The following is a 57,671-nucleotide window of genomic DNA, read 5'->3' as shown; positions in this document are numbered from 1 at the left end:
TGGGTCAGAATATTCACAAGCCGACCGTAAGGGTCCCGCGTGAAGAAACGGCGCACGCCCCATTCCTCATCGGCCGGACCGTATGCGACGGGAAATCCCAGTGCGACCGCACGTTCCAGCACGGCATCGACATCATCCACCTCGATGGAAAGATCGGGCACCGGCGTACCCGATCCGCCTTCGCTCATGATGCTCACCTGCACCCGCGCCTCCGCATCGGTCGCATAGGTGACGATCCAGCCGAAATCCATCGCCACATCAAGGCCCAGCAAATCGCCATAGAAGCGCTTTGCCGCCGCTGGATCACCGGTGGCGATATTGGCGACGATGCGGCGGACAGTCATCAATATTCGCCGAGCTTGATATCCGGCGTGTAATCGACGCCGTCGACTTCCTTCACCACCGGCTGGCCGCAATGCATGACGCCGGTTGCCGCATTGAAGGCATAGGTCGGCGAGCCATAGAGCTGCCAGCCCTTGTTGAGCGCTGCGGTGACTCGATGGCAGAATGCGGAATCGTCGGGGCCAGTGATGAAACGGTATAACTTCATGCTGTTGCTTCCTCTGTTATAACTTTACGCCTGCTTTGGCGAGGACACGCTCGGCCATTTCGAGATGCAGACGTTCGACCATCTGCCCATCCAGCGAAACGACGCTCTTGTCGGCATTTTCCGGCCGGGCAAAGATTTCGACAACGGCGCGCGCATGCGCCACCTCCTCCCCGGTTGGCGAGAAGGCCCGGTTGGCCGCCTCGATCTGGCCCGGATGGATCAGCGTCTTGCCGTCGAACCCCATGGCGGCGCCTTGCGCGCATTCCGCCTCGAAGCCCGCGCTGTCGCGAAAATCATTGTAAACGCCGTCGAGAACGATGATCCCGCCGGCGCGTGCGGCAAGCACGATCTGCATCAGCCATGGCACCAGATAAGGCCGCCCCGCTTGCGGGCGCACGCCGGTCTCCCGCGCAATATCGTTCGGCCCGACGACAAAACAGGCAAGCCGCACCGCCGAACGATGCCCAAGAACCGCAATCTCATCGGCATTGAGAATGCCGCGCGCGGTTTCGATCATCGCCCAGACACCGACCGCCGGATCGGCATCCTGCCGGTCGAGCCGGTTGGCGGCATCGATCACGTCCTGCGGGCGCTCCACTTTCGGCAGAAGGACCGCATCCGCGCCCATCTTTGCCGCCGCCGCAACATCGTCCCCACCCCATGGCGTTTCCGCCCCATTGACGCGCACGATGCGCTCAAAGGCAACATTCGGATGGGCCGCAAAGTGCGCGGCAAGCGCATCGCGGGCCGCAACCTTCGCCTCCGGGGCAACCGAATCCTCCAGATCATAGATCACGCAATCGGCGGAAAGCGTCAGCGATTTTTCCAATGCGCGTGCATTGGCGGCCGGAACGAACAGGACGGAACGGCGGGGACGAACAACGGTTTTCATACCCCGATTTGTGCACCGAACGGCACGGCAGCGCAAGCCCGAGAACACGAACAGGAGCACGAACTGACCGGGCCTTGAAATCCTGTATCGACACGCCTATTTTCCAGCCTTCGGTTGGAATGCACCCGCCGCCCGCAGCCTCACGGCCTTGGTAAAGCATTTCTGTTTCACGTTTTTGTTCCGGTGACGGCAGAAACGGCAATGCGGGCACCCGTTCATGAAAACGCCGCTCACAACCAGGAGCGAAAACAATGACCACAGCCATCATCGCTGGGACCCATAATGTTGACTTCAAGCATCAGGCCCGCCGTCTGCGGCAGGCCTTGAGCGAGGAAGGCATCGCCATCAGTCACGGCAAGGCGCTCGACCTTGTGGCGCGCCAGTCCGGCACGCGCGACTGGAACACGCTTGCCGCCAATGGCAAGGTGGAGACCGCATCCATCGAGGGCGAGACCGCGCCTTACCGCGTCGGGCAGCGCATCGCCGGCCTGTTTCACACCACGCCGTTCGATGCCCGCATCATCGCCGTGGAGGAGACGATCAAGCCGGAACTGTGGCGCATCACCTTGCAGTTCGATCCGGCCATCGATGTGGCGATGTCGCCCAATCTCTCCATGCGGCGCAGGCGTTATACGATCGTCGTCGGCGCGGATGGCAAATCCCGCCGCCTGACCGGCAGCGAAACCGGCGGCATCGCGCTGGACGTTCGATAATTTCGCAAACTGCGTCAAAGACGCATGATCCGGAAAACTTGACGCGGTTTCCAGACAGGATTATGCGCATTGACCGACAGACGAACCTTCCGCCGCGCTTGTCCGCGCGGCGGACGGTTCCCGAAACAGGCCTGGAGTTGCGACCTATTGGGCAGTTATGGCCTCAAACGTTGACTCTCGGTCAAGCTGATGTAAACCAGTTTGCAAATTGCAAATTCCCAACCGACAGGTTCAGGACATGGATAAGTTCACCAAGCTCACGGGCGTCGCCGCCCCCCTGCCGATCGTCAATATCGATACGGATATGATCATTCCGAAGGATTACCTGAAGACGATCAAGCGCACGGGTCTGAGCAAGGGGCTTTTCGCCGAAATGCGCTTCAACGAAGACGGCACGGAAAACCCGGATTTCGTCCTGAACAAGCCCGGCTACCGCAATGCGCAGATCCTCGTTGCGGGCGACAATTTCGGCTGCGGTTCCTCGCGCGAACATGCGCCATGGGCCCTGCTCGATTTCGGCATTCGCTGCGTGATCTCGACCTCGTTCGCCGACATCTTCTACAATAACTGCTTCAAGAACGGCATCCTGCCGATCAAGGTCGCCCAGGAAGACCTGGACAAGCTGATGGACGACGCTTCGCGCGGCGCCAATGCCACCCTCACCGTCGATCTCGAAACCAAGGAAATCCACGGCCCCGATGGCGGCACGATTTCCTTCGACCTCGACGATTTCAAGCGCCATTGCCTGCTCAACGGCCTGGACGATATCGGCCTGACGATGGAAAAGGCCGGCAGCATCGACGCGTTCGAGGCCAGGCGCGCCGAACAGCGTCCCTGGGCATAATGACGGAAAGCACCATATATGGCCTGCAAGAGCCCGGTGGCCTGAGACATTGAATAGGACACGATTGGCTGGAATGGCCCGAGAAGATCAAAGCGGCGACTGGGCGGGACGTCTCTCGCCCTCGCTGGACGAAATCGAATCCATCGCGATCGAGGCTCTTGCGCATCTGCCGCAGGAGTTTCGTGCGTTGTGCGGCGACATCATCATCCAGATCGCCGATTTTCCTGACGATCAGATCATCGAGGATATGGGGCTGGAAACGCCTTTCGACCTGCTCGGCCTTTTCGAAGGCCGCGGCATCGGCGAGCGGTTCAGCCTTCAGACCGGCGAGGGCCCGAACCGCATCACGCTCTATCGCCGCGCGATCCTCGACTATTGGGCGGAGCATGAGGAAACGCTGGGCGACATCATCACCCATGTGCTGATCCACGAGATCGGCCATCATTTCGGCCTTTCCGACGACGATATGGAAAATATCGAGGCGCAGGCGGAATAATCACGATTGCCCGACGGACAACCGCGCCGACAACCTCCCCTTAACAAAAAGCGCCGGAAAACCGGCGCTTTTCATCATCAGTACGGATAAAGCGGATCAGGCGGCAAGCGCCTTCGGCTTGATGAGGCCGCGCGCGACCAGAAGTTCGGCGATCTGGATCGTGTTGAGTGCGGCACCCTTGCGCAGATTGTCCGAAACAACCCACATGGCCAAGCCGTTCTCGACCGTGATGTCCTCGCGGATACGACTGATATAGGTCGCGTCTTCGCCAGCGGATTCATAAGGCGTGATGTAACCGCCGTTTTCATGCTTGTCGACAACCTGGCAGCCCGGAGCCTCACGCAGGATCTCGCGCGCTTCTTCCGGCGTGATCGGGTTTTCGAACTCGATATTGACCGCTTCGGAGTGACCGATGAAGACCGGAACGCGAACAGCCGTTGCCGTCAGCTTGATCTTCGGATCAAGCATCTTCTTGGTTTCGGCCACCATCTTCCATTCTTCCTTGGTGTAGCCGTCTTCCATGAAGACATCGATATGCGGGATCACGTTGAAGGCGATGCGCTTGGTGAACTTCTTCGCCGTCACAGGATCGGCCACGAAGACCGCGCGTGACTGCTCGAACAGTTCATCCATGCCTTCCTTGCCCGCGCCGGAAACCGACTGGTAGGTCGAAACAACCACACGCTTGATCTTGGCGGCATCGTGCAGCGGCTTCAACGCCACGACCAGCTGGGCGGTCGAGCAATTCGGGTTGGCGATGATGTTCTTCTTGGCGAAACCTTCGACTGCGTCCGGGTTCACTTCCGGCACGATCAGCGGCACTTCGGCATCATAACGCCAGGCCGACGAATTATCGATGACGACGCAGCCCTGCTTGCCGATCTTCGGCGACCATTCCTTGGAAATCTCGCCGCCAGCGGACATCAGGCAGATATCCGTGTCGGAGAAATCATATGTGTCGAGCGCCTTGACCTTCAGCGTCCGGTCGCCATAGGACACTTCCGTGCCCTGGCTGCGGCGCGATGCGAGCGCCACAACTTCATCAGCGGGAAAGCCGCGTTCTTCGAGAATATTGAGCATTTCGCGCCCGACATTTCCGGTGGCGCCGACAACTGCAACCTTGAAACCCATTTTTCGTCTCCTGTCCCTCTCCGCTTCCAGATTCGGAACCCCGCAGGCCACGCGGGACTTCCGCCCCCGGGCCAGACCCGGGGAGAGGGCGAGCAGGCCAAGGGAATCAGACCGTTTTCGTGGTCGTTTTGGTAATGGCCGTGAGTGTTTTGGAAATCGAAGGCATGCGCGCTGCCCCGGCAGAAATGCCGGCAGTTCCAGGCGAAACTGACGCTACGTTGACGCGATCCACGCGGGTTCTCCTTCGTTCGTCCCTGCTTTTACGCGGTTTATGGATGGAGTCAATTCTCCAGCATGACAAGTTGCGCATTTTTTGCCTCTCCATGCGCTTCGACAGTGAGAGCCTGAAGCAAAAAGCGGCCTGTGTGCGAAAATGGTGATTTTCGAGCACCGGAACTTGAGACAAGTTTCCATTTGCAGCCGCACAGGGCGACTTTCGGAACAGGCTCTAAAACAAGCTGGCAATTCTGCATCATACTAAAGACTACTGCCCGAATCTGCGAATTCAGGTCATCATGCAAATGTGAGGAGAGCGCCTTGAAGGGAGAGGAACCGGTCAAGGCGCACCAGCGGTCTTCATTGTCCCGGTGAGGAAAGACCGCACCTATATAGCTCTGTTTGGGAGGACAGATTCATGGCAGTCTCGTCAAGCGCCGAGGTCGGCGCGCAGAAAATGACGGGCGAAGAACGCAAGGTCATCTTTGCGTCCTCGCTCGGTACCGTCTTCGAATGGTACGATTTCTATCTCTACGGAACGCTGGCGTCCTTCATCGGCGCGGCCTTCTTCAACGAATATCCGGAAGCAACCCGAAACATCTTCGTTCTGCTCGCCTTCGCGGCAGGCTTCCTCGTGCGCCCCTTCGGCGCGCTCGTCTTCGGACGTATCGGCGACCTCGTCGGCCGTAAATATACGTTCCTCGTCACCATCGTCATCATGGGCGCCTCGACCTTCCTGGTCGGTCTTCTGCCCGGTTCCGCCACGCTCGGCATCTTCGCACCGATCATCCTGATCGTTCTGCGCATGTTGCAGGGCCTGGCACTCGGCGGTGAATATGGCGGCGCGGCAACCTATGTGGCCGAACATGCGCCGAACAATCGCCGCGGCTTCTTCACCTCATGGATCCAGACCACGGCAACGCTCGGCCTTTTCCTGTCGCTGCTCGTGATCCTCGGCATCCAGACCATGCTCAGCAAGGAAGCCTTCGCAGCCTGGGGCTGGCGCGTTCCGTTCCTCGTATCGGTGCTCCTGCTCGGTATTTCCGTCTGGATCCGCATGCAGATGAGCGAATCGCCCGCATTCAAGCGCATGAAGGAAGAAGGCAAGACCTCCAAGGCCCCGCTTTCCGAGGCTTTCGGCCAGTGGAAGAATGCCAAGATCGCCCTCATCGCCCTTTTCGGCCTCACCGCCGGTCAGGCCGTTGTCTGGTATTGCGGCCAGTTCTACGCGCTGTTCTTCCTGCAAAACGTTCTGAAGGTCGAAAACCAGTCGGCAAACATCATGGTGGCCATCGCGCTCCTGATCGGCACCGGCGGCTTCGTCTTCTTCGGCTGGCTGTCGGACAAGATCGGCCGCAAGCCCATCATCATGGCAGGCCTTCTGCTCGCTGCCGTGACCTACTTCCCGCTGTTCAAGGCGCTGACCGGCGCTGCCAATCCGGCACTGGCCCAGGCTGAACAGACCATCAAGGCGACCGTTACGGCAGCCCCCGGCGATTGCAACTTCCAGTTCAACGCCACCGGCACGTCAAAGTTCACCACGTCCTGCGATGTTGCGACCAGCTTCCTCGCCAAGAGCTCGGTGCCTTATGAGATCGTGCAGACGGCAGCGGCGGGAACGCCTGCGACCATCACAATCGGCGACAGCACGATCCAGTCCTATGACGCGGCCCAGGCCGGGGCAGATGCCGCAGCCAGGCAGTCGGCATTGGCTCACGACGTGAACCTCGCCTTGCAGAAGGCCGGTTTCCCGCTCGTTCGCGACCCGGCGAAAGTGCCGGATAGCAAGCTCGACGCCTTCGTCGCCGCCAACCCGGAACTTCAGCTCAACGCCGAAGCCATCCGCGCCGGCGACACCAAGACCATGGTTTCCGCCGCGGACCTCGTGAAGCAGAAGCTTCTGACCCAAAGCGAAGCTGAAGGCCTCGGCGTCAGCACCGAGCAGGCCGTCTACACCATCCCCAATGCCGGTGCATTCAAGATGGTTGCCGATCCTGCGCAGGTGAACTGGGTGCTGACCATCGCCATCCTGACCATCCTCGTCATCTACGTGACGATGGTGTACGGCCCGATTGCGGCAATCCTCGTCGAGATGTTCCCGACCCGCATCCGCTATACCGGCATGTCGCTGCCTTACCACATCGGCAATGGCTGGTTCGGCGGCCTGCTCCCGGCTGGCGTCTTCGCGCTCAGCGCGGCCAAGGGCGACATCTATTACGGCCTCTGGTATCCGATCATCATCGCTTCCGTCACCTTCGTGATCGGCATGATCTTCGTCAAGGAAACCAAGGGCGTCGATCTCAACAAGGTCGACTGACCATCGCAACAGTACAAGGCAAAACGCCGCCCATCGGGCGGCGTTTTCATCTGGGCTTTCATCTTCGATATTGCGCTTCGATTTCGATCAGCTTCTGCTTGCGCCAGAGGCCGCCGCCATACCCGGTCAGGGACCCGTCCGCGCCGATCACGCGGTGGCAGGGAATGATGATGGCGATCTGGTTCGCCCCATTGGCGCGCGCAACGGCCCGCACCGCAAGCGGCCTTTCAAGAGCCCGCGCAAGTTCGCCGTAGCTTCGCGTTTCGCCCGCCCGGATATTGCGCAATTCCCGCCACACATCCTGCGTGAACGTGCTGCCATGCAGCACCAGCGGCACGTCGAATGTCGGAGAATTGCCCGTAAAGAAGGCGTTCAGCTGACGCTCCACGAGATCATGCGTTTCAAAACGGCCGATCCCCAGATCGCCCCGGCCAGTTGCATAAAGCTTTTTCAACTCGGCAGGCAGCGCTTTTCGATCGATGAATTCGAGAAGATGCAGGCTGCGCGTGTCACAGATCGCAATCATCGTGCCGAGCGGCGACTTGATCCAGGCTGCCCGCAACAGGCCATCGCCGCGCAACTTGCCTGGTGGAAGGCCCAGAATACGCGCAAAGGCGCTGCGGAACGCTTCCGGCGAGTCAAAACCGGCGTCGATCTGGGCATCGATCACGCGCCCGCCATCGGCGAGCGTCTGGAAGCCATGCCGCAAGCGTTCCTGCCGCGCCATCTCCAGAAATGTCATGCCGAAATGACGGCGAAAACTGCGGCGGACGGTCGACAGGTCAAGCCCCATCCGGGCGATGTCGTCCTCGCTCCAGCGCCGCTCGGGATCGGCTTCAAGGGCATCGAGAAGCATTTTCACCGAAGGCTCCGCTTCGGCGGCCGGTTGCAGGGGATGGCATCTCTTGCAAGGCCTAAAACCCTCGGCCATGCATTCCGCGACTGACGCAAAGAAGCGGCAATTCTCCTGTTTCGGCTTGCGCGCCGGACAGGTCAGGCGGCAGAAAATTCCGGTCGAGATGACGCCGACATAGGCCCTGCCTTCATAAGCGGCATCGCGGGCGACAAGCGCATCGTAGAGTTTGTCTTGGTTTGGAAGCGTGAACAACATGGCGCTATTCTTATGCGCCGCGGCATCAATTGACAGCCTCAAATCAGGCACTTATTCAAAAAAGGACAGCCCGCCATGCGGCATGCATGGCGGGCTGTCCATCAAATGGTTCCGGTCCGCTTGTTACGCGGAAAGCTTCGAAAACTTGTCGAGGATGGCATCGCCCATTTCGACCGTGCCGACCTTGGTTGTGCCTTCCGACCAGATGTCGGCGGTGCGGATACCATCGTCGAGAACCTGTGCAATCGCCGCTTCCAAACGATCCGCCTCGGCAACGAGGTTGAACGAATAGCGCAGGCACATGGCAAGCGAAGCGATCATCGCGATCGGATTGGCAACGCCCTTGCCAGCGATATCCGGTGCGGAACCATGGACCGGCTCATAGAGCGCCTTGCGCTTGCCGGTCTTGGAATCGACCGCGCCAAGCGAAGCGGACGGCAGCATGCCGAGCGAGCCGGTCAGCATGGCGGCAACGTCCGACAGCATGTCGCCGAACAGATTGTCCGTCACGATGACGTCGAACTGCTTGGGCCAGCGAACAAGCTGCATGCCGCCGGCATCGGCCAGCATATGTTCCAGTTCGACGTCGGCGTGCTTTTCCTTGTGACGCGCGGTAACGACCTGGTTCCACAGGACGCCCGACTTCATCACATTGCGCTTTTCCATCGACGTGACCTTGTTGCGGCGCGTGCGCGCCAGCTCGAAGGCAACATCGGCGATACGTTCGATTTCGTAGGTGTCATAGACCTGCGTGTCGATGCCGCGCTTCTGGCCATTGCCGAGATCGATGATTTCCTTCGGTTCACCGAAATAGACGCCGCCTGTCAGCTCACGCAGGATCAGGATATCGAGGCCTTCGATCACTTCCGGCTTCAGCGAGGAGGACTGGGCCAGCGCCGGATAGCAGATGGCCGGGCGCAGATTGGCATAAAGCTGCATGTCCTTGCGCAGGCGCAGAAGGCCGGCTTCCGGGCGCACCTCATAAGGCACGCTATCCCACTTCGGACCGCCGACGGCGCCGAACAGAACCGCATCGGCAGCCAGCGCCTTCTCCATATCCGCGTCGGAAATCGCCTGGCCATGCGCATCATAGGCCGAGCCGCCAACCAGACCTTCTTCGGTTTCGAAACCGAGATTGAGGCCCGAATTGAGGAAAGCGATGATCTTGCGGACTTCCGCCATCGCCTCTGGACCGATGCCGTCGCCGGGCAGGAGAAGGAGTTTTCTGGATGCCATAATGCCAAGCCTCTGTTTTGTTTCGCACATTCCAGAAAACGAAAACCCGTTTCGCCGGGAATGCTGCGTTCGAATTCACGATAATAACGACCGGTGCAACACCTTCCGTTACCATCCTTGTCAAGTTCCGCGAGGGTTATAGAACCCCCTCGCCCCACAAGCAATAATGCGCATGGCTGAAACTTATGAAAAAGTTGGAGGCTTGTGCAGAAATTATATAACAGCCGGTCAGTCCGTCAGACTGCGCGCTTCGGATGGCAGCATGATCGGGATTCCGCCGCGAACCGGATAGGCAAGCTTCGCCTTGCGCGAGATCAGTTCGCCGCGTTCCCGATCATATTCCAGCGCACCCTTGGTGAGCGGACATACGAGGAGTTCCAGCAGACGCACATCGATATTGCCGGTTTCCGTCTTGTCGTCCATCGTTCCATTCCCGAAATTCATTGCAGCCGCGAACCGAAATCGTCGTCTTTTACCTTGGCCAATACCATTTCGGTGATGGCAATCAAAGTTGCGGCGCGCGTCTTCAGATCGGGGGCCTCCAGAAGCGCCTGTTTTTCAGCCGGGCCGAAAGGCGACATGATGGAAAGCGCATTGACGAGGGTTTCGTTGTTTGCGCGCGCGATGCTGTCCCAGTCCGCTTCCAGATTATGCGCTTCCAGATAATCGCGAAACGCACCCAGCAGTGCATCCCGGTCGATTTCCGACGAATCCCGCGCCTCCTCCAGATCGGCCAGAAACGGCATGATCCGGCATTGCCGATAGGGCTGGCGGCAGTTGACTTCCTCGCGCACGCGAAAACGGCAGATGCCCTGGAGGGTAATCAGCAAGCGGCCGTCGCCCGTCTCGGCAAAGGTCGTAATACGGCCAAGGCAGCCGACATTGCTCAACTGGGGACGAAAGCTCTCATCCAGTTCATCGAACGTCTCGTCATCATCGCCGTCGATCTTCGGCTGGATCATGCCGATGATCCGCTTGCCGGCCAGGGCATTCTCGACCATCGCCAGATAGCGGGGTTCGAAAATATTAAGCGGAAGCTGACCGCCGGGCAGAAGCAGCGCTCCTTTCAGCGGAAAAACCGGAACTGTCTCCGGTATATCGGTGCCCGTTCTGTAACGGGCATTGCCCACTTGCATTGCAACCTCCTCAAAAGCGTGCCGCGTTTTATCGTCGTCATACGAAACGCTTTAAACTTTTGTTTTCATGCATGTCTTTGTCCCATCATAGCGGGATCAGAAATCAGCCCGGTGGACTGATTTCCCCGCGAAGGCTGTTCCCACTTTTGGGAGACATGCATTAGGGCTCATGGGAAATGCGCCCTAACAGTTGGAATCCGCATGGCGCACAACGCACAATCTGCGCGCCATGTTCCCGACCGCGCGCGATCAGGAAAAGAGAAGGGACGACAGCTTGCGCCGCGCACCGAGCGTTGCCGGATCGGCATTGCCCCACGCTTCGAAGAACTGGAGCAACTGCTTGCGCGCGCCGTCATCGTTCCATTCGCGGTCGGCCTTCATGATGAAAAGCAGCTCATTGGCGGCATCTTCACGGCGTCCCTGCGCGTTGCGCACCTGCGCAAGATCGAACCGGGCCTGATAATCCTTCGGATCGGCCTGAACCCGCCTTTCCAGTTCAATCGGATCGCCGATCAGCTTGACCTGATCGGCAAGGGCAAGACGCGCCTCCAGCGCGCGAACGGCAGGCGCATTCTGCTTGTCAGCCGGAAGCTCAGCCAGGGTTTCCCGCGCCTTTTCCGCATCGCCCGATTCCAGAAGGCAGGCCGCAAGCCCCACCACAGCATCGACATTATCCGGGACGGCCTGAAGAATGGATGCGAAAATCTCCGATGCCTGAACGAAATCGCCCGCTTCCATCAGCTCATTTGCCGCCGAGACCGCCTCGGCAAGGGCGGCTTCCTCATTGCTTGGACCACCGACCTTGGCGATGAATTCCTTCACCTTCGATTCCGGCAGGGCGCCCATGAAACCGTCAACCGGCTGACCATTGACGAAAGCAATGACCGCCGGGATGGACTGGATGCCAAGCTGGCCCGCGATGGCCGGATGGTCATCGATATTCATCTTGACCAGCCTGACGGCGCCGCCCGCTTCCCGCACCGCCTTTTCAATGATCGGGGTCAGCTGCTTGCAGGGTCCGCACCATGGCGCCCAGAAATCCACCAGCACCGGCTGGTTGCGGGATTCTGCAATGACATCCGCCTGAAAACTCGCCGTCGTCGTATCCTTGACAAGATCCGCGCCCCCGCTGGCGGCGGGTGCGGAACCGAAAGAGACATTCGCCGTCATCTGGCCGCCTGCACCGGCATAAGGATTGTTCTGGCTGCTCATAGGAAATTCCTTCGTATTTTCCAGCGGATGCGACGGTCCGCATATAAGCCCGTGTCGATCTATCAGGTCGTATATTCAATGGCCGATTTCAAGACGGCCTGGTTCCAGGCCAGTTTATACCGAAGCGTCGGCCTTCGCACCCTCGGAAACGGCGAGAATACGCGGCTCGTGTCCGGTGGATTTCAGAAAAGCGACAAGGTCCTCGCGCTTGATGGAGGTCGTGGCTTCGTTGGTCAGGGGATGTCCGTTGATGATCTCATATTTCATCAGATCGGCATCCAGAATGACCTGCACATGATGCTCGGTGTCGTTGACCGCGCCGAAGACCGTAACGGCACCCGGAATCACACCCAGATATTCCATCAGCTTTTCCGGCTTGCCGAACGAAACGCGGCTTGCCGCGCCGATCAGCTGATGGATCGACTTCAGATCAACCACGGCGTCTTCCTCAACCGTCACCAGAAAGAAATTGTCCTTCTTGTCCTTGAGGAAAAGGTTTTTCGTGTGGCCTCCCGGAATCTCACCGCGCAGGCTCTGGGAATCCGCAACTGTGAACAAGGGCGGATGTTCAACCGTTTTCACTTCGATACCGAGATTCTGAAGATAATCGTGAAGCTCGCTCGGCGACAAAGGCATGATTCCACCCCATTCCTGTTCAGCGCTGAAAAATATTGCGCATGTCGGCGCGCTCCTCACGCTGCAATGACACGCAACAGCGCTTATAGACCATGGAGGAAGGCTTAGAAACCATGCAAAACAAATTGGATCGTTCGCTCCAAAACGCAACGAACCGACACGCGTTTTTGGCGGCTGATTCCATTCATTTCGCACATTATTTGCCTTCTTTCAGGAGGAGCTATGGCCGAAAAACGTGAACCGCTATCAAGAATAAATTAATTATTTCAGGTGGTTACCATTTTTTCGGCAGCTATTTCCGATGAAACGGCATTTTCCTGTAATTTCCCTGTTGCAATCTCGGAAGCGTTGGTCCATATAGCGCCTGCCTGACGGAAACGAACGGTTTCCGGAACGACTGGCGCGAGCGGGTGTAGCTCAGGGGTAGAGCACAACCTTGCCAAGGTTGGGGTCGAGGGTTCGAATCCCTTCGCCCGCTCCAGTTTTTCGTTAAGTACAGGCAACAAAGTCCCGGCTTCGTCCGGGATTTTTGCTTTTTCAAGCGTATTTCCATCTGCGAAGATGCTATTGCTCACCAAAGCGGTTACCGCAAGGTCACTAGTCTGTAGATTTAGCTCGTAAACGACTCAGATTGTCATCGGTTACTCCTCGTCGTTAGTGCTCCCTCCCGCAGGTTTCTCAATCAACTCAATTGCTATTGAGAAGCCAAATTGCTCAATACGTTGGGCGGCTGCTTGGAGGCTAACTTTGCTGAAGAAAGGTATATCCAAGCTACCATCCGCATACGGCTTCCTCATGAGACCGTAGACAACCTTGAACTTCGTTCGATCAACACTCTCTCCGCTTTTAGGCAACTGTGTTGCGAAGCTTACTCCGAGATTCTTCACCTTTGCTCGAAGCGTCCTGCGAAATGTTGCATCACTCACGAAGGCTTCCGCGCTGACGAGTCCCTGCATCCATACGTGGCTGATTGGGCCCGAGGAGTCAGCATCCTTCAGATGAATGAACTCGCCATTCTTAGAAAGGAAGTCACACGGCTCCAAATTCCCGTAACGCACGCCTGAGGGATTGATTTTCTGCTGATCAAGTTTAAGTAAATCTGGTCGCTTCGCCTCGATATCCGCAATCAAGTCCCGTTCGTTGGCGCAATTTGTAGCTCCAATGATTTTGATCTTTTCGAGTGCATCAAAGTAGTCTTCTACTAGCTTCTTGAAGCGTTTCTCAACGAGATACCAATCACCAGCAAACAGCACGTAATGTTTTTCGTCATTTCCGACTCCGAGCGATGTTTCAAAAAAGAAACAATCATAGACTCGCCATCTTTCGCTGAAAGCATCCCCTGTATCCCCCTTGGCCTTGATACGATGATTGGCTTTCAGCTCCGAGAATTCGCCTTGAAAATTGCAGCGATTAAGTTCCGCTACGTAATCGCCAATTGAAAGACTGTGAAATGTCGTGCCGTGTGAGCCGAATCCGTTGTAATGCAGCTCACTCCCTTCGGTGTAGTTGACAATTTCAGGGGGGGCCATATGGAGCAGGGAGGACTGCCCTGCTCGTAGTTTTTCTAACGCCGCTTCAAGTTTATTATCAAGCGAATTGATCGTGTCCTTCTCGTTCACGATCCGCATATTGTCGACCCAAGCAAACTCCTTTAGGTAGTCGGATTTGTCGAACGTTTTGATTACTTCCGCACACTTATTCTGAAGCTCATCTACTTTAATTTCGCACGTGATTGATAAACTGTCTTTTCCCGCAACAAATCTCGCAAATGTTGGATCAGTTGGTGTGCCGCCTGCGACGCGCGCCAAGTCTCTCAGCATATCAACACCAAAGGCTTGCAGATCGCTATCCCGGCTCGCCTGTACACGTTTTTGAAATGTTACGGCATCAGGTGTCGCAAGATCAAGCGTGCGAAGCTGCCCCCTAGGAACAGTATTGAGAGTAACTTTTAGCCCGAACTGGCGCTCGAAAGCATCATCGTTGAGCGCTATATGTATGTGCCCGAAACAAACTGCAGCAATTCTGTCCCCGATGGGCAGAAAAACCACAGCCCCGCCCCCACCAGCGAAAATATCATCAGGTAGGTCAGCGCTCTGCGGCCCAAGAAAATCTAACCAAGACGGCGGCTTGGAATAAATCTGACCAATATACAGCGATGCGCCTTCTACACCATTCCAACGCCGACGCTCCAACGCACGATCACCTCCCTGGGCAAAAGTAGGTGTGAACGCATCGTTTACTGTTCGACGTTTGCGTAAAAGACGGATAGTGAGTGTGCGAACGCGCCTTTTTTCCCCTGCCATTTCAGCCCCCCAGCAAAATGTTAAAATTAGCCCAATATTAAGTATGCATATTCAAAAGGCAAATAACAGTGCCAGCAAGGCCATCGCTGTCCCCTACGTAACTAGATCAGGTATTTGTCTAAATGCACTCAGCATTGCGTCGGAAATTTTCGACAGGGTTGTCGGCTCATGCAAGAACCTCAACCGTGTTGATGCGAATCTATTGTCGGCAACCCTAATGCCATCAATCTAACATAACCTAGACCGATCGAACGACGGGTACGTTGCCCAATGTAATGATACAAAATTAATGCTCGTCGGCATTGGCGACCCGAATGATACGATGCGGGTCAGTTCCAATTGCTCGACTAATGATTATAAACTCTGCGATATCGAGCCTGCGCTCCCCTTGCTCAAACTTTGAGACAAACGTTTGGCGCTGGCCAATACGCTTTCCCAATTCAACCTGTGTTATGCCCGCGTCTTTTCGAGCCGCGATGAGCAACTCGATCAATCTCCGATAAAGGTCGGGCTGAAACGATGACAAATGGAACCGCCAGTTTGAAGAACCAGCGGATTACTTGAACCCGATTTTCGAATACCCCAAATCAGGGTATTTTGCCATACTCCAGTCTGGCGAATCGGGAGACGAAGTTGAAGCATCAATACGTTGGGGACATAAACGACTATCGGAAATACGCCTTGCTGCGGGCTTTGTCGGCGAACGGGGCGAACACGATAGGCATCTGCTGGATGCTCACTCCGGAAGACGGGCGCACAGACGGCAACAAACTTAGCTACTTGCAACAGCCGGATGGTTTCCGCCACTTCGATCCAGAGCTGTTTGACATTCTGGCGCATTCCGCTGGTGAACAAGACCGCCGCCGTTTACAGATGGTTGAAGACAGCGGCGCAATTCCACAGGCAACCTACTTCAACGAGCTACTGCCGGACGATATTTCTGGGCGACGGACATTCATGGAACGCTGCGCCGTCGTCCTTGGCCATACCGACCTTGTCTTTTTTGACCCAGACAATGGCTTGGAAGTGTCTATAGCAAAGGGGCGGAAAAATTCGTCCAAATACCTCTATCTGGACGAAGCCGCAGCATTCTACGAGACGGGCAAGTCGCTGCTGATTTATCAGCATTTTCCGCGTATCGAGCGCAAGGCATTTGTCGCCCAGCGCTCCGAACAGCTGCGCGCCATCGCACCGGGGTGTTCAATGTGGGCGTTCACGACGGCCCATGTCGTTTTCTTTTGCGTTCTGAACCCACACAGTTCTGACAAGTTGCGAACCGCAGTCGAAGCTGCGGCAGATCGTTGGGCCCCCCGCTTTATCAAAGCCGAATATCTGGGTGCCGGTAAAGGTAGATAATTGACGGCGAATTTTCGGCATGTTTTTTGAAAAGTTTTTTGTCTCAATGGCTTGGGAGTTAGTCTAATGCCTCTATGTTCCTTTTCACGGTCAGCCTTCGTTGTATCGACATTGGCTCTTGCTGCCTGTGCGCCTGTGGAAACCAAAAGCTCACTTGTCACGCCTGTCAGCGGCAGCGTTATGTCTGCGGGTCCCGGCGATACCGTACTGAAATTTCAATCGCGCCGCGCTCTGCCAAATGCGTTTGGAAAGGCAGACCTGTTCGGGCGGACTACGAACGCAGGTGGCACTACCGTGCGCTTTGTCGGCAGCCGGGGCGGTCAGGCTGTGTTTGAACGGACAGATATCGACATAACGAGCAATGCGACCACCATGTCAGAAACACCGATGGTACTTCCACAGACGACCCAAACCAACATCGACGGTTCGATTGGCACGACGTCCGTTTCAGGAACGGCGACGTCCACATCTTACCAGTTCGTTCCAGCACTTGGGTCATCGTCTTACGCCACAGCGTCTCGTCCCATCCAGTTCAGTCTTGGAAAAGGCCAGAGCGTCAAGATCGCCGGGAAAACACTGCGCGTAATTCGCGTAAGCGGAGCGTCGGTCGAATATCGCATCGAATAGCGGCTGCATACCTGGGTATGCCTTCGAAACCTTTCGCAAGGCAGACCGGGTCCCTTGTCACTGCCAAACAATCCTGTTGGCGGGGGAGATGCGAACACCTCGCCCCGGAAACTGAAGGTCCGTGCAGCCATGGGGCTGCACCGGCGACTGGTACGCCGCGCCACGGGAAGGCATACGCGAAACCAGCAGGCACCGGGCCAGCTACATACATAGCGGGCGGGCCGCAGCGCCCGTCCTCAGTCCGCTTCCCAGCGACGCAGACCAATGTGGCACGACTGCATCCATCGAATTTCAGCTAACAGTCTGAATTTACGTGAATAATTGTGCAGAAAATTCCTCTGTGTTTTCCTTTTAGGGAAGACACAGGAGAACAGAATGCACATCATGGTAAGAGACAAGCATAACGGCGCGGAAGAATGGATTCCCTTGGAACAGGCTGCCGAACTCATGGGCATCGCCGCTGACGAGATCGACTGGGCGCTGGAGGAATTTGGCGAATGCGAGTGCGATGACTACATCGCCCTCCAGCCGGAATAAATGGCGGTCGAGAACAATATGGACATTGATGAACGGGCGTCGGCAAAACCTACGCCCGTTCTGTTTTATCAGACGTAAGCGCGGTCCAGCGCTTCAATGGCAACATCGGCGTTGCGGACAGCCTGCGTATAATGGCCAAGCGTCACGGTTGGATTGGCGTGGCCTGCGATTTTCGCCACCAGTCCAACCTCAATCCCCTCCGCCTGCAAGGTGGAAATGAACGAGTGCCGCGCCGAATGTGGCGTCACATAGGGCACATTCAACTCCTTGAACGCTGGCACCCAGAACCGTTTCCGAAAATTCTGGTAGAGCAACGGCCCGCCGCCGCCAAGACGCGGTAACGGCCATGCCTGTAGCCTTCCCGGCCCCGGAAAGACGCGGTGCAATTCTCCTTTCCTCCGTGGGCATCGCACACGCCACGCCAGCAACATCTCGCGCAAGGTCGCGCTGATCGGGACGTCACGCGTTCCGGCTTCTGTCTTGGTCGTTTCCGTTAGTGAACCGTCACGCTCCTGAATGCGGCAGATGCGAACGACATTCTTCTCGAAATCGACATCGCTCCACAACAAGCCCAACTGCTCGGACGGACGCGTACCAGCAAGGAATGGAAAGGCGTAGTAGATACCGCATTCCGGGTCACGCTTGGCGGCGGCAATCACCTTGGCTATATGTTCCGGCGTGAGGATAACGCGCCGATGACGGGTTCGGGCGCGCACCAACCCAGTCGGCATCGATGGTGCGCGGACTAAAAAGTCTTCTTCCGCGAGAGCCAGAATGGATTTCAGATGGCTTTTGGCACGATTGGCGGTGTAGGTTCCGCACTGCTCTGCTACCGTCTTGTACCATGCGCGTATCATCGCGGTGGTCAGTTCGGTTAGCTTGACGTCGCCCAACAATTTCACGAATCGGGCATCTTTTGGCGGAACTCCATTCTCCGTGAATTTCGCTCGCTCCCATGGCGTTCCGATTAACAGTGGCCCCCGGATCGCACCGTTGACCACGACCTTGTAGCCCTGAAACGTCGAAGGCTTGACCTTCGTTTCGCGGTCTTCCAGCCAATGGTCGATGGCCCGAGACACAGTCGGCGCTGTCCGCTCGTCCACGTACCGTCCATCCATAACCTTGACCAACAACTCATTACGGAAAGCTTCGGCATCTTTTTTTCGATTGAAGGCGCGGCGGCGACGCTTGTTCAAGATCGGGTCTTTGAATTCACAATACCATTGCGGATATTCGGCCACCGATCCGTTGCGCAGTTTGCGACGGCGCGTGGCACTCGTAATCGAAATTCTGAAGTCTTTCATTTCCTTGCTCGCATTTGACAAAAATTGCGAGAAAAACACGGCGAAACTAGCGGCACAATTTACCGTCAGTTGTCTGGAAAAGCCCGGAAAAGGCTCGAATTGTAACCAGCCGTGTAACCTCTGCATGTTGCTGAACAGCGAGACCGCGAGACGACGCGGTCCTGAATGGATTCGATTCCTCCCTCACCGAGGTTGAAATCGCCGCTCAAGACCCTTGCAGAACTCTCACGACAACTGGCGGCTACAACTTGGAACATTAGCGACGCGGGACGGTGCAGCCCAGCAGCAGTGTTCCAGCAGCCCACGCGGACGGCCAGTCGCCCGGTACGCAGGATGGCTGCGGCGCTTCGGTATCCCGGCGCGCCGCAGCCAGATGTAGCTGGTGTGGGTGGTGTAGCTACCGGCGCACCCCTACGGTCCGCCAGCGGCAGTACAGTGTATGGATGCCGTACTGCCTTCCCCCTTGAGGGGGGCTGCATAGCTACACTAGCACCACCCGCCCCAAGAAGCTCAACGCAGCCTCTGAACCATGTCGTCCGGTTCGGGCGTGTGTTCAGTTTCCTCGACCCAAATGCGGATAGGCCTCGCTTTATTGGTTCGGGGAAGCATTTCCACATGCAAGCCGATTGCAGCCATGCCATGGGTCAGGCGCTGAAGCGCATTCGACAGATGGGCCGCATTCTTCGGAAGCTGCGGGTCGTACCGGTCCTGCTGGCCCTGCAGTTTTTCATGCAAGTCTCCCACTGTTCCTTCGTAAACGCGTTCCGGCCCGAGATTGTCGAGCAATTTGAACAGCGCGAGCACAAGGGGATGGTTGATCGTGTTTTCAATTGTCACCTCTTTCACACTGTCCTCAAGAGCGGCTAGGAATGTGCCTTCCGGCAAGCCAGTGGCAGGTTCAGCAGCTACAAGCCATTGTGCCGCGTCCGCCATTCTCACACTTGTCGGCGGTTCGACACTGCCAAACCGACGCAAGGCCACGCTGACAATGTCGAACAGTTCCGCCAAGACACCCGGCAATATTTCCTCAAAGCGCCTATTGATATCTCTTTCGGTTGAGCGTGCACCTGCGGGCATTGTCGGCAATTTAAGGGCGATAGCGCGATCCAGAAGATCGTGCTGGCTGGCGAACTCCCCGATACCGTTTATGATCGCCGGACGGGCGTTCTTGAACATGCGTTGTTCGTCGTCCGCGTAGAATTTGCGCGTGCTGAAACCACCACCTGTCAACATGGCACAGATCGCGTCAGACAAATCCCAACGAACTGAGGACGTATTGTCGTAAACAAGCATCCAAGTCATAGCGGCCTGAATCGCTAATGTGTGCTCGTCTTTCGGAAGACGGGATTTTTCCAGCGCGTTCGGATCGACAATCCGCTTTACCAATTCGCTGATTTTACTCTTTCCGCTACCATGGCCGCCACTCAAGAGCAGCACCATGTAAGGGTGAGCGGGTTTCAACGAAATCAATAGGAAGGCGAGAAGCAGAACCCAATTTTTGTCGTCGAGTTGCAGCAATCCTCGGAGGTCTGACAACCGTCCTCTGGACCCATCCGGCAGAACTTGTTCCACAAAGCCGGCAGGGCGGTGAAAGTAAACCGGAGCGTTTTTGACGAGTTCCCAACCTTCTGTCGATACTCTGACAGCAGTTCCGTCAGCTTTGCCGGGATCGTAGTAAATCTCATCCTCACTTCCGGCAATACGGACATTCACTTTGGACAGCGCACCTTCGTAATGGGCTTTGGCAGCCAACAAATCCAGCACCTCAGTCAGAGCATCGCGCCCCAACGTCTTTCCTGTTGCGCGATGAAAGCACAAACGCACCCAATTTTTTACAGCGTCAGAACGGATTGAATGACAGACAATTCCGCCCTGCTGGTTAGTAAATGCAACAAAGCCGATGCCTTCCGGTGTATGAAACAGCTCCATCGAGCTTGAACTAAGAATGAGGTTGGCTTGCTGCGCCACCGACAGTTTCTCCTCTTTGGTGTTCTTGCGTACTGGTGAGGCAAAGCCGTTTTTTACGCTATCGGACACCATGCCGGGAATTTCGTCCAGCGTGTTGCCGGAATAGTTTGCGGGCAAGAACCCGGCGACTATCGCGGATATCCAACCGCTATCCTGCGTGAAAGCAACAATCTCCCCCACGAAACGCAACGCCGCATCGTGGGTGCCGCTGCCGTTCAGAAGGGCAGCAGCGTTAGAGGAGTTCAGAGCGGTTTCAATCAATGAAATCGGGACCGTGTTCATTCCGACGCCTCCACAAGAGGAAGGTCAAGGTATTCCAACTCCAAAAGAGGCTGACCAACCCACCGGTAGGCTTGCCGCGCGTCAGGGTGTATTGTCGGCGGGAGCACGAGAAACCGATTGTCGCAGAGGATTTCTCCGACCTTGTGACCGTCCTCCCCTTTCACCTTCAAAGGCCGATACTTTCCATCCCCTTTCAACCGTACAAGATAAGCAACGCCTTTCGCACCGATCCGGCCACAAACCGGATTGCGAAGCAGCGCGGCAGCGGCGCGGATATAGTCATCCCGATCTATGTCCACCGCGGCCAATTTGCTGCCGTCGGGGAATGGTGAACCCAGAACAAGCCCAATCCCGCAAGTTCCGTGTTTCTTCAACCAGCCCTCCAATTCCCCGAGCTTTCGCTCGGGGTCCGGAACATTCCATTGCCGAAATGGAGGAGCTTTTGTGCCGGGACGAACCGGACGAGGCCAAAAGCCCGCGCTGCGATACAAAGGAGCTAATTCAGCGAAAATAGCATTAGGGACCGTCATCAGATGCTCCCCCCTTTAACCGAAACCACTAGCGTCCGTCCCGAAAGCCGAATTTCAACGGTCAGGGCGGGCAATCTGCAAACGCCTTGAGACAAGTTAAGGGTGAGCGGTTGAACACCGCCGCCGTAAACGGGGCGAACTAAATGTTCGACCGGGTCGTCGTAATTCGGAATGTCATAGGGTGCGCGTCTCATTCGACACCTCCTTCACGACAGGAGTCGATATAAGCCATCACCTCGGACAGCTTTACTAAGCGCCTAGAATTATACGGCGCATATGCCGGAATGCGCCCGGACTTAACGGCCCGCTGAATTTGCCAATACTTGGCTCCAAGCGAAGCTGCTGCCTCCTTTAAAGTAATCAAGCGGTCTTCTGGGACTGCTTTAGCTGCGGGACTATTGGAGGGCTGGTTCATGATACAGCTACCTTTCGGTGTTGAAAGGAGCGTAAGTGCGGCGATGTTTACTTAACACTGGCGCGCACACTTCCACTCCCGATTAATAATCGGATTGAAGTGTGGCTAGCCATAACGAGTAGCGTTAGGGTCTTGTCGCAGCAACTAGGATGCAGCCCGGTGTTGTGAGATGCCTAGAGACAATCAATCGTCGTCGGCACCGTGCGTCGTTGAAAATCGCCTAGTTCGTTTTCCACGCACGGTCTCCCCGTAGCTTGCTGGCGATAATAACTGATTCGCCACAAAGGACCAGAGAGCTAGGTAACGGTTGCTGCCAAAATACTGACAGTGGATTATGGGTCCGCGCGCCCGTGCCCGCGTAACTACCCATGGTGGAGGGCTCGGCAAATATATGGCGCGCTATGAGCGACTATGTATAGCGTATAAGAATATGTCCAACATCATTCCAAATTACCTGAATATAGACCGCATCGGTAAAAGCCTAAAACGGTATTTTGCTACGATTAAATATCTAAGAGAATTTGCTCCCACTCTTCGCCGACGGGTAGCGCCTCAACTACAAACCCAAGCAATGCCCCCACATCGGCGGAAACTCGCGTTAAATGGTGTACGGTATTTGCGCATCTCCAATTACTTGCTTGGCCAACTCTAACCCCACGCAAAACATCATCTATATACTGATCGCCCCGTGAGAATGCGCGGCCTGCAAACATCCCAGACGACGTTATGCGCATCGCTACCTTAGGCATTTCCGTTGCAAGTTTACCGTCCTTCCCTCCTCGAGAAACTAGCCATTTGTCAGGCGTACTGTACCGAAAATGAGCAATGGGAACGACGCCATTGACACTAGCAAAATTAAATTTCGCGCTATCAGCGGCAAAATCCCCAAACATCAAGTGACGCTTAATAATTGGATCAAGTTCCCAAGCCTCACGGTACGCCTTCCACTCGCCGCGCGCCAATATTGCTATATCGCCTGCGGGAGCCGGGTTCGTTTCAGGATAACTTGTTGCATGCCAAATTACCTGCAACCAATCCCCTATCGCTAAAACCCGTTCTAGTGTCGCCACCATAACTTCAGCAACTACGCTAGTATCTGAATAGTCAGTATTACCAAAATCCAGAACAAGCAACGTTTCTGACGGTTTTCTGACAAGAGAAAGCAGAACACGTTGTACACGTGTAGCCAGACCATCGTCTTCTATATCTTCTGATCTAAGTCTAAGTGCGAGTGGTGTTCTTGACCCCGCGAGAACAGCTAATAAGCCAGGCCGCATAAACTGCTCTATGTCGACAAGATCTGCTACCGGCCACGGATTTGCCGAATGGCTACGCGCCAATCGGAACAATTCAGGAAGCCAACCATGTGCGCTACCAACCTCAAGCTTTTCGAAGAGAAACTTTGGGTCCAAAAGTGAGGGACGCATCGGCCACGCTCGACCTAACCGACGTGCCGGAACGGCAACTAGTTCAGCCGGCATGAGATGACGACCGAGTTCCGCATCTTTTTCACTCGGAGGAGGAACTACGAAAAGTGGGAGGAGCCGGGACTTGATATCTGAGGCAAGCAGCGGCATTGCAGTGCTCTCGCCGTTTTTCAGACGCAGCACGGGAGAATAAACTTGAGTATCAAGGCTTTCCACTCTATACCTCCTAGGTCTCGAGAATATGCCGTCTGACTTGCCCTGTGCCCACCCGATCAGAGAACAAGCGGTAGTCGTTACGCTCCCTTCGAAGCCTTCCAAATACTATTGCTGGATGGATTCCAATCTGCTTCGCGAACTGCTCAACTGCTGCAGCTGAACGAGTAATTCTTATCGTAGACTGCCTCCAACGCTCGGGTGGGATCAACATAGATGAAGCGAATTGATCCGCCTCCCGCTCTAGTTCATCCATCCCGCCGTGATCCGTGTCATCATCAAAAAAACCAGAAGAAAGACCGCAGCTAAAATGTAAAAAAACATGACCAATTTCATGTAGTAGCGTATACCAGAAATTATCCACTCGATCATGGCGGATAGTCAAGCCAACAACAGGTGTCTTCCCACAAAGAAACGCTGCGCCATCTAGTTTAAGTCCTTGAATCTGAGGCTCAACGACAATTACGATACCATTTGAACGACAAAGTTGAATCGCTTTTGACGGACCGTCCTCATCAACACTTAGCCTGACCAACTTGGCCACCCAATCCAAGTTAACTTGCTCAAAGCTGCTATCGAGTTCTTTGCTTATTTGGTCCGCACGCTGAAGAACTCTCGCACGCCACGCTGCAAGCATAGCATCGTCTTTAAGATCGAGCGATTTTAGCCCGGTTCTTAACAAACCGGGACTTCCCAACTGAGCAGTGCTCTCCCCGATAAAATCGAGAATATTTTGACGGTCTATATCGTCATTAGCCGCAACGTTGAACCAATTTTGCTTCCGCGCATGGTCCACTATAACTCTAAGTTGTCGACCATCGATTTCCGTAGCGGGCGGCACCTTAAGCGCGGAAAGTGTAGCGCCTAATCCTTCAGTTACAGTCGCACCGATCTGTACGCCGAGTACAAGAGCAATACGGCGCAAAGATTGAAAACTGATAGATTTGTATCTTTCCGCTTCATACCGCTGAACTTGCTGCTCTCGCATGTTCAAACGCTCAGCTAGTTCCGCCTGCGATAAACCTCGGGCTATCCGCGCGATAATGAGCATTACACCGGGTTCGTGCTTCCATCTCGTCGCGGCTTCGGCGAAGCGCCCTTGCTTGATTGATTCGTAAGCTTCCAACATGCCTGCAGATGCACGCCGAGTGTCACGAAGTGCCCGACCATGCATTTCCCACACTTCGGCAGGAATTTCATACTTGTTGGGATCAGCCACGTCATGGGCCGAAAGCATCTCATCGATACGAGCTATAAACGCCCGAGTGCGACGAGCTTCACGTTCATTCAAGATAATTGGCGACTCAGACATACCCAAATTTAACACAACATTTTCGTTGGGTCCATTGCATTGACGGGAAACTAAACGATGACGCTAGCTAGCTCACCAAATCGGCAGACAGGCAGCTATTCATTGAACAATAGGTGAGTTGCCGATATGTCTCTAAAAACTGCGATTTGATTTTTGCTCAGTCGCGTTTCGGATTCTTATAGACTGGGGGAAACATGGCCGAACAAACGTTGCAGTCACTCTTGCGGAGCTACCGCGAAGCGGCACGTACTGAGCGCGACAAAGGTACATATTTTGAACGTTTCGCAATAGCCTACCTCACCCATGATCCGATCCAGCTCGAACAGTATGAGCAAGTTCAGACCTTCAAGGATTGGGCTGACGCCAATGGCTGGGATGCCCGCGACACCGGAATCGACCTTGTAGCGAAATTGCGTGACGAAGACGGCTTCGCCGCTATCCAGTGCAAGTTCTATGATGCGGCCTACCGCATCAGGAAAGAGGATATCGACAGCTTCATATCGGCGTCAGGCAAAGCCCCATTCAAGCGGCGTGTCATCATCGACAGTACCGAAAAAGCTTGGAGCGAGAACGCCGAAACCATGATCCGTGGGCAGGCCATCCCCGTCCTTCGGATCAACCTTTCAGAAATGCAAGAAAGCCCTATCCGTTGGGAAACCTTCGCCGCCAAGGGCGAAGTGGTGCTGGCGGACAAGAAGAAACTCCGCGAACATCAGCAGGACGCCTTGCGTGAGGTGCGCGCAGGACTGGCCGAAGCTGATCGCGGTAAGCTCATCATGGCCTGCGGAACAGGCAAGACCTTTACCAGCCTCAAGATCGCCGAAGACGTTGCTGGTGAGGGAAAGCTTGTCCTGTTCCTTGTGCCGTCCCTTGCTCTGATGTCGCAGACGGTACGCGAATGGACGGCGGACACAGGGACCCCGTTGCGATCCTTTGCTGTCTGTTCCGATACTCAGGTCGGTAAGCGTCGTCAGAGCAATGATGACATTGCCGAAATCGACGTGCTCGACCTTGCGTTTCCTGCCACGACTAACGCCGCCAAGCTTTCCGAAAGCGCGGGCAAGGCCGTGCCAGACAAGATGACAGTGGTGTTTGCGACGTACCAATCGATTCAGGTTGTCGCAGATGCTCAGCAGAAGCACGGCCTGCCGGAATTCGATCTGATCGTTTGCGACGAGGCACACCGCACCACAGGCGCAACTCTGGCGGGCGAGGACGAATCCAACTTCGTCAAAGTCCACTCCAACGACATTATTCGCGGCAAGAAGCGCCTTTATATGACGGCCACGCCGCGCATCTTCGGCGACAACGTGAAGAGCCGTGCCGATGAAGCCGACGCCGTTCTCGCTTCGATGGATGATGAGAAACTGTTCGGAAAGACGCTGTTCTATCGCGGCTTCTCATGGGCGGTGCAGAATAACCTTTTGACCGACTACAAGGTTGTCGTGCTGGCGATGGACGAGGGGCTTGTCAGTTCGGCGATCCAGAAGCGCCTTGGTGACGGCAGTTCAGAACTTGTCCTTGATGATGCGACCAAGATCATCGGCTGCTATAAAGCCCTGACCAAAGCCGACATGAAAGCTGATGTCGCCGCCGATCCGCATCCCATGCGCCGCGCCTTGGCGTTCTGCAAAGACATCCGCAGTTCCAAGCTGATCCGTGACGAGTTCGGCACGGTTGTCGATGAATATCTTGACTACACCGACGAAGACGACGCTGAAAACAGGCTGTCCCTTCGGTGCGAGATCGAACACGTTGACGGCACGTTCAATGCAAAAACCCGTGGTGCTTTGCTCGATTGGCTGAAAGCCGATGCCGGCGACGATATCTGCCGTATCCTCACCAATGCGCGCTGCCTGTCCGAAGGCGTGGACGTTCCGGCACTCGACGCCATCATGTTCCTGCATCCGCGCAAGAGTCAGATTGATGTTGTTCAATCGGTCGGGCGCGTGATGCGCCGCGCCGAAGGCAAGAAGATGGGCTATGTCATCCTGCCCGTCGGTGTTCCCGCAGGCGTTCCGCCGGAACAGGCGTTGAACGACAACGAGAAGTATCGCGTTGTCTGGCAAATCCTCAATGCCTTGCGCGCCCATGATGATCGGTTCGATGCGACGATCAACAAGGCATCGCTGGGGCAGGATGTCAGCAATGCGATAGAGATCATCGGCGTCACCCAGAATGCCGAATTGCAGGCCGTCACTGCCGTTGTGGAGGACCTGCCTACGCGCTCGAAACCCGAGAGGTCGGGTATCGGCACACCGGGGCGTGATCCGATCATCACCGATGAGGTGCAGGGTGAATTTGCTTTCTCCGTTGATGAATTCTCCCGGGCCATCATGGCGAAGATCGTCAAGAAATGCGGCACCCGTGATTATTGGGAAGATTGGTCGACCAACATCGCCGAAATCGCCAAGAACCATATCAGCCGTCTGAAAGGAATCCTTGCCGATCCGGACGCCGAAGCCTGCCGTGCCTTCGATGAATTCCACGGCGAGTTGAAAGACGACCTAAACGACAGCATCACCGAAGACGATGCCGTCGAGATGCTGGCGCAGCACATCATCACCCGTCCGGTGTTCGAGGTGCTGTTTGAAGGCTACCAGTTCACCAGCGAAAACCCCGTCTCTCGCGCCATGCAACGTGTTCTGGACGTTCTGGACGAAGCCAATCTCGACAAGGAATCCAAAGACCTTGAGAACTTCTATGCCAGTGTGCGGATGCGAGCGTCGGGCATCACCGATCCGCAGGCCAAGCAGCGGCTCATTGTCGAGCTTTACGACAAATTCTTCCGCAAAGCCTTCCCGCGCACGACGGAAAAATTGGGCATTGTCTATACGCCCGTCGAGATCGTGGACTTCATCCTTCATTCGGTGAATGAGGCGTTGCAGCAGGAATTCGGGCAAACGCTAGGCTCCGAAGGCGTCCACATTATCGACCCGTTTACCGGCACCGGAACTTTCATCACGCGCTTGCTACAATCCGGCCTCATTGCTCCAGAAGAAATGGAACGCAAGTTCCGGCATGAAATTCATGCCAATGAGATTGTTTTGCTAGCCTACTATATTGCGGCTATCAACATCGAAGCCGTTTATCACGGTATCATCGGTGGAGATTATGTCCCTTTTGAAGGCATCTGTCTTACAGACACATTTCAACTATACGAGCAGAAAAAAGACCTCATCAGCGATTTGATGCTGGATAACAGTACGCGCCGGTCACGCCAAAAAGAGCTGGATATTCGCGTCATTGTCGGAAATCCGCCCTATTCCGTGGGGCAGAAGAACGAAAACGACAATGCGGATAATATCACCTATCCCAAATTGGATAACCGTATCCGCAAGACCTATGCGGCGAAATCTAAAGCCACTTTGGCTAAGGGGCTCTATGACAGCTATATCCGCGCCATGCGATGGGCGAGCGACCGCATCGGCGATGCCGGGGTTATCGGCTTTGTTTCCGGGTCTGGCTACGCTGAAAAGCCTGCAATGGATGGCTTGAGGAAAAGCCTTGCAGACGAATTTTCGAGCATTTATGTGCTTAATTTGCGGGGTGATATTCGCAAAAATATGTTGAGCAAAGGGCGCGCTCAAGAAGGTCAGAATGTTTTTGGCAGCGGAAGCATGACGGGTATTGCCGTGACGCTGTTCATCAAGAACCCCAATGCTGCCGAGCGGGGGAAAATCTACTATCACAATATTGGGGATGATCTAACCACAGCAGCAAAGCTTTCCAGGGTTTCAAGTTTCGGGAGCGTCGGCGCGATCACGAGAGATCAGGGTTGGCAGACGATAACGCCGGACGACCATGGCGATTGGCTCAATCAGCGTGATGATGGTTTCCAGAAATTTTTGGCCTTGGGTGACAAGAAGGGCGGCGGCGCGAAGCTGTTTGAAAACTTTTCGCTCGGCGTTGCTACCAACCGTGACGCTTGGACTTATAACTCTAGTCGCGAAGCCGTTACGACTAATATGAGCGCCATGATTGGCTTTTATAATCGCGAGTTGGAACGATTCAATGTCGCCCATCCGCATGCCGACCGTAAGGCGCGAGGGGAAGCAGTGGACGGCTTTATCAATACCGATTCCGACAAGATCAGTTGGACGCATAACGTCAAACAGGAGCTGGCAAAAGGAAGACTGCTTGCCTTTGACGAGACCTGCTTAACCTCAGGGCTCTACCGTCCGTTCACGCGACAATGGCTCTATTACAGCCGCACTTTCAACGAGAGAGTCTACCAAATGCCGCGCATTTTCCCGATGGGAGATGCGGCAGCAGAAAACAGGGTGATTCAGGTGGCAGGGATCGGCGCAAGAAGCGGCTTTTCCGTCAATATGACCACGTGCTTGCCTGACCTTCAAGCCATGGATAACGGCCAATGCTTCCCCCGCTATCTCTACAATGATGCTGCGCCATCCGCCGATGACGATAACCCGCAGGCCGACTTTCTGGCAGGCGAACCCGCGTCCAGCGGATGGCGTGATGCCATTGCCGATGAAGGACTTGCGCATTTTGAGACCGCTTATCCCGGTGAGGTCATCACCAAAGATGACCTGTTCCACTATGTTTACGGACTGTTGCATTCAGAGGATTACCGCACTCGCTACGCCGATAACCTGTCCAAACAGTTGCCGCGTATTCCAGCGGTCAAAAAACCTACGGACTTTTGGGCATTTGTGGCTGCTGGCCGCGCGCTTGGCGATCTCCATGTCGGTTACGAAAGCGTGGAGCCGTATCCGGTCACTTTCAAACAGGGTGATTTGCGGCTTGCCAACATCCCTAACCCAGAAGCGTTCTACCGCGTCACGAAGATGAAATTCGGTGGCAGCGGAAAAGCAAAGGACAAATCCGTCGTCATCTACAATGCCAATATCACCATGCAGGATATCCCACTTGAGGCATATGAATATATCGTCAACGGTAAGCCTGCCCTTGAATGGGTGATGGAGCGTCAGGTCGTGAAGACGGATAAGGCTAGCGGTATTGTCAACGACGCCAATCGCTATGCCATCGAAACCGTCGGAAATCCAGCTTATCCGCTGGAACTTTTCCAGCGTGTCATCACAGTTAGCTTAGAGACAATGAAAATTGTGCGATTGCTGCCACCACTGGACATTTAGATTTCACCTAAAGGTTTCCGTGTAGGGGCGGATCGAAATATAGCGATACCGAATCAAATCGATACGAGTACTTGGCTCTGCCGGACATCCGGCAAGCTACGTATGGAATTACTAATCAAAAGAGAATAGAGAATTGCCGGGGCTAAATGACGCTAGCGATTGCAGAGGCCGAAGCGATCTTATCATTACGGCTTGGGGAGCCTGTCAAACCACCTACTAACTACATAGCTGGATTCAGAACACCGTCGGGCAAGGTGCTTGCCGTTCATCGTGAAGCAAATGAGACACGCCTCTGGTTTCAGCCACCTGCTCCACCCAAGATCGATGGTGTCCGTCTCATGGACAATGTTTCGAACGGAAACTCGAATATCAACGGTCCTCTTTTACCGCTTCGGGCACCGACAACGTTGCGTATTGAAGTGGTTGGTCCCGCCGCTTTGAACGAGTTCCTCGATTGGTATATAGGCTACACATGTGCGAACGGCTCGATTACCCGGGCTGCCACTATCGATCCGCGTGCTTTCCAAGACGCATTCAAGCGTTTCCAGAAGCTAGTCATGCTAAAATCCGGGCACACCTTCGCCGGTTTTGATGAGGGAATCGCCGCTGCATGGGAAAACTACAAGCCACGCTTGCGCGACCAAGCGCTTAAGCTGCTTTGCATCGAGGAGTGGTCAGAATCATATATTGGTTCCGGTGCGATCCTGAAACATTTGATCGATGCGATTGAGATTCAGGATAGCCGAAGTAACCTCACCAATAATCTTGTATTCTGGCAAAATCGTTTCGGCCATGCCAACCGAGATCACCGCGCGTTGCTGGATGCGACATCGAACCCGAAAACGTGTCGTGAGCTCGAGGGCTTGTTTTATGAGCTCTTTCGCAACCATGCGGATGAGGGCGAATTATTCGAGCGATTAAACGAATTGACGGGTGGCAGGTATCCGCTTCTCGCGTATATCTATTTTCTAAAGGATATGGATCGGTTCATGCCAATCCAACCTACTGGGTTCGACCGAGCCTTCCGCGCGCTCCACATTGACTTCTCAACCCTACGGCAGTGCAGTTGGGAGAATTATTCGACCTACAATCAAACTCTCGGCGCATTGCAACCTCTCATCGAGAGGACTGCCGGTCTGAATAATGTCCGGCTTGTTGATGCCCATTCATTCTGCTGGATTTTCACAACATTGCTGAAACAGGAGAAGGCAACCTCGATCACGCAGGCAAGACGCGGCAAAGACGAGGGCCGTGTCTTCAGTGGGCGTGAGAAATCCATCATCGCCATGCGCCTTTCAGTCGAGAACACGGTAAAGAATGCAAACGGACAGATTGTCCAGCGAGTTTTAAAGAATAAGGAACAGCTAATGACCACGATCGAATTGGAGAAGCTGATTGCTTCCCTACTCGATCTTCAAGACAATCGTTGCGCCCTAACCGGCATCCCCTTCCACTTTCACAGCGCCGAAGCCGATAAAAACCTTTTGCCGTCACTCGACCGTATCGACAGTGCAGGACACTACGAGGCGGGCAATCTCCAAGTGGTCTGTCAGTTCATCAATTTTTGGAAGAGCGACAGTGATAATGCCGAGTTTCAGAGGCTTCTCATGCTGGTTCGCGGCATGGACGATCACGCCTGAACTATGCTCCAAATCTGGCTGGACAATATTGCGGTCACCACGTGGTCACCGTCTCGCCGCTTCGCCGCAGTTCGTATTAGTTTATTTCCGTACCATTCCGTCCGAAATCCGACACCCGGACGAATCAAGAAAGAACAGCCTCACTTGCGCACTGGAATGAAATCCGTAACATTCGCTTCTAATACTTTAACGGTGTAATTTCTTGCTTGCCAAGGTTGGGGTCGAGGGTTCGAATCCCTTCGCCCGCTCCAGTTTTCCGTTAAGTACAGGCAACAAAATCCCGGCTTTGTCCGGGATTTTTGCTTTTCAGGACCATAAAGCCCTGGAGTGCCCCCCTTTTCGCGAAATCTTGTTTCCATTGACCAACGCGCCATAGCAGCATCGGGCGACAGGTGGAATCTATCTGGCCTGCATATTTCCAAGCGCCCCGCACCCGCAGCACATCACAAGGCTCAAGGGATGAAAAACATGCACGCAGCCTTTATCGTGATGAAATTCTACTCCATTGCCTGTTTTTTGAGCAGATGCTCTTTCCATCCCGGTTCCAAAGCCCGCCTGCGTTCTTTCTAACATCGAGATCGCCGTGAAAAAGTGTGGAATTCCAAAACTGGCACGATCCTTGCTTCTATTAAATCGAACACCGAGCCGCGCGACACCGCATGACTTGTGGTGAACGATCAACCGAGGATGACAGAGAGACTAGCGATGACCAAGTACAAGCTCGAATACATTTGGCTCGATGGATGCAAGCCAGCTGCGAACCTGCGTGGCAAGACGCAGATCAAGGAATTCGATGCTTTCCCGACACTTGAGCAGCTGCCGCTCTGGGGCTTCGACGGCTCATCGACGATGCAGGCCGAAGGCCGCAGCTCCGATTGCGTATTGAAGCCGGTCGCGATCTATCCCGATCCCGCGCGCAAGAACGGCGTTCTCGTGATGTGCGAAGTCATGCTGCCGGATGGCGTCACCCCGCATCCGTCCAACAGCCGCGCAACCGTCCTTGAAGACGACGATGCGTGGTTCGGTTTCGAGCAGGAATACTTCTTCTACAAGGATGGCCGTCCGCTCGGCTTCCCGGAACAGGGTTTCCCTGCCCCGCAGGGTCCATATTACACCGGCGTCGGCTACAAGAATGTCGGCTCCATCGCCCGCAGGATCGTCGAGGAACATCTTGATCTCTGTCTCAATGCCGGCATCAATCATGAAGGCATCAACGCGGAAGTGGCCAAGGGCCAGTGGGAATTCCAGATTTTCGGCAAGGGTTCCAAGAACGCCGCCGACCAGATCTGGATCGCCCGCTATCTCCTGCTTCGTCTCTGCGAGCAGTACGAAATCGATATTGAATTCCACTGCAAGCCGCTCGGTGACACCGATTGGAACGGCTCGGGCATGCATTGCAACTTCTCGACCAAATATATGCGCGAAGTGGGCGGCAAGGACTATTTCGAAGCGCTCATGGCGCAATTCGACAAGAACCTGCAGGACCATATCGACGTTTACGGCCCGGACAACCACATGCGCCTGACCGGCAAGCATGAAACCGCACCGTGGAACAAGTTCTCCTACGGCGTTGCCGACCGCGGCGCTTCGATCCGCGTTCCACATGCATTCGTCAGGGATGGCTATCGCGGTTATCTGGAAGATCGCCGCCCGAACTCGCAGGGCTGCCCGTACCAGATTGCTTCGCAGGTTCTGAAGACCATTTCCGAAGTCCCGACCTCGGAAGACGAAGCACTCGCTGCCTGATTTTTAACAAAACGGCCTGCCGAAACCTCCAGGCAGGCCGTTCGGCTTTTTTCTCGGGAATCGCAGACAACAAAAAAGGCCGGGGCGAAAACGCACCGACCTTCCTCATCATCGCTTTCCTACCAGTGCCAGTACATCCGTGGTCAAAAGCATCAAGCGATGAAGGCTATTGCGAGCGACAGAAGCGTTCCAGCGCTCTTGAGCAATGCCTGTGACATCCATATAGGTGCACATCTTGTTCAAAACAAGGTCGTGCAACAAATTAGTTCGCAACAGGCTGATCTAGCCTTTCCCCTTCCCGCGCAGGGCCGAAGCGCCGGAATAGTTCCAGAGCGATTTGTTGCTTGAAGAAACCGCGATTGCGCCCTGTGCCATGGCAGCACCGACATCGCTTTCGTTGCAGATAAAGCCGGAAGCCACGATGGGCGGCAGGCGGCGCTTGTCCTCCACTGAAAGATAGGCCAGCATGGGCGATGGCATGATCTGCACCAGATTGGGTGCACTTTGCGAGATCGCCTTCAGACTGCGGGGCCATGTGGAGCGGTCGGTCACAAAGACCTTCTGCATAGTCAGAAGGCCGCATTGCGCGGCCTTCTGGATTGTTGGAACGCGAGTCGACAGCAGCACCGAAATACCGATCTCGGCAAGGAACTCGATGGCTCCCTTGTCCTGCGACAGGCCTTCGCAACTGTCGATGTTCAGAACAATCAGCTTGTTGCTTTTCTTGAGCGCTTTCAGCACCTCGGCCACATGGCGCAAGGCGATGTTGGCGACGATGCCCACTTCCGCCTTGCTGTCCAGAAATGCCTGAAGATTGTCCACGCCGTAGAGCGTCGCCATGACTGGCGCCCGCAAAAGCCGCTCGCCGATCGTCCTGTCCAATGTCATTCCATCATTTTCCGTCTCTTGGCATGTCGAGCGAAAGTCCGAGCTTGCCGGGGTTAAGCAGGTTGTCCGGGTCGAGCGCCTTCTTCACCGTTTCCAGCAGCGGAAATGCCGATCCGAGAGCGTCCTTCATGTAAGGCGCGCGAAGCAGTCCGACGCCGTGATGATGGCTCAATGCTGCACCATACTTGATTAGCACGGCATTGGCAGCATCCCATGCAGCGCGATACCATTCTGCACGCTTTTCCACGTCCACATCGCCACGCAACGAGAAATAAAGGCAGGCGCCGTCGACATAGGCATGCGACTGGTGTGCCGAACCCGCCAGCGTGCCGGGCACCGCGTTGATGGCAGCGACCACTTCATCATAGATCGCAGGCAGATCGCGCCAGCATCCGGTCATTTCCAGCGTATCGGCAACAAAGCCGGGGCTGCGCTTGAAGCCCTCGGCGCTCTTGCCGGTCAGATAGCGCGTATCGAGCCACTTCTCGAAGATCGCGTCGCCATCGAGCTTGTCGCCCAGTTCAGCGCAAACCCTTTCGCTGATCGCCATAACGGCATCGACCATTTCCTTCGCGCCTTCATCGGCGATCAGCAGCACGTTGCTTTCCGGCAGGCCAAACTGCACGCCGCTTTCCAGCTCGTCATAGAGACGTAGCGCTGCCGGATTGGCACCGCCCTGCATGATGCGGCGGCAGGCTTCCAGACCGATGCCGAAGCTCTTGAATCCATAGGCAATCGCGCGGGCATAGTCCGGCAGGCGATGCAGTTTCAGGCGCGCCTTCACGATGATGCCGAGCGTGCCTTCCGAACCGATGAATATCTGCTGCAAATCGGGCCCGATTGCTGCGCGGGCATAGTTTCCAACTGTCACCAGCGAACCATCCGCCAGAACGACTTCCATGCCGTAGACCATGTCCTCGATCTTGCCATAGCGCGTGGAAAGCTGGCCCGCACCGCGGCACGCGATCCAACCGCCCACGGTGCTGATACCGAACGAGGACGGCCAGTGCCCCATGGTCATGCCAAAGTCGCGCTGGATCATTTCCTCGAAAACATCGCCGAACATGCCAGCTTCAACTTCGACGATCTGGCTGTCCGCATCGAAGCTGACAAAACGGTTGAGATTACAGACATCGAGCACGATACCGCCGCGCAGCGGCAGCGCCGCGCCCGTAACGTTGGAGCGCCCGGCGGAAACCGTAACCGGTACCTTTGCTTCATGCGCAAGGCGCATGACGGCCTGAACCTGCTCCACCGTCGAAACGCGAACAAACACGCCGTCAACAGTTGCAGGTTTTCCGCCGGTTTCCGCAACCATCGTGCGGGCCCACCAGTCGCGGGTGTTCACGACGAAATCTTCGCGCGCGGTCAGAACTTCGTCTGTAACGCCCCGCAGCTTTTCAACGAGAGCGGCGTCTACGGCAACGGCGTTCTGAGCCAGATCGGCCTCGGTGCCGATTTTATTGATGCTGCCGGCATAATGCGGCTGGGTCGGTGCGCCGACGACATAATTTCCGCGATTGTAACCGCGCTTGATGGCTTCCTTGCTGATCATGTTCAGTTCGCTCCTGTGAGAATGGATTTTTCTTTTTCGGTCGCGGCCACATAGGCCGCGACCTGACGGTCGATTTCAGCCTGCGGGAGACCAAGCTCCTCACCCAGCAAGGCGCCGACTTTTGTAGCGGCGCGGGCGGAGGCATCGCGCGCCATCAGGCGGGCACGCATACGACGCGACAGCACGTCATCGATGGTCCGGGCAAGCTCGTGCCGGGCGGCATAGACGACTTCGCCGCCGGTATAGGGCAGTCCTTCCACGACGGGCTCGGCCAGTTCGGGACGGGCAGCCATCAGATCGCTGATGAAGCGTGCTTCCGTGCCATAACGTTCGCCCAGATGCGCTTCCATGCCACCGGAGGCCACGATTGCCTGCGCGTCATATCCGGCAGCGCCCAGCAGATATGCCTTCTTCGTCGTGCAACGACGGCGATCGCCAAGAACTTTTGCAGCGGCATCCACCGTCTGTTCGGCCATGTGGCGCGAGGTCGTCAGCTTGCCGCCGACAATCGTGACAAGGCCATCCGGCGCAACGTGGACGGAATGGTCGCGCTTGACATCCATGGTGCTTCCGCCTGACGAAGCGGCAACCAGCGGACGGCAACCGGCGATACTGCCGACGACATCATCCGGCGTCAGGTCGATATTGAGCGCGCTGCATGCGCCCTCGATCAGAAAATCAAGCTCGCGGCGCGTGCAATGCACATCATCCAGATCGCCCTGATAATCCTCGTCGGTCGTGCCGAGATAGGAGACATTGCCCCAGCGCGTGATGGTTGCGCGGCGGCTGCGCCCCGGCACCGGCACAGTCACGGTGCAGTCGTTGCGGATTTTCAACCAGGGGATCGCCACGTGAACTCCCTTGGCGGGACGCACATGCAACGGCTTTTCGCCATCCTTGCCGAGTCCCATCCAGTCACGCAGCCATACGCCTGTCGCCATGATGACGGTCTTGGCGCGCACCCGGATTTCCCGACCCTCGACGGTGTGAACGATAGCACCATCCACCCGGCCCGAGCTGCGGGTAATCTCGGCGACCTTCGAATGGTTGAGGACCGTTGCCCCGTAAAAACCGGCAGAGCGGGCAAGCGCCAGCGTCAGGCGTGCATCGTCGACGCGAGCGTCGAAATACATGAGGCCGCCGCGCAGATATTCGTCCTTGAATGTCGGGCAATGCGCCAGCACTTCCGCCGCAGTCAGTTTCTGATGCAGGATGCCTTCGCGCCAGCCGCCAGCCAGGTCATAGGTCCAGAGCAGGCCTTCAAACGCCTTGGCAAAGCGCGCATCGAACACGCCATCCCGTTCCAGAATGGGAAAGAGAAACGGCAGGCGCTGCACCAGATGGCTGGCATTGCGGCGCAGGCGCTGGCGCTCCAGCAGGGAATGACGAACCAGGCCAAGATTGCCCTGCTCAATATAGCGCAGGCCGCCATGCACCATCTTGGAGGATTTCGATGATGTGCCGGATGCAAAATCATCCTTCTCGACCAGCGCAACACGAAAGCCGCGCAAACTGGCGTCAAAGGCGCAGTAAGCACCTGTCACGCCGCCGCCAACGATCAGAATATCGTAGGTTTCAGTGGCAAGACGGTCTTCCTGTTCCGAGCGGTTCAGCCGCAGCGGCTCGGTGCGGATCATCCGGGCGCGATCCTTGTCCGCGCGCCGGGAGCGCAGATTCAGCATTTCAACTCCTGTTTATTCATAATGACCCGACTGAACGCGTGCGACTTCCTCATCCGTGAGGGCGTGCCATCGCGCTCTGCGGTCCTGTCTTTCCGCTTCGCTGGTCTTGGGGATGAAAAGATGGCCTTCGGGCAGCGTGGCGCGCGCTTCCGCAAGGTTGCTCCAGAGCAAGCCATCGCTGCCTGCCAGAAAGGCGGTGCCTCGCAGGCTGGCGCGATCCTGATCCGCCATGCGCCGCACCGGTACACCACTGAGATCGGCCTGCAATTGCAGCAGCGTATCGCTGGAGGAAAGCCCACCGCCTGCCACCACTTCACGAACCGGAACGCCCGCCACTTCCGCACTTGCCTCCGCACAGGAAACGACCGAATGGGCAATGCCTTCCAGAATGGCATGGGCCAGATGCGCGCGGCTGTGTGCCATCGAAAGCCCGGTTAGCGATGCCCGGCCATCCGGAACGATGTTCGGCTGGCGCAATCCCGTCAGGGTGGGCATGAAGAAAAGACCATCGGAAGACGGCACTGTCGCAGCCAGTTCGCTGATCTCCCTGGCATTCTCAAACCAGCGCATTTCATTGCAGAGCCAGTTGAGCGCCGATCCCGTTGTGGCGGCATAGGTCTCGACCGCGAAATGCGAGATGTTCTCGCTCCGCCAGGCCGTCATGGTGAAAGTTGCTTCATAGAGGCCGGGATTTTTCGGCGTCTGCTTTCCGATCACAAGATCGACGAAGCTGCCCGTGCCATGCACGCACATGGCCTGCCCCGCATCGTGACAGCCAAGACCGACCAGACCGCCCAACTGATCGCCGCAGGACGCCTTGATCGGCACGTGGATACCCAGAATGTCCTGCCGCGTATAACCGAAGTCATCGGCGTCCTGTTTCAGCTCGGGCAACAGCTCCAGCGGAAAATCCTGTGCCTCGACCCAGTCGGTGAAATAACGGTTCTCACCGAGAATATAGGCACCGGCAGAGGTCGCATTGGTGGGCGTGGTGACGGCTCTGCGTTCTTCGGACAGGTTCCACAGCAGCCAGGTGTCGACGGTACCGAAGGCAAGCCTTTTTGCCTTCCATGCCTCGCGTACAGCAGGCGTTTCCTGCATATGGCGCGCCGCCCACAGATAGATCGCTCGTCCGCCAACGGGACGCCCTGCGAGCGGCACAAGTTTCGCGTCCCATATGGCCCCGAGCGGCTTCAACTCTTCGGCATAGCGCGAATCCTGCCAGACCATGGCCGGAACCAGCGCCCGACCAGTTTCCGTATCCCACAAAACACCGGTCGCACGTTGCGTGGCGATTGCCATTGCAGCGATTTCCACGCCAGCATCACGCGCTGCGGCGATCGTCTTGCCGCACACTTCGATGGTCTTTTGCAACAGAACATCGGCATCCTGTTCGACCACGTTATGACGAGGGGAAGAGACGGCAAGCGTCGTGTAATTGACGGCGGAGACCGAACCGTCGGCCGCGACAAGCGCGGCCCTGGTTCCGGACGTTCCTTCATCAATGGCCAGAATGGCCTGTTTGCGTCCGTTCACATTATCCTCCGTTATTATCGGTCGCCTTCGAACTGCGGCGCATTCGGCTCGTCATCCGGGCTGACCTTGGTACGGGTCGGGTCCCATTGGATGATCGAGCAGATGATGCAGGCAATCAGCGGAACGACCGACAGGATCAGGAATGTCGGGCCAAGGCCGTAGTTCTCGCGGAAGAGCGGGAAAACCAGAAGGCCAAGCGCCGCCCCCATGGCGCCGAGCGCGCCAATGATGCCGTTTGCGCCTGCACGCAGCTCGCTGCGGAACGAGAGCGACGACAGGCTCTTGCCGTTTGCACCCGGACCACCGGAATGGAACAGGATGAACAACGACGGCACGATCACCGCGAGCCAGGTCGGCATGGTGTCATGGAACAGACCCATGATGACCAGCATGACAAAGACCGCGCCAAAGCCGATTGCCGAAGCCTTGCGCAGGCCGAGCACACGTCCGATGACCGGCGAAGAAAAGCCGCCGACAATACCGAAGACGTTGAATACCAGCGTGCCCATCATGGCATAGAGGAAATCCTTGCCGAAGAGCGCCGCGCTGATAAGCGGCAGATACCAACCCACCGCAAAATACTGGATCGACTGCCCGATCTGGACGGTCGCGGCCAGAATGGTGCGCGGCAGATAGATGCCGCGGAAAATCAGGGCGACATTGGCAATGCCGCGGCGGGCCTGATTGAGAACCGGCAAACGATCTTCCGGCAAAGCGGCAACGAAATCGCGACGATAGATACGGCTCATCGCACGGGCGGCCTCTTCCAGCCTTTCCTTGCGGGCAAGCCAGATCGGGCTTTCGACCATGAACACCATCTGCGCCACCATGATCGCGAAGGCAAATACACCGGTTGCCCCGACCGAATAGCGCCAGATCGAGTCGCCCACGTCCCAGCTGTAGAACAGCATGGCCAGAAGCACATTGGTGCAAACGGCCGTGTACCAGATGCCCTGCCAGGTGTTGAGACGACTGCGCAGGCGCGCCGGTGTGAACTCGGCAAGCACGGCCATGGCGATGGCAAAGTCGATACCGTAGGCGGCCCCCACGAAGAAGCGCCCCATGAGGATGACTTCATAAGAATGGGCCGTCATCACCAGCACCGCGCCGATGAGCGCGATGAACTTTGCGAAGATCAGCGGGCGCATACGGCCCCAGCGGTCGGCGATCCAGCCGCCGATTGGATTGAAGGCGATCGATACCCACGAGGCGAAGGATGTCATCAGCGCCACCTGCGCCGCATCCAGCCCCAGATCGCGTGTCATCGGTCCAAGCCCGGCGCTCAGCGCCGAATTGGCAAAGGCATCAAGGAACAGGCCACCGAGGGCCAGCCACCAGATAATACCGGCGCGGCCTCGAATACCGTCATTCGCATCAATGTAGGAAATAATATCCGGCACGCCCCTCAGGGCTATTTTTCTACCGTGCATTACGGCGTCCTCCCAACGTCGCTATGACATCTGCAAGAGGACTTATCCGGATTCCAGACGCAATAAGACCACCCTTGCAGATGGTCTTAAATCTTCAGTCTGCATTGATGGTTATAAACGGTTCGGACAGCTTGTCAATCCACACATACGCTGACTATCCACACCCAGACTGAGAAGGCAGCGCCGAATGATCGCCGCCGCCCTGCAAGGCCCCTATGCAACGTTCAGAACGCTTTCGGGTGCAAAAGCTTCATAGCCCAGCGCTTCCGCAACCGGCCTGTTGGTGATGCGCCCCTTGAAGACATTCAGGCCATTGCGCAGGTGCCGGTCCTCGGCAATTGCCCTCAAACCGCGATCGGCAAGCGCCAGACCGTAATGAAGGGTGGCATTGTTGAGGGCGTGGGCTGATGTCACCGGAACCGCGCCCGGCATATTGGCCACGCAATAATGGACGATCCCCTCCACTTCATAAGTGGGATCGGAATGCGTCGTGGCATGCGAAGTCTCGAAACAGCCGCCCTGATCGATGGCCACGTCGACGATAACCGCGCCCTTTTTCATGCCGGACAGCATGTCATGAGTAACGAGCTTCGGCGCTGCGGCACCGGGAATGAGCACGGCGCCGATGACGAGATCGGCAGAGAAGACTTCCTCCTCCAGCGCCTGAATGCTGGAATAGCGTGTGTGAACGCGACCGGCGAATATATCGTCGAGCTGGCGCAGACGCGGCAGCGAGCGATCCAGAATGGACACATCGGCACCGAGGCCCGCCGCCATTCTGGCCGCATGCAGCCCGACGACACCGCCACCAATGATCGTGACCTTTGCCGGAAGCACGCCGGGCACACCGCCCAGCAGAATGCCAAGGCCGCCATTTGCCTTCTGGAGCGCCGTCGCACCCGCCTGTATCGACAGGCGGCCCGCCACTTCCGACATCGGCGCGAGCAACGGCAGTCCGCCGCGATCATCCGTCACGGTTTCATAGGCAATTGCCGTCACGCCGGAGGCAAGCAGCCCTTTGGTCTGTTCCGGGTCGGGCGCAAGATGGAGATAGGTATAGAGAAGCTGGCCTTCGCGAAGCTGCACCCATTCGGCGGGCTGCGGCTCCTTGACCTTCACGATCATGTCGCACTTCTCGAAGATGTCTTTTGCAAATGCGGCAATTTTCGCGCCAGCGGCAATATAGCTGGCATCATCGGCGCCAATACCGGCGCCTGCCTTGGTTTCAATCCAGACCTCGTGGCCATGGGCCACATACTCACGAACTGCGGCAGGGGTCAGTCCGACACGATATTCATGGTTCTTGATTTCCTTCGGGCAACCGACACGCATGAGCGTTCCTTTCATTTTTGCCCACTCGCCGTGGGGTGTTGTCGATCCGAAAATGAGAACATCTGCCGCATGCAATGTCCTTGCAAAGAAGATTTGCCTGGCCGTTCTTTTTGGTGAATCATTGCGCAAACGGCCCTCTTTTTCGAAGGCTCTTCGAATGAGCAATCTTGATCCCATCGATCTTGCAATTCTCAGGACATTGCAGGCCAATGCCCGCATCACCAATGCAGAACTGGCGGAAAAGGTCGGACTGTCGCCTTCCGCCTGTTCGCGCCGCCTCGATATTCTGGAAAAAGCCGGGGTAATTGCGGGCTATCACGCCCGTCTCTCGCAGAAAGCCCTCGACTACCGGATGATTGCGATTGTCCATATTTCGCTTTCGGGGCAGTTCGCCAAGACGCTGGCCGAATTCGAGGCTGCGGTGAAACGTTGCCCCAACGTTTTGGTCTGCTACCTGATGTCGGGCGAATATGACTATATTCTGCGCGTTGCGGCACGCGATCTGGAAGACTATGAGCGCATCCATCGCGACTGGCTCTCGGCTCTTCCGCATGTTGTGAAGATCAATTCCAGTTTTGCCCTGCGTGAAGTGATCGACAGACCAAATGTCGGGCTCTAACTGTTGATTTTGGAGCGCATCTTTTCCGAAAACCGTTTCACGCTTTTCAGGATGCCCTCTAGATTGAAGCTTCCCATTCCCTGATCGTTGGAACCATGCCGCAGTTCACCAGAAGAGTTTTGCAAGAAGCCGGTTGGGGTTTGCCCGCCTCGGTGGCTTTGCATCTGATGCTGGCACTGCTTCTTCTGGTCAGGCTCCCGGATCTTCCCTCGCCTGCTTCCGAACAAAGCGTCAATGTGGAGCTCGTCCAGCCGCCGCCCCCTGAAAGGAAGACGCCCGAACAGGCCGCTCCCCCACCGCAACCGCAGGCATTCGAATCTGCTGCGGCCAAACAGGCAGTGCAATCACCCCCGGAGCCGGAATTGCCGCCCACGACACCCGAAGACATGCAAAAGCCGGACGAGCCTGCCGATGCCGGCGCTGCGGCGGATGCCAAGCAGGCTCAGGAAGCCCGGCCTGCCGAGCAGCTTCTCCATACCGAAAAGCCATCTGCGGCCGGTCAAATCGCGATGCCTGAAGAGCAGAAGGCCGCTGCCGCCAAACCGGCGACCCCGGCCAAAAAACTGACGCGAGCGCGCGAAATCTATTCGAAGGACGCCATGTCCGACCCCCGTGTGAAACAGGCGCTCGGAAAGCTCGCCCCCAAGGACCGGATCGTCCAGATTTGCGGTATCGAAGCACTTGAACAGGTGCGCCGTCACCAGCCTGGCGCTTTTCCGGATATGCTCGCGCGCGAGGGCGGGTCGATTTCGGCAACCGGCCTGACGGTCAGCGACGGTGCGTTTCGCAGTAAGCGCAAATGGTACGCAATCGACTTTACGTGCAAGGTCGATGCGGAAACGATGGTGATCCAATCGTTCAGCTACAATATCGGCCGCGCCATCCCGGAAGGAGAATGGAACAAACGCAAGCTGCCAAGGGATTAGCACCAGCTATTTTGGATCTGTGAAAGAAAAAGGCGCCTCGCGGCGCCTTGTCCGTCAACTTATCAATCGGCCCAGCCATATCAATATGCAGGCGCCGATAAAGCCCGCGATCAGATAACCCAGCCAGCCGCCGAACGAAACACCGAGAAATCCGAAGATGAAACTCGCTACGGCTGCGCCGATGATACCGAGAATGATATTCATGAATATCCCGGTATTGCTGTTCATGAAATTGGAGGCAATCCACCCGGCCAGGCCGCCGATGATGATTGCTGCAATCCAGCCGATTCCTGCGCTTCCCATCGTGAGCCCTCCTGATTACAATCCGGCGGGCACCTTGCCGCCATTATCCTTGAGTTTCTGGATAACCTGCTTGTGCAGCCAGATATTCATCGTCGCGGAATCGCCTGTGTCGCCGGTATAACCCAGCTCCTGGGCAAGCTGCTTGCGATGTTCCAGGCTGCTATCGAGGCCAAGGGCCTTCATCAGATCGACGATCGACGTCTTCCAGTTGAGCTTCTGTCCACTTTTGGCAACGGCGGCATCCAGAACGGCACCCACATCGACAGCGCCCGTGGAGGCGGGTGAAGCGGTCGGTGTCGGTGCGGATTGCGCTGCCGTTTCCGTGGCCGCTGCCGTTTCAGGCGTTGCTGCTTGTGCCTCACCCCAAATGGCGTTCTTAATCTTATCGAAAATCCCCATCATGAACTCCAATCGTTGAAAACCGATCTGCCCCCTCACTCCCGATTTCTGACGAGCGAAAACAGGGACACGCCAAACCATCCGATCACTCACGGACAGAACGCTGGAAGTAAATGAATCCGAAGCCGTTTTGTTCCCTACAAAGATAGAGATAAGATTGTCTGCGACGCGCAGCCCCTCGACGGCGAGGATGGGATCGCAGACGTTCTGACCAATTTATGGCTCAAGCTAAAGCTGGATCGCCCTTGTCTTTCACCGCGATCATGCAAAGCTGATAGTACCCGCAAACGCTTTGCTCAGTGATGGTCGCAAATGGACCCCATCATTTCCTGGGCGAATACGAATACTCGTCTTATAGCGCCTGACACTTTTGCTTGCAGAATAGAAAACCGTTACCTGGTGAAGAAATCGAACATCTCGGTCAATTGACCATCCAGCATGGCCTTGCCGGGATGCGTGGAGCAACCCCTGTCTTTCGCGACCTGCAAAAGCGGCGTCACCTCCGGCGACATGATGACCTCGGCCACCAACATTCCAGGTTGAAGATGTTGAGGGTCCACCGGCAGCGCATCGCCTTCCTTCAGTCCGAGCGAGGTGCCATTGACGATAATGTCATGCCCCACAAGCGTACCGTTCGACAGAAAAACGCCTGCGGGGAAATGTTCCTTCAACCTCGCCACGAGCTGTTCGGCCTTTTCACTGGAGCGATTCACCACCGTCAGCCTGGCAACTCCCGCCTCGGCGAGCGCGAAGGCGATGGCCGAGGCAGCCCCGCCAGCACCGGCAAGATAGACGTTCCTGTCTTTCACATCATGACCGGCATTGGCAAGCCCGCGCACAAACCCGGCGCCGTCCAGTAATTCGCCGGCCAGGCTGCCATCCGCCTCGCGACGGATCACATTCACGGCCCCGGCTGCTTCCGCGCGCGGCGTCAGCCGGTCGCAGAAGGCTGACATTTCCGTCTTGTGCGGCACGGTGACGATGAAACCGCCCCAATTGGAGAAGGCACGCAACGCGGCAGTTGCATGCTGAAGCTCACTGACGGGGACAGCAGCGGGCACCACAATGCCATCATAACCGCGCGCCGCGAACAATGCGTTCAGGGCCTGCGGTGTGCGAACATGGTGAACCGGGTCAGCAATAATCGCAAAAACCTTCGTGTGACCAGTGATCGTCATCGCATCGCTCCTGAGGCAGATATCCCAAAAACGGAAACCGCTTTTGGGATAAAGACATATTTAAAAGATCGGCTCCACCTGGAACCGATCTAGACAAGCAGAGACATCGGATCCTCGATGCCGGCCTTGAAGGCCGCGAGCAATTGTGCACCCAGGGCGCCGTCGACCGCGCGGTGATCGACGGAAAGCGTAACGCTCATCATCGTTGCGAAAGCAAGCTCGCCATTGCGCTCGATCGGGCGGCGTTCACCGGCACCAACCGCCAGAATGGCGCTTTGCGGCGGGTTGATGATGGCGGAAAAGGACTTCACGCCATACATGCCCAGATTGGAAATCGAGAAGCCGCCGCCCTGGAATTCCTCGGGCTTCAGGCGGTTTTCGCGGGCGCGCGCGGCGAGAGACTTCATCTGCGCCGAAATGGCGCCGAGGCTCATCTGGTCGGCGCGGCGGATGATTGGCGTGATGAGACCGCCATCCGTGGCCACAGCGACGGCAATGTCGACGTCCTTGAGCTTGAGAAGCGCATCGTCCGTCCACACGACATTTGCATCCGGCACCCGGCGCAGGGCGGCGGCGGACGCCTTGATGACGAAATCATTGACGGAAATACGCTCAGAACCTTCCCGCTTTTCGTTGATCTGGCTGCGCAGCGCCAGAAGCGCATCGATCTCGCAATCCACGTTCAGGTAGAAATGCGGCACCGTCGTCTTGGCTTCCAGCAGGCGGCGGGCAATGGTGCGGCGCATCGACGTATGCGCAATGGCTTCATATTCGCCGATCCCGACCGGAATGGCCTTCGACGAAGCTTCCGCAGGCGCGGAGGCCGGAGCGGCCACGGCGGCTGCCGCAACCGGCTTCGATGCGGCGGCGTGTTCCACATCCATGCGCACAATGCGGCCCCTTGGACCGCTTCCGGCAAGACCTTCCAGCGAAACACCGAGTTCCACGGCCAGACGGCGGGCGAGTGGCGAAGCCTTGTGGCGCACTTCGCCCGAGGCTGGCGTGCTCACCGCAGTTGCGGCTGGCGCTGCCGTGGGGGAAGCCACGGCAGGAACGGCGGTTTCCGCTACAACCGCAGGCTTGGCCCCGGCTGCAAAGCCGTCCAAAGCGGCGGCGTCTTCGCCGTCCTTCAAAAGCACGGCGATGACCTGATTGACATTGGCGCGCGCGCCATCCTTCACCAGAAGCCTGCCGATACGGCCATCGGCCTCGGCTTCAAGCTCCATCGTCGCCTTGTCGGTCTCGACTTCGGCGATCAGATCGCCCTTGCTCACCGCATCGCCTTCGGCCTTGAGCCAGCGCGCGATGACTGCATCTTCCATTCCTGCCGAAAGGGCAGGCAACACGACTTCAACCGGCATTGTCTGTCTCCTTCTGCATCAGTTCTGGATCGGCATGCCCTGGGCGGCCATGACGGCGCGCAGGCCAGCCTCGATGTCCTGTGGACGCGCGGCGGCGGCGGCTTCCAGAACCTTCGAGATGGAAGGCGAAGCTTCCGCGCCATGCACGCGCGCAATCGGCTGGTCCAGCCAGTCGAAGCAACGCCGCTGCAATTCATCCGCCAGCCAGCCGCCATAGGAAGTGCCGGACGCGCCCTGTTCCACGATCAGGACATTGCCCGTCTTGCGGATCGAGGCTTCGATGGTTTCCCAATCCACGCCTGCACGGTCGAGAGAGCGCAGATCGATGATTTCCGCATCGACGCCAAGCGCATCCACGACGGCCTGCGTCTTCGCGACCATGGCCAGATAGGTCAGAACCGTCACCCTGGAGCCGGGGCGAACGACCTTGGCCTTGCCGAGCGGGATGAAATAATCGAAATCTTCCGCAGGGGCGGCGCCCTTCGATGCGTAGAGATCGACATGCTCCAGCACGAGAACCGGATCACGGCAGAGAAGCGCCGAATTCATCAGGCCGACATAATCGAACGGGGTGGAAGGCGCCACGATGCGCCAGCCGGGAGCCGTGGCGAAAATGCCTGCCGGGTCCATGGAGTGCTGCGAGCCGTAGCCCGTGCCCATGGCGACCTTGGTGCGCAGCACCACCGGCATGTCGCTGTCGCCGCCGAACATGTGGCGCGCCTTGCCGATCTGGTTGAACACCTGATCGGCAGCCACCCACATGAAATCCGGATACATGAATTCGATGACCGGCAGAACGCGGCCATCCGCCGCCATGCCGCCCGCAATGCCGGTGAAGGCATTTTCGGAAATCGGCGTGCCCAGCACACGGTCGGGATAATCCGCCGAAAGGCCGCGCGTTGCGCCATTGGTGCCGCCCTTGAGCCGATGCACGTCCTCGCCGAGGACCACGACACGCGCGTCGGTTTCCATGCGGCGCGCCATCACATCGGCCACCGTATCGATGAAACGCGCATCTTCGGAGAGCTTGCCGGAGAAGGTTTCCTGTTCTTCGAAGCGCACGCCGTCGAATTCCGAAAGATCGCCGCGCAGGCCGAAATCGCGGAAGCTTTCTTCCGGCCAGAGCGAAGGAATGATGCGGCGCTTGCCGTCATGCATCTCGATCAGTTCGCCGGCCACTTCATCCATCAGCGAAACGCTGCGTTCCCGCAGGGCCTTGATCGCATCCTCGCCGAGCGCCTGGCGCTCCAGAAGCGTTTTGGCCAGCGCGTCGAGCGGATCGCGCCCGCGCCATTCGGCTTCCTCGTCCTTGGAGCGATAACCGAAGGCGCTGCCCGGAAGCGGGCCGTTCTGGTGGAAATAGCGATAGACATCGGCTTCGATGATCGTCGGGCCATTGCCTGCGCGCATGATGGCATTGGCTTCCTCGGAAGCGAGCCAGACGGCGATCGGGTCCATGCCGTCGACCTTGAAGGACGGAATGCCGAAGGCAAGCCCGCGTGAGGAGAGGCGCGGTTCCGCCGTCACTTCCTCCACATGGGTCGAAACAGCATAGCGATTGTTTTCGATGAAGAAGCAGATCGGCAGTTTCCAGGCGGCCGCGAGGTTCATGGTTTCCAGAACCGAACCAATATTGGTCGCGCCATCGCCGAAATAGGTGTAGACGACATCGCCCGTTCCCGCGCGCCGGTGCGCCCATGCCGCTCCTGCCGCCATGGGTACGCCGCCGCCGACGATGGCATTGGTGCCGAGATTGCCCGATTCAGCCCAGCGAAGATGCATGGAGCCGCCGCGGCCACGGCAGAAACCCTGCGACAGGCCCAGGATTTCGGCCAGCGTGCGCTGCGCCAGCGTGCGGATATCGTCACCGAAAGCGGCCTTGGGGTCGATGCCCTTCTGCGCGACATAGCCGAGCGCCTTTGCCAGAAACTGGTGGTGCGCGCGGTGCGAGCCGTTGATCTGGTCGCTGGGACGCATGGAAACGGCAGAGCCGACCGCGCCGCCTTCCTGACCGATTGCCGAGTGGGCGGGGCCATGCACCAGCCCCTGACCGGCAAGTTCCAGCACCTTTTCTTCAAAGGCGCGGATCAGGTGCATCTGGGAAAGCATGGTGCCGCCGAGCGCCAGATCGAAAGCGGCGCGGTCTTCCGCGGTCGGTACGATTTCCCGCCAGAAGCTGTGCGGAACGAGATCTTTATATTCAGGCATAGGACAATCTCCGGGAGCAAGGGCTCTCCGGAGCGGTTCAGGGAAGGCTGGACCGCTCCATGGTTTGTTTTGCGGCATTCGGACCTCGCCGAATGCTCAGGATAAAATCATGCGGCCAGGAAGCCGCCATCCACCGGCAGGATCGTGCCGGTGATATAGCTCGCCATCGAGGATGCGAGGAAAACAACAGGGTCGACGACTTCGCTGGTTTCGCCGATACGCTTCAACATCACGCGGTTCATGAACCAGTCTGTGCCGCCCGGACGGTTGAGCTGGGCCACTGCCATCTCGCTCATCATGATGCCGGGAGCGACCGCATTGACGCGGATGCCATGGGAAGCCAGATCGCGCGCCATGACCTGCGTCAGCGAGCGGATCGCCCCCTTGGAGACGACATAGCCCGCCGTTGACCCGCCGGACACAAAGCCCGCGACCGAGCACAGATGCACCACATTGCCCTTCGCCGCCTTCAGCGCGGGCACGAGCGCGTGGGAAACATTGAACGCGCCTTCGAGATTGACGCCGATCACGCGGTCCCAGACCTCGACCGCCTCGGGCTGATCGAAGGCGGCGCGACCGGCGACGCCGGCATTGTTCACCAGCACATCGAGGCCGCCGAAGCGCTTCAAAATATCATCGGCAAGCGCGGCGACCGCATCGCGGTCGGTGACATCGAGCGCATGGCCTTCGGCAATGAAGCCCTTCGCGGTCAGCGCATCGGCCTGCGCCCTGGCTGCCGCGCCGTCGATATCCACGAGAATGACGCGCGCGCCCTGTTCCGCCATGCCGGAGGAAATCGCGGCACCCAGCCCCCGGCCGGCGCCGGTGACGAGGACGAGCTTTTCATTCAGAAGTTGCATTTTCAATATTTCCCTGGCTCAGGCCATGTAGATGCCGCCATTCACCTGGATCGTTTCGCCGGTGACGAAGCTCGCCGCGGGTGAACAGAGGAAGGCAATGACGGATGCGATTTCGGACGGCTTGCCAAGACGCTTCAGCGGCGTCTGGCTCATGGTTTCATCCATGCGCGTCTTGAGAAGTTCGCTCGTCATCGGGGTTTCGATGATGCCGGGGGCCACGCCGTTGACGCGGGTTTTCGGCGCAAGCTCCCGCGAGAGCGCGCGGGTCATGGAAACCATGGCGCCCTTGGTCGCGCCGTAATGCGCGTTCACATAAGCGCCGCGATAGGCGGCGAGCGAAGCAAGCGTGACGATGGAGGAATCCTCTTTCAAGGCGGGCAAAGCGCGCTTGCACAGATAGAAGACGCCATCCAGATTGATCGAAATCGTCCGGTGCCAATCGGCATCCGACATTTCGCTGAAGGGCTTTGCCTGATAGATGCCTGCCGAGGGAACGAGGAAATCGATGCCGCCGAAGCGTTCCATGGCGAGCGCCACGGTCTTTTCGGCATCGTCTGCGCTCGACGCATCGGCCTTGATGGTGGCAATCCGTTCCGGGCTGCCCAGCGATGCGGCGAAAGCATCGAGACCCTCCCTGTCCAGATCGGTCAGGACGAGATTGGCCCCGCAGGCATGGAACAGTTCGGCGATTGCACGGCCAATGCCGCCATTGGCGCCGGTGAGAACGAGTGTCCGGTTTTCAAACGGGAATTTCATCGATTATTTCTCCTCAGCCAGATCGGAACGATAGGCCGCAATGTCGTCGTACTGGACGATCTCGACGATGTGGCCTTCCGGGTCGTTCAAAAAGGCAAGCCAGGTGCCGGGACGCACCTCGATCGGATCGCGACCCGTCAGCGGCTCCGCGCCATGCGCGATCAGGCGCTCGACCAATGCCTTCAGATCATCGACGATGAAGGTCAGATAGCTTGAACCCGCGCGCTCCAGAATGAGGCCGGTTTCAGCCTTTCCGGCTTCCGGCAGACGATCGGGCTGAAGCAGCTTGATGCGCTCGCCTTTCGCCGTCTGGAGGCGGATGACGGTGTAACCGTCCGGGCTCATCGCCGCGACTTTGGCCTTTTCGCCGCCGACATGAATTTCGGACACGAAGGAAAGGCCCAGCGCACCTTCGTAGAAAGCGCGCATTCGCTTCAAATCCCTGACGGCAAGACCGACTTCCAGAGGCGCTGTCATCTTCGTCATATTTTCTCTCCCGCTTGCAAAATGGCTGCTCCAGGTCTTTGCTTTTTAAGCGTCAGACGGCGAGCCATTCCTCCATCAGCTTCTCGTCGGCAGTCAGTTCGTCCGGCGTTCCTTCGAAAACGATGCGGCCATGCCCCATCACACAGACGCGGCTTGAAACCTTCAGCGCGATGGTGAGCTTCTGCTCGACCAGCACCACCGAAACGCCCTGCCGGTTGATGTCCTTGATCATCTCGCCGACGACGGCGACGATCTTCGGCGCCAGTCCTTCGGTCGGTTCGTCGATGAGCATGACCAGCGGATTGCCAAGCAGCGTGCGGCACATGGTCAACATCTGCTGCTCCCCGCCCGAAAGGGCGCCCGCGCGGGTGTTGCGGCGTTCCTTGAGGCGCGGGAAATAGCCGAACATCTGCTCGACCGTCCATTTGGTCGCCCCTTGCGCGCCGCTCTGGACACCCATTTGCAGGTTTTCATCGACGGTCAGGTTGAGGAAGATTTCGCGCTCTTCCGGCACGAAGCCGATGCCTGCGCGGCAGATTTTGAACGAACGTTCGCCCGCAAGATTCCTGCCGTTCAAAAGCACTTCGCCGCTTGTCGGCGGCACCAGCCCCATGATGGCTTTCATGGTGGTCGAACGGCCGGAACCATTGCGCCCCAACAGGCTGATCGCCTCGCCCTTCCTGAGATCGAAGGTCACGCCTTGCAGGATATGGCTCTTGCCGTAATGCGCGTGCAATTCACGAACATCGAGTATTTTTTGTTCAGCAGCAGCCATTAGTGCGCCTCCTCACCCAGATAGGCTTCCCGGACCTTGGCGTTTTCGCGAATTTCCTTCGGCGTGCCGGTGGCGATGATCTCGCCATAGACCAGAACGCTGATCCGGTCGGCCAGCGTGAAGACCACGTCCATGTCGTGTTCCACGATCATGAGGGTACGGTTCTGCGTGATCTCGCGGATGAGGCCGACCGTATAGTCGGTCTCCTCCTGCGACATGCCCGCCATCGGCTCATCCAGGATGATGAGGCGCGGATCGGATGCCAGCGTCATGCCGATTTCAAGCGAGCGCTGTTCCGAATAGGAAAGCTGGCTCGCCAGCGTGCGGGCGCGCGCGGTGAGGCGCACCTGTTCCAGCAGGTTGTCGACCTCGGCCGTCACCTTCTTCATCGACGAAACGGGACGCCAGAAAGTGAACTGCACCTTGTAGCGGCGCATGACCGCCAGGCGGATGTTTTCAAAGACCGTCAGTCCCGGAAAGATGTTGGTGATCTGGAACGAACGGGCCAGCCCCTTGCGGTTGACGGCGGCAGGCGTCAGCCCGCCAATCTCTTCGCCCTGGAACCTGATGCTGCCGCTCGATGGCGCGAAATTGCCCGAGATCAGGTGGAACAGTGTGGATTTCCCGGCGCCGTTCGGCCCGATGACCGCGTGGCGTTCGCCCTCATGCACGGCGAGATTGACGCCGCGAATGATGTGAGCCGGACCGAAAGACTTGTTCAGGTGATCGAGAACGAGAATATCCTTCGTCATCATGCCTCTCCCTTGGCTTTGGCCCTGTGGCGATTGACGATGGTGAGAAGGGCGATGCCAGCGGCGAACAGCGCCAGAGGGATCAGCCAGGTGGACACGGCGAAGGGCAGCCATTCACGGCCAAGGAAAGTGACCGCGGGCCAGTTTCCTGCCGAAACGAGCGCCTTGTAATCGCTGGAGAAGAAGCGCTGTACCAGTTCCACGATCATGATCGTGCCGGCGGCTGTCACGAGAAGCGCCACAAGACGCCCCAGCGCGTGGCCGAACGAAATGCCGCTGCCCTTCGGGTTCCTGATACGCTCGACGACTTCGCCGACGAGACCGCGCGGCAGGAACATCATGATCAGTACGAAGATGAGGCCCTGATAAAGCAGCCACGAGCGCGTGACATCAGAGGTGACATGGCCGAAAAACGTCATGGCGGCGGCACCGATGGCGGGACCGAAGAAGGTGCCGACGCCGCCGATGAAGCTGTTGATAACCACAGCGGTCGAGATGCCGGCTTCGAAGACCACATAATTGGCCGCTTCGATATTGATGGCCTGCAAGGCCCCGGCAATGCCTGCGAACATGGCGGAGATGGCGAAGACCAGGGTGCCGAGTGCATGGACATTATAGCCCAGGAAGCGCAGGCGATGGGTGTTTTCGCGCAGGCCCACCGTCACGCGGCCAAAGGGCGTCAGCGTGAGGAGGTAGAGAAGCAGGATGGAACCCACGACCCAGGCGAGCGCCAGATAATAGACTTCCGTGGTCGAGCCGAAATCGAAACCCCATGCCGGCATACGGAATGAGGACACGCCGGCCTCGCCGCCAAAAGTGCCTTTCAGATGAGGCGCGAGCGCATGAAGAAGCTCGGCAAGCGCCAGCGTGATCATGGCGAAATAGACGCCGGTGCGCTTGGTGGAAAACCAGCCCGCAACGAGGCCCGACAGGAGGCCGACGCCAGCACCGGCCAGCGGCAGGAGCGGCGTGGGCAGGAGACCTTCGCCGCCGAAAGCGTTCATGGCGTGAACGGCAGCAAAAGAGCCAAGGCCGAAATAGGCCGCATGGCCGAAGGACAGCATGCCGGCCTGTCCGCACAGCAGGCTGAAAGCCGTTGCGAAGAGGGCCGCGATCAACATCTGGATTGCCGCATTCGTCATCGATTCCGAGACGAGATATGGCAGGGCGGCAAGGAGCGCGACAACGAGGAGCGCGACGACCGATTGCTTGATGGTCATGGTTTACTCCTTTGCCCCGAACAGCCCGCTTGGGCGGACCAGGAGAACAATAAGCATAAGGAAGAAGGGCAAGGTGGCCGCGATGCTGGAGACTTCCAGCGTCAGCACGCCGCCGGTTTCGCGGGCATAATCGCCAAGGCCCACATAATCGAGGAGGCTTGCGATGGAGACTTTCACGCCGACGGCGACCGAGGAGAGAATGCCGATCAGAAGCGAGGCGAGCATGGCGCCGCCGAGCGAACCGAGCCCGCCCACGACGACGACCACGAAGACCATCACGCCGAGTTCCAGCGCCATATTGGGGTTCGTCGTGTAGAACGCGCCCGCCACCGAACCGGCAAGACCGGCAAGAAACGCGCCGACGCCGAACACGCCCATGAAGACGAGCGGAACATTGTGGCCGAGCGCTTCCACCATGCGCGGGCGATAGATCGCCGAGCGAACGACGATGCCGATGCGGGTGCGCGTCAGCAGCAGATAGAGAAGCGCGAACATGACCAGCGCCACGGCGCCCATGAACAGGCGGTAGAACGGATAACTCACGCCACCGAGATCGAAAGCCGAAAATTGCAGGGCGGCCGGAACACGGTATTCGACGGCGAAATTCCCGTAGAAAATCTTGATGACTTCAGCGATCACCACCGAAAGGCCGAATGTGACCAGCAATTCATGCGCATGGCCGAAAGCGTGGACGCGGCGCAGGATGAAGCGCTCGACCAGCACGCCGACGCCGCCGACAATGACGGGCGCAAGCAGGATTGCAAGCCAGAAGCCGGTGAGCGGCTGAAGCGTGTAGGCGAGATAGGCTCCCATCATGTAGAAGGAAGCATGCGCGAAGTTCAGAACCCCCATCATGCCGAAAATGAGGGTGAGACCCGCCGAAACCATGAACAGCAGCAATCCGTAGATCGCCCCATTCAATACGGCAAAGAGAATCTGATCCATTGTCTGGTCCGTGATTGGAAGTTCGGCTCGAACAGGAGAGCGGTCCGCAAATGGGGACCGCTCCGCTGCCGGGAGGATGGGCTGTCAGATCAGCCCGGACGTTTCATGGAGCAGGATTCCTGCACCTGATCGATGGATTCGTCGCCGGTGAAGGTCTTGAACGGGAGGAACCCGTATTCCGTGCCATCGGCCTTGATCTTGGCGTCCTTGGAGACTTCCTGAACGACCATCGGGAACTTGGCCTGATGGTCATCGGAACGCATGCTGTAATCGCCCATCGGGGTCTTTACGCTTGCGTTTTCGATCGCCAGGGCAATATCCGTGGTGTTGATCTTGCCGTCGCCGGGCTTGACGTTCTTCAACGCCTCGCCGAAGAGCTGGAGGCCAAAGACCGCGGCCGGTTCCACATAGGCCGGATAGTGTCCCGTCACCTTCTTGTAGTCCTCGGCAAAGGCCATGGTGGCTTCGCCATTGGCTTCCGGGTTGAACGGCGTGGAAACGATATGCCCTTCGGCAATCGCGCCCGCATTGCCGATATTGCCCGGCTGATCGAGGAAGGAGGTGGCGAACTTGGCCTTGAGGCCCGCACCGCTGGCGGCCTTCATGAGAAGGAGAAGGTCGTTTGACCAGTTGCCGGTGAAAACCGTGTCCACATTGGCGGCCTGGATCTTGGCGACATAGGGCGAGAAGTCCTGGATCTTGTTGACTTCATGCAAGGTCTTGTCGACCACCTCATAGCCGATCGCCTTGGAATTGGCGACGACCGTGTTCTCCACATCCACACCCCAGGAATAGTTCTGGTTGATGGAATAAGCGCGCTCGCCCAGAATACCCTTGTCCTTCATGCCCTGCGCGACGGTCTTGAAGCGAATCGCGGCATTGGGGCTGAAGCGGAAATGGTAGAAATGGCACTTGGAGCCGGTCAGTTCCAAAGCTTCCGCGCCAAGGTTCAGATAAAGGACTTCCTTGCCCTTGTTGCGCAGGTTGTACTTGCGCACATCCTCGGTGATCTGACCGGCAACGGCAGAGGACGATCCCTGCACGATGATCTGCGCACCATCGGCAATCGCCGCCTTCACGCGGTCGGCAGCGCCAACCGGGCCACCCTGATTGTCATATTCGAGGATCTGGATTTTTTCGCCATTGAAGCCGCCGGCTTCATTGATCTTGCCCAGCTGATAAAGCACCGCCGCACGGTAGAGAAGACCGGTCGAGGCCTGCGGCCCCGAAAGCGTTTCAACGAGGGCGATCTTCAACGGTTCGGCTGAGGCGGAAGCCGCACCGGCCAGCGACAGGGCTGCACAGGCAACACCTGCCTGCAGGAAAACTTTCAAGGACATTTTTCCTCCACTAGGTTCCGAAGGCTTCCCATACCTTCCAGTGGCGAGAGTCGTACTCCAGACTGGTAAGACCGGTCAATAGAGAAACATTACCAGTTTAAAAATCTATTTAATATATTGAAACTGTTTGATGAATTGCAGATTTTTCGGTATTTTGCCCACAAAAAATACTGATGCGAAATGGAGTTAATGGGGGCGACAGGTTGACTTGTTAGACCAGCTCTACCATCCTTGACAGGGGACGCCACTTCCATCGGAATGAAGTCAATGAGGGAATGACATGACGGAAACAGCCATCCGCTCGGGACGCGCGACTGGCCATTTGCCAGAGGAAATTGCTCGACAGATTGAGAAGCGGATTCTCGATGGCGAATTTCCCATCGGCTCCAAACTGCCGAGCGAGCGGGAACTATCCGTGGCATATGGCGTCAGTCGTCCGGTGGTCCGCGAAGCCCTTTCCCAACTCAAATTGGACGGTTTGGTGGAAGCGCGCGCCGGCAGCGGCGTCTTTGTAATCGATGAAAGCAACCAGAAAGCCTTCCGGATTCAGCCGCTTGTCGTGGAAGAAGCGCAGTCGGTGGAACAGCTCATGGAATTGCTGGTGGCCATTGAAGTTGCCGCCACGCGCATTGCAGCCATCAACCGGACCGCTGAGGATCTCAAACAGGTCAAGCGGGCACTCATCGGACTGGAATATGCGATCATCAGCGACAGGCTGGGCGATGAGGAGGATTATGCCTTCCACAATGCTATTGTGGTAGCCACGCATAATCCGCACTTCATCGCATTGTGCAAACACCTTGAATATGGCGCGCGCCATGTGATCAGGCAGGCTCGGGCCAACACCCGGTCACATCTACCGCAACTGATGGACGAAGTGCAGATCGAACACGAAGCGATCTACGAAGCCATACGAATCGGTGATCCGGATAAAGCCGGAGAGGCTGCCGAGAAACATCTTCGCAATGCCACCGCAAGAATGGCCATCTATCTGGGGCGGCCAAGCGAATGACTGGTACGACAGGCGAAAGATAGGAAGTTATGACGATGAAGCTGGACACAATCATTCGCAGCAGGAGCTTTCCCTTATAGACCTGACATTTTCAGACTTGAGTATTTCGAGTACATTTCCTTTAGGTGGGGGCATCTCCGTAAGATTTGCGATACTTGGCGCACGCCTGCGGCTCGAATGGTGACGATGTGTCGGACCATTGATCATCAGAAAATGCGATATTGAGGTCTTCGGCCTATCGATGGTTCTTCTCGGAACGGTGCGGCCGAATGATCAGGTCATGTGGCCGCTCGTCATTCTTTTCATATCGATGTATCCTGTGCATCTTGGCGTCGCCGTTGGCCTGCGCGCGCAATTGGGATCCGATGCGCTGTGGCTGAGCTTTCCCGCCGCATGCTGTTCACACTATTTGATGTAAACCATCCTCTATCTGCACGGGGCTGGCGGACGAATTGGTCCATGCAGATCAATGCCCACGAACAGCAGGGAGAAGCCGCTTGCGTGTGCAATCGACGAATCTGCCCCTTCAAGCAACGCGCTCTCGCCCAATGCACCGCTTGTCGCCGAAGTAAGGGCCAACATCGTAAGTTTTTTGGTGCGACCCGCAGCATTATGGGCAAGAGGCGGTCACGGAGAGGATCGCGCTGTCTCGTAGAGGGGCACGCGTGAGCATGCTTGCCTTTGAAGTCGCGCGGATTTTTGATTGGATTTGTTTGAATAGCCCCGAGTTTCGTGGACGCCCTCGGGTTACATTTCCTGCTGCCGTTCGAACTCGACGGGTGACAGCATCCCGTTCCTGACGTGCTTGCGCTTGGGGTTGTAGAACATCTCGATGTAGTCG

At 57.1% G+C, this 57,671-nt stretch carries 51 protein-coding genes and 1 tRNA gene (1 of these 52 running past the window's edge); 14 read left to right on the top strand and 38 right to left on the bottom strand.

Features of this window, described 5'->3' with window-relative positions; genetic code table 11:
- The 3 genes in view from AVM02_RS02000 to AVM02_RS01990 are tightly spaced (at most 16 nt apart) and all read right to left on the bottom strand, a layout consistent with a single transcriptional unit that may run on beyond the window.
- Positions 1-344: the 5' portion of a VOC family protein gene (locus tag AVM02_RS02000; RefSeq protein ID WP_411505350.1), read on the bottom strand. It extends 10 nt beyond the left edge of the window; the window shows 344 of its 354 coding nt (coding positions 1-344); the start codon lies at positions 342-344; its stop codon lies beyond the left edge, outside the window.
- Positions 344-550 carry a DUF1737 domain-containing protein gene (locus tag AVM02_RS01995; protein WP_002965766.1) on the bottom strand — a complete coding sequence of 69 codons (207 nt, stop codon included), beginning with the start codon at positions 548-550 and terminating at the stop codon, positions 344-346. The genes AVM02_RS02000 and AVM02_RS01995 overlap by 1 nt, the downstream gene beginning before the upstream one ends.
- Before the next feature lie 16 nt (positions 551-566).
- Complete coding sequence (locus AVM02_RS01990; RefSeq protein WP_411505349.1) at positions 567-1,442, bottom strand: HpcH/HpaI aldolase/citrate lyase family protein; 876 nt, start codon at positions 1,440-1,442, stop codon at positions 567-569.
- A 251-nt stretch (positions 1,443-1,693) separates the two neighbouring features.
- Between AVM02_RS01990 and AVM02_RS01985 the strand changes: the two genes are divergently transcribed.
- The 3 genes from AVM02_RS01985 to AVM02_RS01975 all read left to right on the top strand — a co-directional run bounded on the left by AVM02_RS01985 (position 1,694) and on the right by AVM02_RS01975 (position 3,495).
- The gene (locus AVM02_RS01985; protein ID WP_411505348.1) at positions 1,694-2,155 is read left to right on the top strand and encodes a glyoxalase superfamily protein; all 462 of its coding nucleotides are present in this window, start codon (positions 1,694-1,696) and stop codon (positions 2,153-2,155) included.
- 238 nt (positions 2,156-2,393) lie between these two features.
- The gene (leuD, locus tag AVM02_RS01980) at positions 2,394-2,999 is read left to right on the top strand and encodes a 3-isopropylmalate dehydratase small subunit (RefSeq protein ID WP_411505347.1); all 606 of its coding nucleotides are present in this window, start codon (positions 2,394-2,396) and stop codon (positions 2,997-2,999) included.
- A 73-nt stretch (positions 3,000-3,072) separates the two neighbouring features.
- Positions 3,073-3,495, top strand: a complete 423-nt coding sequence (locus AVM02_RS01975; protein WP_411505346.1) for a metallopeptidase family protein — start codon at positions 3,073-3,075, stop codon at positions 3,493-3,495.
- Between the two features lie 96 nt (positions 3,496-3,591).
- Here the strand turns inward: AVM02_RS01975 and AVM02_RS01970 are convergent, their stop codons facing one another.
- Entirely contained in the window at positions 3,592-4,626 is a 1,035-nt protein-coding gene (locus tag AVM02_RS01970) for an aspartate-semialdehyde dehydrogenase (protein ID WP_411505345.1), read from the bottom strand.
- Between the two features lie 634 nt (positions 4,627-5,260).
- Between AVM02_RS01970 and AVM02_RS01965 the strand changes: the two genes are divergently transcribed.
- Positions 5,261-7,159, top strand: coding sequence for an MFS transporter (locus AVM02_RS01965; protein ID WP_411505344.1), 1,899 nt, complete (start codon positions 5,261-5,263; stop codon positions 7,157-7,159).
- A 58-nt stretch (positions 7,160-7,217) separates the two neighbouring features.
- Here AVM02_RS01965 and AVM02_RS01960 read toward each other — a convergent pair whose 3' ends face one another.
- From AVM02_RS01960 to AVM02_RS01935, 6 genes are all read right to left on the bottom strand, one after another.
- Entirely contained in the window at positions 7,218-8,270 is a 1,053-nt protein-coding gene (locus AVM02_RS01960; RefSeq protein WP_411505343.1) for a bifunctional transcriptional activator/DNA repair enzyme AdaA, read from the bottom strand.
- A 123-nt stretch (positions 8,271-8,393) separates the two neighbouring features.
- Positions 8,394-9,506, bottom strand: a complete 1,113-nt coding sequence (gene leuB, locus AVM02_RS01955) for a 3-isopropylmalate dehydrogenase (RefSeq protein ID WP_411505342.1) — start codon at positions 9,504-9,506, stop codon at positions 8,394-8,396.
- Positions 9,507-9,734: 228 nt separating this feature from the next.
- Complete coding sequence (locus AVM02_RS01950) at positions 9,735-9,929, bottom strand: Trm112 family protein (protein ID WP_411505341.1); 195 nt, start codon at positions 9,927-9,929, stop codon at positions 9,735-9,737.
- A 17-nt stretch (positions 9,930-9,946) separates the two neighbouring features.
- Positions 9,947-10,642 carry an LON peptidase substrate-binding domain-containing protein gene (locus AVM02_RS01945; RefSeq protein ID WP_411505340.1) on the bottom strand — a complete coding sequence of 232 codons (696 nt, stop codon included), beginning with the start codon at positions 10,640-10,642 and terminating at the stop codon, positions 9,947-9,949.
- A 249-nt stretch (positions 10,643-10,891) separates the two neighbouring features.
- The gene (gene trxA, locus AVM02_RS01940; protein ID WP_411505339.1) at positions 10,892-11,854 is read right to left on the bottom strand and encodes a thioredoxin; all 963 of its coding nucleotides are present in this window, start codon (positions 11,852-11,854) and stop codon (positions 10,892-10,894) included.
- A 114-nt stretch (positions 11,855-11,968) separates the two neighbouring features.
- Entirely contained in the window at positions 11,969-12,490 is a 522-nt protein-coding gene (locus AVM02_RS01935) for a prolyl-tRNA synthetase associated domain-containing protein (RefSeq protein ID WP_411505338.1), read from the bottom strand.
- 406 nt (positions 12,491-12,896) lie between these two features.
- Between AVM02_RS01935 and AVM02_RS01930 the strand changes: the two genes are divergently transcribed.
- Positions 12,897-12,971: transfer RNA gene (locus AVM02_RS01930), tRNA-Gly, on the top strand.
- Between the two features lie 160 nt (positions 12,972-13,131).
- On the opposite strand, the gene AVM02_RS01925 is transcribed toward AVM02_RS01930, so the two are convergent.
- Together AVM02_RS01925 and AVM02_RS01920 are read right to left on the bottom strand one after the other, a co-directional pair.
- Complete coding sequence (locus tag AVM02_RS01925) at positions 13,132-14,793, bottom strand: TIGR04141 family sporadically distributed protein (protein WP_411505337.1); 1,662 nt, start codon at positions 14,791-14,793, stop codon at positions 13,132-13,134.
- A gap of 286 nt (positions 14,794-15,079) precedes the next feature.
- Positions 15,080-15,277: a helix-turn-helix domain-containing protein gene (locus tag AVM02_RS01920; protein WP_411505445.1), complete on the bottom strand. Its 198-nt coding sequence runs from the start codon at positions 15,275-15,277 to the stop codon at positions 15,080-15,082.
- Between the two features lie 149 nt (positions 15,278-15,426).
- Between AVM02_RS01920 and AVM02_RS01915 the strand changes: the two genes are divergently transcribed.
- The 3 genes from AVM02_RS01915 (at position 15,427) to AVM02_RS01905 (ending at position 17,313) form a co-directional block, all read left to right on the top strand.
- The gene (locus AVM02_RS01915; protein ID WP_411505336.1) at positions 15,427-16,149 is read left to right on the top strand and encodes a hypothetical protein; all 723 of its coding nucleotides are present in this window, start codon (positions 15,427-15,429) and stop codon (positions 16,147-16,149) included.
- A gap of 180 nt (positions 16,150-16,329) precedes the next feature.
- Positions 16,330-16,776: a hypothetical protein gene (locus tag AVM02_RS01910; protein ID WP_411505335.1), complete on the top strand. Its 447-nt coding sequence runs from the start codon at positions 16,330-16,332 to the stop codon at positions 16,774-16,776.
- 375 nt (positions 16,777-17,151) lie between these two features.
- A complete protein-coding gene (locus tag AVM02_RS01905) occupies positions 17,152-17,313 on the top strand; it encodes a hypothetical protein (protein WP_411505334.1) in 162 nt (53 codons plus the stop codon).
- A 68-nt stretch (positions 17,314-17,381) separates the two neighbouring features.
- On the opposite strand, the gene AVM02_RS01900 is transcribed toward AVM02_RS01905, so the two are convergent.
- The 6 genes from AVM02_RS01900 to AVM02_RS01875 form a co-directional block, all read right to left on the bottom strand.
- On the bottom strand, positions 17,382-18,743 hold the full coding sequence (locus AVM02_RS01900) for a tyrosine-type recombinase/integrase (protein ID WP_411505333.1): 1,362 nt from the start codon (positions 18,741-18,743) through the stop codon (positions 17,382-17,384).
- A gap of 384 nt (positions 18,744-19,127) precedes the next feature.
- The gene (locus tag AVM02_RS01895; protein WP_411505332.1) at positions 19,128-20,867 is read right to left on the bottom strand and encodes a hypothetical protein; all 1,740 of its coding nucleotides are present in this window, start codon (positions 20,865-20,867) and stop codon (positions 19,128-19,130) included.
- Entirely contained in the window at positions 20,864-21,397 is a 534-nt protein-coding gene (locus AVM02_RS01890) for a bifunctional DNA primase/polymerase (protein ID WP_411505331.1), read from the bottom strand. The genes AVM02_RS01895 and AVM02_RS01890 overlap by 4 nt, the downstream gene beginning before the upstream one ends.
- A gap of 190 nt (positions 21,398-21,587) precedes the next feature.
- Positions 21,588-21,812 (bottom strand): helix-turn-helix transcriptional regulator, encoded by a 225-nt coding sequence (locus AVM02_RS01885; protein ID WP_411505330.1) that lies wholly within the window; start codon positions 21,810-21,812, stop codon positions 21,588-21,590.
- A gap of 503 nt (positions 21,813-22,315) precedes the next feature.
- The gene (locus tag AVM02_RS01880) at positions 22,316-23,455 is read right to left on the bottom strand and encodes a beta family protein (RefSeq protein ID WP_411505329.1); all 1,140 of its coding nucleotides are present in this window, start codon (positions 23,453-23,455) and stop codon (positions 22,316-22,318) included.
- A 10-nt stretch (positions 23,456-23,465) separates the two neighbouring features.
- Positions 23,466-24,743, bottom strand: a complete 1,278-nt coding sequence (locus tag AVM02_RS01875) for an XRE family transcriptional regulator (RefSeq protein ID WP_411505328.1) — start codon at positions 24,741-24,743, stop codon at positions 23,466-23,468.
- 215 nt (positions 24,744-24,958) lie between these two features.
- Between AVM02_RS01875 and AVM02_RS01870 the strand changes: the two genes are divergently transcribed.
- From AVM02_RS01870 to AVM02_RS01860, 3 genes are all read left to right on the top strand, one after another.
- Positions 24,959-29,881: a DEAD/DEAH box helicase gene (locus AVM02_RS01870; RefSeq protein ID WP_411505327.1), complete on the top strand. Its 4,923-nt coding sequence runs from the start codon at positions 24,959-24,961 to the stop codon at positions 29,879-29,881.
- 146 nt (positions 29,882-30,027) lie between these two features.
- Entirely contained in the window at positions 30,028-31,521 is a 1,494-nt protein-coding gene (locus AVM02_RS01865) for a hypothetical protein (RefSeq protein ID WP_411505326.1), read from the top strand.
- Between the two features lie 705 nt (positions 31,522-32,226).
- Positions 32,227-33,267: a glutamine synthetase beta-grasp domain-containing protein gene (locus tag AVM02_RS01860; RefSeq protein ID WP_411505325.1), complete on the top strand. Its 1,041-nt coding sequence runs from the start codon at positions 32,227-32,229 to the stop codon at positions 33,265-33,267.
- 282 nt (positions 33,268-33,549) lie between these two features.
- Here AVM02_RS01860 and AVM02_RS01855 read toward each other — a convergent pair whose 3' ends face one another.
- The 6 genes from AVM02_RS01855 to ald all read right to left on the bottom strand — a co-directional run bounded on the left by AVM02_RS01855 (position 33,550) and on the right by ald (position 41,690).
- Entirely contained in the window at positions 33,550-34,155 is a 606-nt protein-coding gene (locus AVM02_RS01855) for a glycerol-3-phosphate responsive antiterminator (RefSeq protein ID WP_411505324.1), read from the bottom strand.
- A 4-nt stretch (positions 34,156-34,159) separates the two neighbouring features.
- Positions 34,160-35,710, bottom strand: coding sequence for an FAD-binding oxidoreductase (locus tag AVM02_RS01850; protein ID WP_411505323.1), 1,551 nt, complete (start codon positions 35,708-35,710; stop codon positions 34,160-34,162).
- A gap of 2 nt (positions 35,711-35,712) precedes the next feature.
- Positions 35,713-37,392 (bottom strand): FAD-dependent oxidoreductase, encoded by a 1,680-nt coding sequence (locus AVM02_RS01845; protein WP_411505322.1) that lies wholly within the window; start codon positions 37,390-37,392, stop codon positions 35,713-35,715.
- A 12-nt stretch (positions 37,393-37,404) separates the two neighbouring features.
- A complete protein-coding gene (locus AVM02_RS01840; protein WP_411505321.1) occupies positions 37,405-38,928 on the bottom strand; it encodes an FGGY family carbohydrate kinase in 1,524 nt (507 codons plus the stop codon).
- Between the two features lie 14 nt (positions 38,929-38,942).
- A complete protein-coding gene (locus AVM02_RS01835) occupies positions 38,943-40,358 on the bottom strand; it encodes an MFS transporter (protein ID WP_411505320.1) in 1,416 nt (471 codons plus the stop codon).
- A 213-nt stretch (positions 40,359-40,571) separates the two neighbouring features.
- Entirely contained in the window at positions 40,572-41,690 is a 1,119-nt protein-coding gene (gene ald / locus AVM02_RS01830; RefSeq protein ID WP_411505444.1) for an alanine dehydrogenase, read from the bottom strand.
- 157 nt (positions 41,691-41,847) lie between these two features.
- On the opposite strand from ald, the gene AVM02_RS01825 reads away from it, so the two are divergent.
- Entirely contained in the window at positions 41,848-42,309 is a 462-nt protein-coding gene (locus AVM02_RS01825) for an Lrp/AsnC family transcriptional regulator (RefSeq protein ID WP_411505319.1), read from the top strand.
- Positions 42,310-42,404: 95 nt separating this feature from the next.
- Positions 42,405-43,235 carry a DUF930 domain-containing protein gene (locus tag AVM02_RS01820; RefSeq protein WP_411505318.1) on the top strand — a complete coding sequence of 277 codons (831 nt, stop codon included), beginning with the start codon at positions 42,405-42,407 and terminating at the stop codon, positions 43,233-43,235.
- Positions 43,236-43,289: 54 nt separating this feature from the next.
- Here AVM02_RS01820 and AVM02_RS01815 read toward each other — a convergent pair whose 3' ends face one another.
- The 13 genes from AVM02_RS01815 to AVM02_RS01755 all read right to left on the bottom strand — a co-directional run bounded on the left by AVM02_RS01815 (position 43,290) and on the right by AVM02_RS01755 (position 55,818).
- Complete coding sequence (locus AVM02_RS01815; protein ID WP_411505317.1) at positions 43,290-43,538, bottom strand: GlsB/YeaQ/YmgE family stress response membrane protein; 249 nt, start codon at positions 43,536-43,538, stop codon at positions 43,290-43,292.
- Between the two features lie 15 nt (positions 43,539-43,553).
- The gene (locus AVM02_RS01810) at positions 43,554-43,937 is read right to left on the bottom strand and encodes a DUF3597 domain-containing protein (RefSeq protein WP_411505316.1); all 384 of its coding nucleotides are present in this window, start codon (positions 43,935-43,937) and stop codon (positions 43,554-43,556) included.
- 392 nt (positions 43,938-44,329) lie between these two features.
- Entirely contained in the window at positions 44,330-45,115 is a 786-nt protein-coding gene (locus tag AVM02_RS01805) for a shikimate dehydrogenase family protein (RefSeq protein WP_411505315.1), read from the bottom strand.
- Positions 45,116-45,204: 89 nt separating this feature from the next.
- Entirely contained in the window at positions 45,205-46,476 is a 1,272-nt protein-coding gene (locus tag AVM02_RS01800) for a pyruvate dehydrogenase complex dihydrolipoamide acetyltransferase (RefSeq protein ID WP_411505314.1), read from the bottom strand.
- An 18-nt stretch (positions 46,477-46,494) separates the two neighbouring features.
- On the bottom strand, positions 46,495-48,684 hold the full coding sequence (locus AVM02_RS01795; protein ID WP_411505313.1) for a thiamine pyrophosphate-dependent enzyme: 2,190 nt from the start codon (positions 48,682-48,684) through the stop codon (positions 46,495-46,497).
- 107 nt (positions 48,685-48,791) lie between these two features.
- Positions 48,792-49,544, bottom strand: coding sequence for an SDR family NAD(P)-dependent oxidoreductase (locus tag AVM02_RS01790; RefSeq protein WP_411505312.1), 753 nt, complete (start codon positions 49,542-49,544; stop codon positions 48,792-48,794).
- An 18-nt stretch (positions 49,545-49,562) separates the two neighbouring features.
- On the bottom strand, positions 49,563-50,300 hold the full coding sequence (locus AVM02_RS01785) for an SDR family NAD(P)-dependent oxidoreductase (protein WP_411505311.1): 738 nt from the start codon (positions 50,298-50,300) through the stop codon (positions 49,563-49,565).
- A 3-nt stretch (positions 50,301-50,303) separates the two neighbouring features.
- Complete coding sequence (locus tag AVM02_RS01780; RefSeq protein ID WP_411505310.1) at positions 50,304-50,786, bottom strand: VOC family protein; 483 nt, start codon at positions 50,784-50,786, stop codon at positions 50,304-50,306.
- A 52-nt stretch (positions 50,787-50,838) separates the two neighbouring features.
- Complete coding sequence (locus tag AVM02_RS01775; protein WP_411505309.1) at positions 50,839-51,561, bottom strand: ABC transporter ATP-binding protein; 723 nt, start codon at positions 51,559-51,561, stop codon at positions 50,839-50,841.
- Entirely contained in the window at positions 51,561-52,313 is a 753-nt protein-coding gene (locus AVM02_RS01770; protein WP_411505443.1) for an ABC transporter ATP-binding protein, read from the bottom strand. Before AVM02_RS01770 ends, AVM02_RS01775 begins: the two co-directional genes overlap by 1 nt.
- A complete protein-coding gene (locus tag AVM02_RS01765; RefSeq protein ID WP_411505308.1) occupies positions 52,313-53,533 on the bottom strand; it encodes a branched-chain amino acid ABC transporter permease in 1,221 nt (406 codons plus the stop codon). Before AVM02_RS01765 ends, AVM02_RS01770 begins: the two co-directional genes overlap by 1 nt.
- A 3-nt stretch (positions 53,534-53,536) precedes the next feature.
- Positions 53,537-54,478 carry a branched-chain amino acid ABC transporter permease gene (locus AVM02_RS01760; RefSeq protein ID WP_411505307.1) on the bottom strand — a complete coding sequence of 314 codons (942 nt, stop codon included), beginning with the start codon at positions 54,476-54,478 and terminating at the stop codon, positions 53,537-53,539.
- Positions 54,479-54,567: 89 nt separating this feature from the next.
- Positions 54,568-55,818 (bottom strand): branched-chain amino acid ABC transporter substrate-binding protein, encoded by a 1,251-nt coding sequence (locus tag AVM02_RS01755; protein ID WP_411505306.1) that lies wholly within the window; start codon positions 55,816-55,818, stop codon positions 54,568-54,570.
- Between the two features lie 280 nt (positions 55,819-56,098).
- Between AVM02_RS01755 and AVM02_RS01750 the strand changes: the two genes are divergently transcribed.
- Complete coding sequence (locus AVM02_RS01750; protein ID WP_411505305.1) at positions 56,099-56,830, top strand: FadR/GntR family transcriptional regulator; 732 nt, start codon at positions 56,099-56,101, stop codon at positions 56,828-56,830.
- Positions 56,831-57,577: 747 nt separating this feature from the next.
- On the opposite strand, the gene AVM02_RS01745 is transcribed toward AVM02_RS01750, so the two are convergent.
- Positions 57,578-57,671, bottom strand: a 94-nt coding sequence (locus tag AVM02_RS01745) for an IS3 family transposase (RefSeq protein WP_297564976.1), incomplete at its 5' end; no start/stop codon positions are given.

The organism is Brucella anthropi, from assembly GCF_046630315.1.
GTDB classification, from domain to species: domain Bacteria; phylum Pseudomonadota; class Alphaproteobacteria; order Rhizobiales; family Rhizobiaceae; genus Brucella; species Brucella anthropi_A.
The sequence above is the reverse complement of the archived record's forward strand: the minus strand, read 5'-3'. Positions and strand labels throughout refer to the sequence as shown.

What these genes read in the sequence shown, in the direction of transcription:
- AVM02_RS01995 (WP_002965766.1), bottom strand. Translation starts at nt 550, where the DNA reads ATGAAGTTATACCGTTTCATCACTGGCCCCGACGATTCCGCATTCTGC.
- AVM02_RS01990 (WP_411505349.1), bottom strand. Translation starts at nt 1,442, where the DNA reads ATGAAAACCGTTGTTCGTCCCCGCCGTTCCGTCCTGTTCGTTCCGGCC.
- AVM02_RS01985 (WP_411505348.1), top strand. Translation starts at nt 1,694, where the DNA reads ATGACCACAGCCATCATCGCTGGGACCCATAATGTTGACTTCAAGCAT.
- leuD (WP_411505347.1), top strand. Translation starts at nt 2,394, where the DNA reads ATGGATAAGTTCACCAAGCTCACGGGCGTCGCCGCCCCCCTGCCGATC.
- AVM02_RS01975 (WP_411505346.1), top strand. Translation starts at nt 3,073, where the DNA reads ATGGCCCGAGAAGATCAAAGCGGCGACTGGGCGGGACGTCTCTCGCCC.
- AVM02_RS01970 (WP_411505345.1), bottom strand. Translation starts at nt 4,626, where the DNA reads ATGGGTTTCAAGGTTGCAGTTGTCGGCGCCACCGGAAATGTCGGGCGC.
- AVM02_RS01965 (WP_411505344.1), top strand. Translation starts at nt 5,261, where the DNA reads ATGGCAGTCTCGTCAAGCGCCGAGGTCGGCGCGCAGAAAATGACGGGC.
- AVM02_RS01960 (WP_411505343.1), bottom strand. Translation starts at nt 8,270, where the DNA reads ATGTTGTTCACGCTTCCAAACCAAGACAAACTCTACGATGCGCTTGTC.
- leuB (WP_411505342.1), bottom strand. Translation starts at nt 9,506, where the DNA reads ATGGCATCCAGAAAACTCCTTCTCCTGCCCGGCGACGGCATCGGTCCA.
- AVM02_RS01950 (WP_411505341.1), bottom strand. Translation starts at nt 9,929, where the DNA reads ATGGACGACAAGACGGAAACCGGCAATATCGATGTGCGTCTGCTGGAA.
- AVM02_RS01945 (WP_411505340.1), bottom strand. Translation starts at nt 10,642, where the DNA reads ATGCAAGTGGGCAATGCCCGTTACAGAACGGGCACCGATATACCGGAG.
- trxA (WP_411505339.1), bottom strand. Translation starts at nt 11,854, where the DNA reads ATGAGCAGCCAGAACAATCCTTATGCCGGTGCAGGCGGCCAGATGACG.
- AVM02_RS01935 (WP_411505338.1), bottom strand. Translation starts at nt 12,490, where the DNA reads ATGCCTTTGTCGCCGAGCGAGCTTCACGATTATCTTCAGAATCTCGGT.
- AVM02_RS01925 (WP_411505337.1), bottom strand. Translation starts at nt 14,793, where the DNA reads ATGGCAGGGGAAAAAAGGCGCGTTCGCACACTCACTATCCGTCTTTTA.
- AVM02_RS01910 (WP_411505335.1), top strand. Translation starts at nt 16,330, where the DNA reads ATGTCTGCGGGTCCCGGCGATACCGTACTGAAATTTCAATCGCGCCGC.
- AVM02_RS01905 (WP_411505334.1), top strand. Translation starts at nt 17,152, where the DNA reads ATGCACATCATGGTAAGAGACAAGCATAACGGCGCGGAAGAATGGATT.
- AVM02_RS01900 (WP_411505333.1), bottom strand. Translation starts at nt 18,743, where the DNA reads ATGCAGAGGTTACACGGCTGGTTACAATTCGAGCCTTTTCCGGGCTTT.
- AVM02_RS01895 (WP_411505332.1), bottom strand. Translation starts at nt 20,867, where the DNA reads ATGAACACGGTCCCGATTTCATTGATTGAAACCGCTCTGAACTCCTCT.
- AVM02_RS01890 (WP_411505331.1), bottom strand. Translation starts at nt 21,397, where the DNA reads ATGACGGTCCCTAATGCTATTTTCGCTGAATTAGCTCCTTTGTATCGC.
- AVM02_RS01885 (WP_411505330.1), bottom strand. Translation starts at nt 21,812, where the DNA reads ATGAACCAGCCCTCCAATAGTCCCGCAGCTAAAGCAGTCCCAGAAGAC.
- AVM02_RS01870 (WP_411505327.1), top strand. Translation starts at nt 24,959, where the DNA reads ATGGCCGAACAAACGTTGCAGTCACTCTTGCGGAGCTACCGCGAAGCG.
- AVM02_RS01865 (WP_411505326.1), top strand. Translation starts at nt 30,028, where the DNA reads ATGACGCTAGCGATTGCAGAGGCCGAAGCGATCTTATCATTACGGCTT.
- AVM02_RS01860 (WP_411505325.1), top strand. Translation starts at nt 32,227, where the DNA reads ATGACCAAGTACAAGCTCGAATACATTTGGCTCGATGGATGCAAGCCA.
- AVM02_RS01855 (WP_411505324.1), bottom strand. Translation starts at nt 34,155, where the DNA reads ATGACATTGGACAGGACGATCGGCGAGCGGCTTTTGCGGGCGCCAGTC.
- AVM02_RS01850 (WP_411505323.1), bottom strand. Translation starts at nt 35,710, where the DNA reads ATGATCAGCAAGGAAGCCATCAAGCGCGGTTACAATCGCGGAAATTAT.
- AVM02_RS01845 (WP_411505322.1), bottom strand. Translation starts at nt 37,392, where the DNA reads ATGCTGAATCTGCGCTCCCGGCGCGCGGACAAGGATCGCGCCCGGATG.
- AVM02_RS01835 (WP_411505320.1), bottom strand. Translation starts at nt 40,358, where the DNA reads ATGCACGGTAGAAAAATAGCCCTGAGGGGCGTGCCGGATATTATTTCC.
- ald (WP_411505444.1), bottom strand. Translation starts at nt 41,690, where the DNA reads ATGCGTGTCGGTTGCCCGAAGGAAATCAAGAACCATGAATATCGTGTC.
- AVM02_RS01825 (WP_411505319.1), top strand. Translation starts at nt 41,848, where the DNA reads ATGAGCAATCTTGATCCCATCGATCTTGCAATTCTCAGGACATTGCAG.
- AVM02_RS01820 (WP_411505318.1), top strand. Translation starts at nt 42,405, where the DNA reads ATGCCGCAGTTCACCAGAAGAGTTTTGCAAGAAGCCGGTTGGGGTTTG.
- AVM02_RS01815 (WP_411505317.1), bottom strand. Translation starts at nt 43,538, where the DNA reads ATGGGAAGCGCAGGAATCGGCTGGATTGCAGCAATCATCATCGGCGGC.
- AVM02_RS01810 (WP_411505316.1), bottom strand. Translation starts at nt 43,937, where the DNA reads ATGGGGATTTTCGATAAGATTAAGAACGCCATTTGGGGTGAGGCACAA.
- AVM02_RS01805 (WP_411505315.1), bottom strand. Translation starts at nt 45,115, where the DNA reads ATGACGATCACTGGTCACACGAAGGTTTTTGCGATTATTGCTGACCCG.
- AVM02_RS01800 (WP_411505314.1), bottom strand. Translation starts at nt 46,476, where the DNA reads ATGCCGGTTGAAGTCGTGTTGCCTGCCCTTTCGGCAGGAATGGAAGAT.
- AVM02_RS01795 (WP_411505313.1), bottom strand. Translation starts at nt 48,684, where the DNA reads ATGCCTGAATATAAAGATCTCGTTCCGCACAGCTTCTGGCGGGAAATC.
- AVM02_RS01790 (WP_411505312.1), bottom strand. Translation starts at nt 49,544, where the DNA reads ATGCAACTTCTGAATGAAAAGCTCGTCCTCGTCACCGGCGCCGGCCGG.
- AVM02_RS01785 (WP_411505311.1), bottom strand. Translation starts at nt 50,300, where the DNA reads ATGAAATTCCCGTTTGAAAACCGGACACTCGTTCTCACCGGCGCCAAT.
- AVM02_RS01780 (WP_411505310.1), bottom strand. Translation starts at nt 50,786, where the DNA reads ATGACGAAGATGACAGCGCCTCTGGAAGTCGGTCTTGCCGTCAGGGAT.
- AVM02_RS01775 (WP_411505309.1), bottom strand. Translation starts at nt 51,561, where the DNA reads ATGGCTGCTGCTGAACAAAAAATACTCGATGTTCGTGAATTGCACGCG.
- AVM02_RS01770 (WP_411505443.1), bottom strand. Translation starts at nt 52,313, where the DNA reads ATGACGAAGGATATTCTCGTTCTCGATCACCTGAACAAGTCTTTCGGT.
- AVM02_RS01765 (WP_411505308.1), bottom strand. Translation starts at nt 53,533, where the DNA reads ATGACCATCAAGCAATCGGTCGTCGCGCTCCTCGTTGTCGCGCTCCTT.
- AVM02_RS01760 (WP_411505307.1), bottom strand. Translation starts at nt 54,478, where the DNA reads ATGGATCAGATTCTCTTTGCCGTATTGAATGGGGCGATCTACGGATTG.
- AVM02_RS01755 (WP_411505306.1), bottom strand. Translation starts at nt 55,818, where the DNA reads ATGTCCTTGAAAGTTTTCCTGCAGGCAGGTGTTGCCTGTGCAGCCCTG.
- AVM02_RS01750 (WP_411505305.1), top strand. Translation starts at nt 56,099, where the DNA reads ATGACGGAAACAGCCATCCGCTCGGGACGCGCGACTGGCCATTTGCCA.